This is a genomic window from Alcanivorax sp. 1008 (genome assembly GCF_020667895.1).
Classification (GTDB): Bacteria; Pseudomonadota; Gammaproteobacteria; order Pseudomonadales; family Alcanivoracaceae; genus PGZG01.
The window spans coordinates 88,169-145,535 of the sequence record NZ_JAFMPS010000006.1 but is presented as its reverse complement, the minus strand read 5'-3'; the positions used below and the strand labels follow the sequence as shown (position 1 = coordinate 145,535).

Sequence of the window (57,367 nt, the reverse complement as noted above, 5' to 3'; positions counted from 1 at the left end):
CCGGGGGCATGCGTCAGGAAATCGCCGAAGTGGCCCGACGCAGCCGCCGGAGCATGAACTCCGAGATCGTTGCCCGGCTGGAGCGCAGCCTTGCAGAGAGTGAAGTCATTGAAACTATCAGCGAAAACCCACCGGCAAGCGCTCCTCAACTGCGCGCTGTGGAAGTATCTCGGGTTCAGGCTGGTAACGATGCCGAGCATCGTTTGCTCCAGGCCTTCCGCAAGCTTGAGCAAGGCAAGCGCGACGCTCTTCTGCGTCTGCTGGACTAACCTGCTTAGCCCTCTGGATCCAGCCGCTCGATCGGCTTGCCAGTTTCGCCTCGTGGAAAGCTGATGCAGCGGAGCTTTTCTGGTGGCAGCTTGTTTCTGCAAAGGCTGTCGTATGCGATAAAGGAAAGCGCGCACTATTCACGCTACAACGCGCCAATGGTGGGGTGGCTTGGTGTTATCGGCTTTCCGCTTTACTACTTCATCTGGAACGACCTTTTCCCTCAACCCTACGAAAACCTCTGGCTGCGGCTCGCAGGAACCGTAATCTGCCTGCCATTGGTATTTCATCGCTTCTGGCCCAAAAAGCTTAAAGACCATTTTGCCACCTATTGGCTACTGACCATGGTTTTCACGCTGCCGTTTTTCTTCACCTACATGCTCCTTCGCAATGACATGTCTTTGGTCTGGGCCATGTCGACTATGGCCGCATTATTTTTACTGGTGCTCGCCCTGCATGACTGGCTTCTGGTAATGCTGACCTCGCTAGGGGGCTCCGCCCTCGCCTGGTTGGCATTCTGGCTTACTACTAATAGCCCTCCGGTTCTGGACGCCTACTTTGCCCAGCTGCCCATATATCTGTTTGTTGTCATAGCGGGCAGCATATTCAACTACACGGCACAGATGGTTAAAGACGAGAAACTGGATGCCTACGCTTCCGTGGGAAGAAATATCGCCCATGAGCTACGCACACCGCTACTCGGCATGAAGGGGGCTGCCGGAGCCATCCATCAATATCTACCAGAGCTTATTCATGGCTACCGACTGGCGCAGGAGTCCGGGCTGCTGATGCGCGAAATAAGAGCATCAAGAGTTGACCAGCTCCACTCCGCCGCTATGCGAATAGACGAAGAAATCGACTACTCGAATATTATTATAGACATGCTACTAATAAGTGCCGGCCAGACGTCACTAAAGGCAGACGATAGTGGCCTGCACTCCGCCAGCAAAACCATCGAAGGGGCATTGGCTCGCTACCCGTTCAAGTCTAATCGGGAGCGAGAACTGGTCCATTTCCAGGCTGAAGGGGACTTTGTCTATCTCGGCTCAGCCCTGCTGGTAACACATACGATCTTCAACCTGCTCAAAAACGCATTGCATAGCGTACTAAAGGCCGGCAAAGGTCATATCACCATCAGCATCAGGTCAGAGGGAGAGGAAAATATAATTTCCATACGCGATACCGGTCTTGGCATAGCCAATCATGACTTGCGTCATCTATTTGAGCATTTTTATAGCTCAAAATCAGTCGAAGAGGGCTCGGGTGTTGGCCTTTCATTTTGCAAGCGCGTCATGAAAAGCATGGATGGCTCGATTTCCTGTCAATCCGTCCTCAGCGAATACGCGGATTTCATTCTAACATTTCCGAAGCAGGACCGATGAAGCCAAGACGAATACTCCCCTACTACCACCCATCCACCGTAATATTCGTGGATGACAACGAGCGCTTTCTGGACAGCTTCACCCTATTGCTATCAGAGAGGCTCGCTGTGCGCTGCTTCTCCAGCACGTCCGCTGCATTGTCATTTATCAATGACAATGCAGCGCGACCACCTTTAGACAAACGTTGCGTCTCATTTCTTGGCGCTCAACACCGCCCGGGCGGCACCTTACGCCTTGATCTTGCTCTGGTGGAGCAGGAAATCAGCAACCCGGACAGGTTTAGTGATATATCAGTAGTTGTTGTTGATTACGACATGCCAGAAATGAGTGGCCTGGACTTCTGTCAGGCCATTAATAGCCGGAGAGTCAAAAAAGTTCTGCTCACCGGCGTGGGTGATGAGAAAGTTGCCGTAAGGGCATTCAATGATGGACTGATAGACAGGTTTCTGACCAAAAACGACCCACAGATTCAAGCCAAGATCAACCAGACAATCGATGACCTTCAACGACGCCACTTTGAAGACATCTCATCTTTGATCCAGAGCACTCTGGAAATGAAGTCTCCAGAATTTCTGCTAGAAGATGAGTTCATCTTCCTTTTCCAAAGCCTTATTCAGCAGTACGACATTGTTGAATATTACTATGTTGAAGACCCGAATGGCTTTCTGATGGTATCTCACCAAGGAGAGCTTTATCGCCTGATCGTGGTAACCGAGTCTCAGGCCGACGAGCAGATATTTTCTGTACGAAAATACAACCCTCCACAGGAAGTCATCAACAGCTTGAAAAGCCATCGATCTATTATCTGGCTATGCGAGCAACCTGATGAAAACGACGAGTCCGGTTCTTTCGACTGGAATGAATATGTTCATAAGGCGCACACATTTCAAGGCAGTAAGCCATGGCTCTACACACTTGTCGAAAACCCGCCAGCTGACATTGAATACAGCGAGGGCGAGTCAAGCTATAGCGCACACTTAAAGGCCATCGATCAGCAGGGGTAATCTCGCCAGATATGGAGGCAAGATTACCCTCCCCTGACTAACAAATGGTACGCAACATGGTCGTCTGGCCACTAGCAGATTTGCGTCGGGTTGAACTCCACTCCCACATACCTACCTGGTCACGAACATCCTCGCAAGCCTTTAGCAGTTTGCCGATTTCGTTCATGGACATAGAAGCGTTAATGCTGAGCCTCAGCAAAGATCGCTTCTTTGGTGTCGCGGGAGCACAAAAGACGGAGCCAAATATGTCATTAGCCTCCATAGCCTGACGAAGACACAAGGTGTCGTATTCCAGACCAGACTCCAAAGCAATGATCTGCGACTTGCTGGCATCAACGTTATAGCCAAGATCAGCCAGCCCCCGACGAACAATATCCGCATTTTTGTGCAAGGACTCACGTCGCCATTCATCCCGGATGACAACATCCAGCGTCTTATCAAGCGCCGAAATTTCGTGGGGCAGCAAGCATGAGCTAAAAATTGCAGGCCGCGCAGTAAACCAAAAATAGTCACTAAACCCAACAGGACACATTATAAGCCCTGCCCGACCAGCAAATGCCTTGGCCAAGCTGGCGGTAATAAAGTCCACATCACCAGTCAGGCCTTGACCAGCCACCATCCCTGCCCCGCTGGGGCCATGCGTTCCGAGCGAATGTGATTCATCAACGATCACAAGGCACCCCATCAGCTTGGCCATTCCTACGGTCTCAGCCAGCTTGCATACACTGCCATTGGTGCTGTAAACCGAGTCGACGCATACAACGCCAGGGCCATGAGCAGTAATCTGACGTCTGAGGTGGGAGATATCGTTATGCCGCCAGGGATGAGCTTCTGCGCCAGCACTTTGAATGCCATCCCAAAGCGACGCGTGCGCATGCATATCAATGTAAACCGGCACACCCGGGCCTGAAATTGCTTGAAGCAGGCCAACGTTGGCAGCGTAGCCGGATTGCGAAAGAATCGCTTCCGGCATTCCAGCCCAATCAGCAAACCTGCATTCAAGTTGCTTCTGTGGCGTCTGCCCATGCAAAAATACGCCGGACATCAATACACTTTCGGATGTCGCCTTCAGGGCATCTATCTGAGCGCTTACAATCTCCGGATGACCGGCAATAGAAAGGTAGTCATTGCTGATCAGGCGGACCGAGCTAGCACCCGGAGACCTCCCCCGCATAATATGCTGACCACGCCACTCATTCTGCCAGCGATCAACACGGAACTCATCTATACGCTGATCAAGGTACTGCCTGGCTGTCAGTGCGTTCCGTGAGTCGTCCTCAACCTGCAAAAGGTTATTCATAACAGTCACTCCGCCTCTCGTGTGATTTAACAAAGAACAAGGTTCTTCCCACGGCATAATGTGGCAGCATGTTGAGTGAATTTATTCATACTGAATAAAAGATGCTCGCAATTGGCATTAGATGGATTTCTTATTGGAACTATTTAGATGTCATAAAGAAATCATCTCGCCCTGACCGCCCGCCTGAAGCGCGATGATGATCATGACAAAAGCAGGCTGGCAGTTAATGGCATAGTGATGCTATAAAAAGGGTGCACAGGACTGCCGCCCGGTTTAGAACCGCACAAGGAAAGGCGCAATGAGCATCATCAGACACTCTCCGCCGGATCGACCACTTCCGAATGGCGCTGACATAGGCCTGCCATGGCATCTGGGATTGCCGGCACCCCTTGAGCGCGGCTTTCAGGTTTACCTGCTAGGCCTCACCCGCACACTGATCAGATCTTCATTTGTCATCGTCTTGATACTGCTAGTTAGTGGCAGCATGGTCGAAGTACTCATCGACCCTGCCAGCGCCATGCACAGCTGGAGAGCCCGCCTTATTGCGATTATGGCTTCCACTCTTACCTGGTGGCTCGCCGGGCAAGAGCAGACGGACTGGATAATCCAGCCATCGGTATGTTTAACCGCACTCATCATTTCAATAACCAACAATTACCTAAGCATTACTCTCAGTCATAGCCTCTCCTACACTTACTACCTTTTTAATCTGCTTGCGATATTACTGATGGGCACATTGTTCCGAATTACCTTTCGCTGGAGCCTGATTAATAGCGCCTTGATTCTGTTATTGATGATTTTCTCAATGCTTGTGTATAGCGAGCTCACTCCAGCCGAGACGTTGGTACTGTTTTTCTTCGTTCTTGCCGGTGGCGTACTAAGTCTTTATGGCCAATACAATTTCGAAAAGCTTCAACGTAAACACTTCCTCGCCGAGCGCGTTCTGGCCATGCATCGCAACGAGCTACACTCAGCGAATCTGGTTCTGGAGAATCAAGCCACAGAGGACCCGCTCACTGGCGCCGTCAATCGTCGAGGAATGGAAGAGCGCCTGAATCGACAGATTAATCTCCAGCGGCAACGCAAGACGGAAGACGGCAATCTCTATGTTCTACTTTTCGATATTGATTTTTTCAAGCAGTACAATGACAGCTATGGCCACCTGGCAGGTGATGACTGCCTGCGCACAGTTTCAACCGTCGTTCAGTCAATGATTCAGCGTGAGGCAGACTTTATCGCTCGCTACGGCGGCGAAGAGTTTTTGGTCGCGCTGAACGGCATACGACTGAATGACGCGCTGGTATTTGCGGAACGCGTGAGGGACAGAATTGAAAAGCAAGGTATTGAGCACAAGGCGTCGCGTAATAGCAACGTAATTACCATCAGCGTCGGAGTGGCCGGGTGGAGGCCGGAAATTCACCACACTTCAGAGCTGATAAGGATGGCCGATGAAGCACTATACGAAGCCAAGGGACTGGGCCGAAATCGAGTTGTTCTTCTGGATGAGGGCGGTACAGCACGTCCTCTATGAACCTGATAGTAAAATCAAGGTCTGCCGATCATAGGCGCGCCCGCGCTTACTTCGGTGTCCTGCATCCCGCCCATAAACCACTGTGGATCCAGACGCTCCTGGTACCAGTTCAGACGCCAATCGAGATGCGGGCCGGTCGCCCTGCCGCTAGCACCAATTTCCGCAATCAGATCTCCCTGGCGAACAACCTGACCTTCCTCGACTAAAACCTTGTTCAGGTGAATAAAGGTCGATGACAGCCCCATGCCGTGATCAAGCAAAAGGGTTCCACCGGAATAGAACATTTCCGGATGGACCAGCGTTACCACTCCCCCCGCAGGAGCCACCACTGGACTTCCCGTCGGCGCCGCAATATCGACACCGTAATGGGGATTGCCAGGGTTACCGTTATAGACACGCTGACTACCGTAGACCCCACTAATTCTTCCACTGGCTGGCCAGACAAACTGCCCGGAGAACTCGGCGAGGTCCGAATCCGTTTGCCGAGCTGCCCGAACAAGCGCCGCTTCAGTGCGTATTCGTTCTAACGCTTCGGGTGGCGGGGTAACGGTACGAGCAGGAACTCCCTCCACTCTCTGAATATTCCAGTCTCGCGCCTTCAGTGTAATGAGACTTTCCTGCCTCCCGGCATCACCCTCGATGCGAAGCAATGATTCACCCTCTGCATCACGACCAAAACCAAATAAAAAGTAGCCACTGGCGTTAACGCGCAAAGGGCGCTCATCCAGCCAGACTTTTGAGCCGGGTTCAACCTGGCCAATCATCAAGGCGCCAGGCGCAGGCTCTCCGCGTAAAGACAGCAGTGGCTGCGCCAGCAGTAGAGTGCTACAGGACAGCAAAAAACTAGCAATAAGCAGTCGGGTCATGGACATCAAGCTGCACCGGATCAAGAACTTGCTTCGCATACTGCTCCCAGACCCTACTGTGAACGAAGAGTTCATACAGATCGGGGTCGATATGGTTGCCGTCGCGCATCTTCTGCATTATCGACAGCGCCTGAGAAATCTTCATAGGATCTTTGTAAGGGCGGTCCTTTGCCGTCAATGCCTCAAAAATATCCGCAATAGCCATCATTCGCGCCGGCCACGACATCTGCTCTCGAGTGAGTCCGCGAGGGAAGCCACTACCATCCATTTTTTCATGGTGGCCTCCCGCATATTCAGGCACCCGTCGCAATTTACGCGGAAATGGCAATGATTCCAGCATATCTATGGTGACCTGCATATGGTTATTTATAACCTGACGTTCTTCTTCTGTTAGTGTGCCGCGTTCAATACACAGGTTATAGACCTCATCTTCACTGAGCAAAGACTGCATAACCCCATCCGCATCACGCCACTGACGACCGGCTATCTGGCGAACCCTGTCTTTTCGCTCTTGCGCCATAAACTCACCGCCTTTATTAGCAGCTTCAATAAAGGCAAGGTCATCATCCAGCTCGTTAAGCTGCAGTTGCAAAGCCGCATCCAGCTCTGCATGGCGCGCAGGCTCAGCCAAAGCCGCTCTTAGCATGTCCCTCTCATACTGCGCCTTCAAGGCAGAGAATCTGGCTCGCACAGAGCCAATTCTGTCACACAGAGTGTGTAGCTTCGTGGATTTATCCAGCACAGAGTCTGGTGTAGCCAGCTTGCCACAATCATGCATCCAGGCCGCTACATGAAGTTCGTACCAACCATCTTCATCAAGATCAAAATCAGCAAAGGTTTTATCATCATTACAGGCCGCTCTGGCGATCATCTCTGTCAACAGAGGCACGCGCTGACAGTGGCCGGATGTATGCGGGCTCTTCGCATCAATTGCCTGAGCAATCACCTTAATAAACGCATCAAGCAGATTCTTTAGCTCTTGCACCAGAATCAGGTTATTCAGGGCAATCGCTGCGTAACTGGAAAGGGCCTTGACCAATGGCTCAATATGCTCGGAAAAAGGAATAATTTCCCGAGTCACCGGGTGGCGGGAATTAACCAGCTGCAGCACACCAATCACTTCATTCAGATGATTAAGCAATGGAATTGTCAAAAATGATACGGAGCGATAATCATGGGCCTGATCAAACGCTTTGGTGCCGGAGAAATCGAACTGTTCAGAGCGGTACGCATCTGGAATATTTACCAACCTTCCCGAGATTGCCACGTGCGCAGCAATATGATGATGATTCTCAAGCCCTTCCTGATCACGCAGAGGAATTGACGGCAAGCTGATTTCATTGCCACTGGAGCCGCCCTGATTAATCTTCAGGCTGTCATTGCGCACCAACGCGAACTCTAGTCGGGGTGAGTCATTATCATCACGAAACAGATATAACGAACCTCCGTCAGCACAGGTCATCGCCTGGGCCTCTGTCAGGATGCGCTCCAGCAGGCGACCCGTGTTTGGCTCACCAGACAAGGCCACCAGCAACTCCTTCTGCTCCTGCATGGTTCGCTGCTGCTGTATGGCCATGGCAGCGAAGCCCGCCAGTATCGAGACCACAGGCTCCAGACTATGACTGAACGGGACTACCTGACCTGTGGCTTCGTCAGTGGCGTTAAGCAACTGCAATACGGCCACCAGCTCACCGTACTCTGTCATCAGTGGAACAGTTAGCACCGAGCAGGTGTGGTAGCCGAACTGCTTGTCAAAGGCACGGGTGCCGGAAAAGTCAAACTGATCGATATCGTATACGTCATCGATATTGACTATGTTACCGGTCAGCCCGGTGTGGCTGGCGACATTCTGGTGATTTGCCACCCCCTCCCGATACATGGGAATAGCCGGATAAAGGATGCTGCCTCCGCTGGTACCCCCCAACCGGATATCCAGGCTACGATTACGGACGATGGCAAACTCAAGGCGGGCGCTATCACCGTGGCCCTTTACGATATAGAGCGTGCCACCATCTGCATGGGTCAACTGCCGTGCTTCTTCCAGCACAGTCTCACACAGCCGGGCAATATCGTGCTGTGCCGTGATCCGCTGGGCAACCTTGAGTAGTCGCTGGTAGTGGAATGGAGATATCTCGCTCGACGCATCCATGGCCAATATTTCCGCATAGCGTGGTTATCAGAAAGATAGCACAGCAAAACCCATTGCTGTGTTACAGCAGCCGAACAGATCCCCGCGGGGTGCGCTGCCAGCCATTTCCGGCTAGACTTCCGCCGTTATTCAGCCACCTGTCGCGAAGCATCCTCATGAGCGTTTCTTACCGCCTGCCCGATGGGGCAGAGATGGCATTTGACCAGCCGGCAACCGGACTGGAACTCGCCAACCGTATAAGCAAGAAGCTGGCCAAGCAGGCCCTGGCCGTTAAAGTGGATGGCGCCCTTAAGGACGTCTATCTGACACTGCCCGCCGGCAGCACTGTACAGATCGTCACCCGCGAAGACCTGGATGGCCTTGAGCTGATTCGCCATGACGCGGCTCATATCATGGCCGAGGCGGTGCAGGAGTTATTCCCCGGCACTCAGGTCACCATCGGCCCGACCATCGAGAATGGCTTCTATTACGACTTCCACCGCGAGCAACCCTTCACCCCTGAGGACCTGAAGGCGATTGAGAAGCGCATGCATGAGATCGTCAAGCGCAACGAGGACATCCGCCGCGAGGTGTGGGATCGCGATGAAGCCATCGAGTTTTTTACCAAGCAGGGAGAGACCTTTAAGGCCGAGATCATCCGCGATCTACCCGCCGATCAAGAAGTCAGCCTGTACCGGCAGGGCAACTTTATCGACCTGTGCCGGGGCCCGCACCTGCCCAGCACCAGCAAACTCGGCGACGGCTTCAAACTAACCAAGGTGGCCGGCGCCTACTGGCGTGGCGACAGCAATAACCCACAGTTACAGCGCATATACGGCACCGCCTGGCGCAATAAAGACGAGCTGAACGCCTATCTCAAGCAGATTGAGGAAGCGGAAAAGCGCGACCACCGCAAGCTTGGCCGCGAGATGGGCCTGTTCCATCAGCAAGAAGAAGCGGTTGGCAGCATGTTTTGGCACCCGAAGGGTTGGCGTCTGCGCCGCACTCTGGAGAACTACATCCGCGGCAAGATGGAGCGAAACGGCTATCAGGAGGTGAACACCCCCCAAATGATGGACCGCAAGCTGTGGGAGCAGTCTGGTCATTGGGACAAGTATGGTGACGACATGTTTACCATCTGCACCCATGATCATCGCGATATGGCGATCAAGCCGATGAATTGCCCTGGCCATGTACAGATTTTCAATCAGGGCCTGAAGAGCTACCGCGACCTGCCGATTCGCCTGGGAGAGTTCACCACCCTGTTCCGCAACGAGGCCCACGGCGCCCTGCACGGACTGATGCGCGCGCGCACCTTTGGTCAAGACGATGCACATATCTTCTGCACCGAAGCACAGATCAACGAGGAAACCGCGGCCTTCATCAAAATGCTGCGTGAGGTGTATGCCGATTTCGGCTTCACTGAGATCAAGGTGATGTTCTCGGACCGCCCAGCCAACCGGGCCGGCTCTGATGAAACGTGGGATCGCGCAGAATCAGCATTAAAAGCAGCGGTGGAAAGTGTCGGTCTGGAATACATCCTCAATCCCGGCGAAGGGGCTTTCTATGGGCCCAAGCTCGAATTCCAGCTGCGTGATGCCATTGGTCGAGACTGGCAGTGTGGCACCCTTCAGGTGGATTTCGTTCTGCCGGAGCGGCTTGATGCCGAATATGTTGGTGAAGACTCACAGCGTCATCGCCCGGTGATGTTACATCGTGCGGTGCTCGGCTCTCTGGAGCGCTTCCTCGGCATCGTTATTGAGTCCACTGCCGGCTATCTGCCACTTTGGCTATCGCCACTGCCGGTAGTTGTCGCCACCATTACTAACGCGGTGGATGGTTACGCCGCTGAGGTGTCGGCGGCATTGGCTGAAGCCGGCGTGACCAACGAAACCGACCTTCGCAATGAAAAAATTGGCTATAAGGTTCGCGAGCATTCGAAGTCGAAAGTGCCGGTAATCCTGGTGCTGGGCGAGAAGGAAGCGACGGACCGTCAGGTAGCCATTCGGCGCCTTGGTAGCCAGAACACTGAGGTCATGGCTCTGGATGCCGCGATTGCGCTGCTCAAAGACCAGACACGGATGCCTCACTAACTAGCAGGGCCACGCCATGTTTAAGGACAACGAGCAGCAAGCCCAGGGCTTCCGCGTCGCCTTGGCCACAGCGCTGGACAACCTGCGTTACAACGATGCCGGCCTGGTGCCGGCGATCGCCCGGCAGCACGATAGCGGCGAAGTTCTTATGATGGCCTGGATGAACCGTGCCGCCATTGAGGAAACGCTCGCCACGGGCCGCGTATGCTATTACTCCCGCTCCCGCGGCGGCCTATGGCGCAAGGGAGAGTCTTCCGGGCAGACTCAGACTCTGAAAAGCCTGCGTATTGACTGCGACGGCGACACCCTGCTTCTTGATGTAGATCAGAGTGGTCCAGCCTGCCATACCGGCCGACGCGACTGTTTTTTCTGGCGCGTCGATGGCGACCAGGTGGAGCTCGATAAAACCCCGCTGATCAACCCCGCTCAGCTCTACGGTAAAAAATAATGGCGCTGCAGATTCATAACACCCTTACTGGCAAGAAAGAGCTTTTCACACCGCTCGACCCAAACCGGGTGACCATGTATGTGTGTGGCCCTACCGTGTACAACTATGTGCATATCGGCAATGCCCGCCCGGTAGTGGTGTTTGACCTTTTGTTCCGACTGCTGCGCCGCCTTTATGGCGCCGAACATGTGGTCTATGCCCGCAACATTACCGACATAGACGACAAGATCATCAAAGCCGCTGGCGAGATTGGCGAGCCGATCAAAACCATTACCGATCGCTTCAGCGCCGCCTATGCGGAAGATATGTCGGCGCTCAATGCCCTGCCACCGGATATCATTCCATTCGCCACTGATCATGTGCCCGACATGATCAGCATGATCGAAACTTTGATTGCCAAAGGTCATGCCTACGCAGCTGAAGGCCATGTACTGTTCGCCGTCGAGTCAATGCCAAACTATGGCCGCCTGTCAAAACGTTCACTGGATGACATGATTGCCGGGGCCCGGGTGGAAGTGGCGCCATATAAAAGGTACCCCGGCGATTTCGTTTTGTGGAAACCAAGCAGTGATGACCAGCCTGGCTGGGACTCCCCCTGGGGGCGCGGTCGACCGGGCTGGCATATCGAATGCTCCGCCATGATCAGCCGCCACCTCGGCAAGGTCATTGATATTCATGGCGGCGGTCAGGACCTGATTTTCCCGCACCACGAAAATGAAATTGCGCAAGGCTGCTGCGCCCATGACACCGATTATGTCCGCTACTGGATGCACAACGGCTATATCAATATCGACGGCGAAAAGATGTCCAAGTCATTGGGCAACTTCCGTTTGGTGCGTGAACTGCTCAAGCGGTATCGCGGGGAAGTGCTGCGCTTTGCGCTGCTGTCGTCGCACTATCGCTCCCCGCTGAATTTTAGCGAAGAGGTACTCAAGCAAGCGGAGCAGACACTGGATTCGCTCTACTACGCTCTGCGAGGTCGCGGCGAGCAGGTTATCGCTGCAGCGGACTATCAGCTACCGAGCGACCATCCGGTGCTACTGGCACTACTTGATGACCTGAACAGCGCCGGCGCTATCAGCGCCCTGCATGCCATTGCTGCTCAGTTGAACAAGGCTGATGCTGCCGACAAGCCACAACTGAAAGCCGAGTTACTGGCCGCCGCGGAGCTACTCGGGTTGTTGCAGCAGGAACCGGCCAGCTGGTTCCAAGCCAGGGGCAGCAGCGACAGTATTAGTAGTGAGCAGATCGAAGCCCTGATCGCAGACCGCAATGCCGCGAAAAAGGCCCGCGATTTCGCTCGCTCTGACGCCATCCGCGACGAGCTACTGGCCGCCGGCATCGTATTGGAAGACACCCGTGAAGGCACCCGCTGGTCTCGCAACTGAAGCAGCAAATGCAACAAAGTGGCAAAAGGCCCACAAACCCCCTATCCTTCACACGACATATACCGCCGCCCCGGATGCCATGAAACGCCTGCTGCTGGCCACAATCCGTGCCTACCAGTACCTACTCAGCCCCTGGGTCGGCAATCAGTGTCGTTTTTATCCGACCTGCTCTCACTACGCCGCCGAGGCCATTGAGCGCCATGGCGCCAGCAAAGGCGGCTGGCTGGCCATTAAAAGAATCAGCAAATGCCACCCCTGGCACCCGGGTGGCTTTGATGCTGTTCCTGACAACCCGGCATGCGGCTGTGATACGGCACAGGGTGACAAGTCGTGACGCCCGCAAAGTCCCGTAGATTCTGCTTCGCCCTTACCAGCCTGCTACTGCTGGCTCAGCTACTTTTGGCATGGCATATCCCCAGCCATCTGAATGATCACCAACATAACGCCTTTGCCTCGCTGACAGCGGACCAGTCCGTTAGCGACCAACAACCACAAAACAACGAGCCATGCGCACTCGGCATTAATGGCCATGGCGTCGCATTAACCTGCGCACTGCAAACCTGTTGCTCCGACACTCCGTCACAGCAGCCACCTGTCTACTCGCAGGCAACCTACCGATCTCTCTACGCACACTCCTATCAGGCCCGCGGACCGCCGCTCCACAGCTGAATTCCGGATCCACCCGACAATTCTTTCTGTTTTCAGGAGCGTTTTATGAACAAGTCTCTTTCCCTGCTGGCCATGCTCGCCGGCAGCACCTTTTTTACCCAGCAAGCCCATGCCAACACCAATGATATGCGCAGCTTCAACCCCGCCATCTCTGTCATCATTGACGGGCTTTATTATCACGACAGCGCCGATGGCGAAGGCATGGAGATTCTTGAGGAACATGACAGCGCCTTGCATAGTGGCGGCCATGCAGGCCACGAGCATGGCGCCTTCGGCCAGGGCTTTAACCTGCGTGAACTTGAGCTAACCATGTCAGGCTCGATTGACAGCTACTTCGACGCCTACGTCACATTAGCGGTGTCGGACGGAGAAGCGGAGATTGAGGAAGCATGGTTTCAAACCCGTTCTCTACCAGCGGGACTCACACTGAAGGGCGGAAAATTCCTTAGTGCCATTGGCTATCACAACGAAAAACACCTGCACAGCTGGGACTTCACCGACCAGAATCTGGCCTATATGAGCCTGTTTGGCGATCACGGGCTCAGCGATGCCGGGGTCCAGCTTAGCTGGCTTGCCCCCTCCAGCACTTTCCTGCAAATCGGCGCGGAGCTTCTTCAGGGTAGCGATTTGGAGGTATTTGGTAACTCACTGGATGGCGATGAGATTGTTGAGGAGTGGATCGAAGAAGGCTTTGCCAACCCGCCTGGCGATGCAGACGACCTTGGCCTGCCCGAGCGTAAAGGTCCGCTACTGAGCGTTGCCTATATGCGTATCGCCCCTGACCTTGGCACCCGCCAAGCCCTTCAGCTTGGCGCGTCCATCGCCCGCCATGGCAGCCAGCAGGCCTTCCATGAAGAAGGCGCGGACGCTTTTATCAGCGAAGGCAGCGCCAACCTTTATGGTTTACAGGCAGTCTACAAGCGCTTCTCCACAGGAGCATATGGCAAGGGCAGTTTTGCCATTCAGGCCGAGGCCTTTCAGGTTGAGTCTGACCAGACAGCCACATATCACACCGACCCGCTGGAAATTGGTGCTCCAATAACGCTCAAACAGCAGGCAGCCTATATCCAGACCACCTGGGGCTTTGCTCCGCGCTGGAGTGTGGGGCTGCGCCATGCAGCAGCCGGCATCAACGGTGAGCTTGTCGAGGACGGTAATAAGGAAGAAGTCAGTGGCTCTCGGCAGAACAGTGTCGCACTGACCTGGCAGGCCACCGAGTTTTCCAAGCTGCGCCTGCAGGCCAACCGCAGCAGCGTCGCCACTGACACCGGGCGCGAGGACTTTAACCAGATCATGCTGCAGTACAACATGAGTCTGGGCGCCCATGGCGCGCATACGTTCTGAGAGTGAAGTCGGGCAGATCAAGATATCGGGGCAGCAACTTGTCCCGATATCCGGAGGCACCATGAAAATACTCAAGTTTTTTCTTACAACAATCGTGCTGAGCACTGCATCGCTGGCCAACGCTGCAATTAACGTATTTACCTGCGAGCCGGAATGGGCAGCTCTGGCCCGGGAAATTGGCGCTGATAGAGTGCGCGTCAGCACGGCCATTAGTGCCGACCAGGACCCTCATCAAGTGCAGGCCCGGCCCAGCTTAATAAGCGCCGTACGCCAGGCTGATCTGGTTTTTTGCACCGGCGCAGAGCTGGAAGTTGGCTGGTTACCGGTACTGCTAGCCCGGTCAGCCAATCCTCGAGTGCAAAGCGCTCCGGGGCTGCTATATGCAGCGGATCAGGTCAGCCTGATTGAACAGTCCAGCTCTACTGACCGGGCCCATGGCGATGTCCATGCTGCCGGTAATCCTCATATGCACCTTGATCCCCATCGCATCACCATGGTCGCCAAGGCACTGACAGAACGCCTCGCCACGCTAGACCCGCAAGGCAAGGCGTACTATCACCAACATCTGGTGGATTTCCTGCAGCGCTGGCAGGCCGCCATTGAGAAGTGGGAGTCTCGCGCTTCCCACCTAAAAGATACTGAAGTGGTGGTACATCATCGCTCATTCAGCTACCTGCTCAACTGGCTAGGCATGCGCGCCGTTGCAGAAATGGAACCCAAACCAGGACTACCACCCACACCCAAACATCTGGGAGAAATACTCAGCAAAGTAGAGAAGGAAAATATCGGGCTGATTCTCTTCACCAGCTTCAATGGCAGTCAGGGCGCTAACTGGCTAGCGAAGCGATCAGGCGCCTGTGCAGTTCAGCTCCCATTCAGCAATGAAAAATCATTGTTCTCTCTTTATGACGAGCTGATAGAAATACTGGTCAGCAAACAAGGCGAGTGCCTATGAGTATGACTGACAGCCTGCACATCCTTTGGCCGGCTTTTATTGCAGGAGCACTGGTTCTAGCCACACATGTCGCGCTTGGCAGACAGGTACTCAAGCGTGGCATCATTTTTATTGACCTTGCGGTTGCGCAGGCGGCGGCCACAGGCGCACTGGCCAGCCAGATACTGCTCGGCGACGCCGCCGCTATTTGGCAGCAAACCGGAGCATTATTAGCAGCGTTATTGATGGCAGTCAGTTTGCACGCCCTGTCAAAGCGTCATGCCCATATTCAGGAGGCGCTAATTGGCGGTAGCTACATTCTGCTGGCCTCTTTCGCCGTGCTACTGGTCAGTCACGATCCTCACGCCGGTGAATATCTTCATCAGGCATTATCGGGGCAGATACTGTGGGTAACACCGGAGCAGCTAGTATGGCTCGCAGTAGCCAGCATGGTAGTCGTCGCCATGATGAGATACGGCAAACAGGAGTTGTCCAGATTTTATCTGCCACTAGCCATTGCCGTGACAGGAGCGGTTCAGACGGTTGGCGTCTACCTGGTGTTTGCCAGTTTGATTTTTCCAGCGCTGGCATCCATACGGCTCAGCGATGCAAGTGGTATTGTCCGGGGGCTGCTTGTGGGAACCGCAGGCCTTGTTAGTGGCCTGACAATAAGTCTGCTGGCAGACCTCCCCAGCGGCCCCACCATCGTAATAACACTGGCAATCAGCGCCGCCGTTGCCGCACGCAGCAATCGACAGTGACATGGGCTACAATTCTGCGCATTGACGCTCTGGAGACAGCAATGAAAAGACTTCCTGCCTTGACCTTGGCCCTGCTAGTTCTGGCCCCACTACACGCCAACGCCCAGTCTGGCGGGTTTGCAGCAATAGATGCCGTCTTCTCCCATATTGACCCAAAGAATGTGGCCGGCAGCGCGGATGTTAATGCTGTGCAGTTTCGCTTCGGAGCAGCCCTGAACAATGCCGCAACACTGGCAGGGGAGTTTCGTGCAGGGCTTGGCTTTGGCAGAGATACCAGTGGCGGCGTTCGCTATGAAGTTGACCGTCATTTTGGCGCTTATTTTCGAGGCCAGTTTCCTAACCGTATGCCGCTGCGTCCATACGGCCTGATCGGTGTCACCCGAGTAGAGACGACTCAAGGAGGCCGTGGCGACAACTATAACGACATGTCCCTGGGCCTCGGTGCCGATTACACCATCAACAAGGATGTCTTCGTCAGCGTCGAATACCTTCGCGCGGTCGACCGTAGCGAGGCAGAGGTAAGCAACTTTACCATTGGCGTAGGCGCCCGCTTCTAAGCTCACTAACACAGCAAACATAGAAAGGCCCGGCTTTAATGCCGGGCCTTTCTATTGGCACCCACCAACAATCAAGGTATCGGCAGATAACCGCCGGGTACATTCTTGGTTACGATAGCAACCGCATTATGCGCATGCAGACTCTCAAGATGGTTTACCCGTAACCAGAAATCCTTATACAGGGGCTGCTGATCGACCACCGCTTGCAAACGACGGGCAGCATCCTCACAGAACATGAGGTTCTGCCCGTTCAGGCGAGCAAACTCCTGCTCGTCCTCTCGCTTGACCGCAGTCTGCACCGGGGTCTTTAGCGCACCTTCAATGGCATCAATAAGAGCGGTAATCGGGAAGCCGGACTCTTCCGTATGATCCAACAACACCCGCACCTCAGCGACCGAACGCTGGCTATGCGGCGTTGCCACAATACCCTGCTCCGTACCAAGCCACTGGGCCACTTGCTCCGCCGGAATGGTACCGACATCGCCAAACTGATTGCGGAAGGCATCCTGAATAAGCTGCCGGGCCAGCGCAGCAGAACAGGGGCAAGTGGAAGAGTATGGCACTTCCACTGACAGCTCTATGCGCAACTCACCTTTAGAAAGTGTGCCGCAGATGCTGACCGGGTAGCTCTTCCAGCCAAAATAATTACTCTTCAAGGATTCGCGACGCATGGAATATTCGAAGTCCAGCTGAACGAATGCCTGATCACTCAATCCGTCGTGAGTAGCCAAAAAAGTACCCAGCAGTTTTTCGATCGAGGCGGCACTGACCGAGCAATCCGCAAAGGTCTCTTCGAGGGTCAGATACAGACGCGACATATGAATTCCGCGAGCTGTGGGATCCTGCAGGTTCACATAGGCCTGAATGGAAGTGCTGATCGGCCTCTCTCCCGCCAGAGTATCCCTCAGCTTTGCCGGCAGATGAATCTCGCTCATGCCGACCCAATCAAGCTTGCTGTGAATATGGCGGCTGGCACTGCTGGCCACATCCGGCATGTCTTTGACAGTGGCAGAGCCCTGTTGGCTTTTCATCAATATCTCCGTTGGCCGCTCTAAATTTAGCGCCCGCGAACATTAAACGGCTGCGCGTGCTTTTCGGGGGGTGGCAAGTCTAGCAGATAAGGCTTGCCGAATAGACGGAAGCCGCGTGTGGCTTTGGCTCTGCCAGATATAGCCTGCTGCTATCACTGTCCAGTAACCGTGAATATCCAGCGGCCACAGGAATGCTTAGTACTCATACATTTTGATGTCTAAGTACTTTTCAGGTATAGTTTGCCCTCCCTGAGCAAAGAAAGAGCACGGCGAATAATATATTTTGCCGAAATATCATATAGTTATGATAGCTGCCCAGAAGACAACACAGGGATGCACCAATAATGGACATGACTTTTACTCATATATCAAAGGAGCGGGACGAAACCCGATGGCCCGACACGACGACGTGCTGATTGCCCTGCGCCGGATTATCCGCGCCACAGACCTGTACTCCCGCCGCTTGAGCCGGGAATCCGGGCTGACAGCACCACAACTGCTGATCCTCCAGGCAATCGGCGCCCAAGGCGAGATCACCATGGGCGATATTGCTGCGGAGGTATCCCTCAGCCAGGCCACCGTGACCACGATCCTGGATCGTCTGGAGTCACGCGGGCTGGTAGTCAGACAGCGTGGATCTGCCGACAAACGCAGGGTGTACGCTCACCTGACTGAAGCCGGCCAAGCAGTGATTGCCGACGCTCCGGAACCGCTGCAGGAAACCTTTGTAAAGCGATTTACTGCCTTAAGAGACTGGGAGCAATCCCAGATCATCAGCGCGGTGGAACGTATCGCCAGCATGATGGATGCGGACGATATTGATGCTTCACCGGTGCTGGATGTCGGTGCTATTGACCGCGGTCAAGGCCTGACCGAGGCATCTCCCCTGCTCCCGGAAGGACAGCGCAGTAGCCGCGCCGCCCGCCGCTAACACAACAGCACAAACAGGAGAATCATTACATGTTTGCTGATACAGCCGTGCCCACCGCCGGCACCAACCAGACCCAACCCGACATCGACGTCAGCCTGCGCAAGCCAGACGGCGAAGACGGCGCCAAGCTTCACGCTCTGGTACACCGCTGCAAGCCTCTCGATGAGAATTCGCTGTATTGCAACCTGTTGCAGTGCACGCACTTTGCGGATACCTGCGTAGCTGCCGAGATGGATGGCGAGCTGGTCGGCTTTATCTCTGGCTATATTCCGCCAAAGCAGCAAAACGTTCTGTTTGTCTGGCAGGTCGCAGTGGATGAGAAAGCCCGCGGCCTTGGCCTTGCCTCACGTATGCTGAGCGAACTACTGGATCGTGATGAGTGCGAGAATGTGCAATTCATCGAAACAACGATCACTCCGGACAACGATGCCTCCTGGGCCCTTTTCCGGCGTTTCGCCGACAAACGCAACTACCGCACCGAGACTTTTATCCTTTTTGACAGCCGCGTTCACTTTTCCGGCGCCCATAAGGATGAGCACCTTCTTCGCATTGGCCCGTTTAACCGTACCCAGGTTGACGACACGCTAAGCCACTAAATACATGGAGAATTTCATGAACACCCAAATGAACACCGATGTTTTTGACCGAATTGAATCTGAAGTGCAGAGCTATGCTCGCAGCTTCCCGGTATTGTTTGCCAAAGCGAAAGGCTCCTATCTTTATGATGAGAATGGTGATGCCTATCTGGACTTTCTTGCCGGTGCCGGAACGTTGAACTACGGCCATAACAACCCCGTGCTAAAGGAAAAGCTGATTGCTTATCTAACGGAGGACTACATCGTCCACGGCCTGGATATGCATACCGTTGCCAAACGCAACTTCCTGACCATGTTTGAGGACGTCATTCTTAAGCCTCGGGACATGCAGTACATTATGCAATTCACCGGCCCGACAGGCACCAATGCCGTTGAAGCCGCGCTAAAAATTGCCCGCAACATCAAAGGCCGCAGCAACATTATTACGTTCACTAATGGTTTTCATGGTGTGTCTCTTGGTGCGCTGGCAACCACCGGCAATAGTCACCACCGGGGCGCCGCTGGCGTATCACTGACCAACACCTCGGTAATGCCCTACGACGGCTATCTTGGAACCGGCTTTGATACAACGGAAATGATCGACAAGATGCTGTCCGATAGCTCCAGCGGCATCGATCATCCAGCCGCTGTGATTGTCGAAACCGTGCAAGGCGAGGGCGGTATTAATGCGGCCAGCTTTGAATGGCTGCGCAATCTTGAAAAAGTATGCAACAAGCATGACATGCTGTTGATTGTTGATGACATTCAGGCAGGCTGTGGTCGTACCGGGTCGTTCTTCAGCTTTGATGATATCGGCATCAAGCCAGACATCATTACTCTATCCAAATCGCTCAGTGGCTATGGCCTGCCATTTTCCGTGGTACTAATGAAGCCGGAGCTGGACCAGTGGAAGCCAGGTGAGCACAACGGCACTTTCCGCGGCCATAACCCTGCCTTTGTTACGGCAACGGCTGCTCTTGATCACTACTGGCGTGATAACACCTTCGCCACCGAGATCAAGAAAAAGGCAGATATCATTACTGAGCATTTTCGTGCGATCGCCGATCGCTATGACGATTATTGGTTCCACCTGAGCGGTCGCGGCATGATGCAAGGACTGGTATGTCGTGACGGAACGCTTGCAGGTGAAATCACCTCGGAGGCGTTCAATCACAAGCTGGTGATTGAGACATCCGGTGCGGATGACCAAGTGATCAAGACGCTGTGTCCGCTGACCATCAGCGAAGAGGATCTTATTCGCGGGCTTACCATTGTTTCCGACAGCGTAGATATCGTGATGAAAGACCGGATCAAGCAGCAGCGTCGTGGCAAAGTCAGCGTGGTTGCGTAATGCCGAAAGACCATCTGACTATGCCCCGGGCAATCCTGTGCGTATTAAGCTGTTCCGCTGATCACTTCGGGGTCGGTCAGGAAGACGCACAAGCCATACTGAATCACTGGAAGGAGCAATTCGCAGCATGATCGTTCGCACTCTGGAAGAAGCTCGCAATAGCGAGCGACGTGTAGTCGCGCCAAATGGCAACTGGGAGTCCGTGCGCCTGAGCCTGAAAGACGACGGCATGGGTTTCTCGTTCCATATCACCACCATTCATGCCGGCACCGAAACCCATATCTGGTATCAGAACCATCTGGAAACGGTGTATTGCATCAGCGGCGAAGGCGAGATTCATACCCTCGCCGACGGCAAGACTTACCCAATCCGCCCGGGCACCGTATACATGCTGGATAAGCATGATGAGCATTACCTGCGTGCCAACCGTGGCGTAGACATGGTGATGGCTTGTGCCTTCAACCCGCCGTTAAGCGGCAAAGAAGTACATGACGAAAATGGTGTCTACCCGGTTGATAACAACTAACAGGCGCTGCCGGGAAATACAGCAACAATAAAAAGGGGCGCATGACAATCAGCGCCCCTTTTTATTGGCATGCCAACCACTCTAGATACCCACAACAGCCTACCTTTAAAACTCTTCATGCGGTCAAGGCCGGCACCAGGGGTAGCGACTGAAGATGTGACGTTTACCTGCAGCTTAGAGGCTGCGTATACTGCCAGAATAATAAGTATAAGGGCTTGGCCACCAAATGATGTCCCTGCGCAGGCTGCTAGCAAGCAAAGGCAATCCAATGTTCTGGCCGCCCGCAGAAGGGGCTTTGCTCGCCTGCTTTATGACCATCCTTATGAACCTGCTGTTTCTCGCCACCGGGCTGATTGCCGAGGTGCTGCCGCAGCTTGCCATGCACGTTCAACAACCCGTACTGCGTCAGTTCAACATCTTTTCTCTAGCCATGATTGCTCTCTGGAGCAGCGTTTTTATACTGATCTTGCTGATCCGCCGAAACAACCCGCAGAGTCATATCCCTGGACTAATCGTCACCTACCTGTTTGGCCATCCTATGGTGGTGATGGCCTACTTCAACGGCGTCCACTCTATGGTCACGGGGCTGCTTCTGGCGGTCACCCCGGCATTCGGCTTCGTCATGTTCAGAAACCGCCATGTGATGAATGCCCTGCTACTGATCTGGCTGGAAGTTATTTTGTTGGGACTTGCAGTCAGTCTGGGCTGGCTTACCGATGCGCCCCTGTATGGCGACCAGCCTCCAAACCGTTTTCTGGTACCCATATGGTTTTTCATTCAGGTATTGATCGGCTTCCCGGTGGCGTTAGCGTTGCTCATGATTACCCGCTACATCGTCAGCACACTGCGCACTCGCGAAGCTCAGGTACGTGAACTCTCGCGCCGCGACGCCTTGACCGGGGTTTGGAACCGCGGCTATCTGAATGAGTTAATTGCCCGGGAAGTGGCGCTATCAGAGCGCAGTGGCCAGCCTTTAGCGATGGTGGTGGTGGACCTGGACCTGTTTAAGCGAATAAATGATGAGTACGGCCATGCAGCCGGCGACCAGGCACTGATTCACGCAGCTCGAAGTCTGGGTGCCAGCATTCGTGAAGTTGATCATTTGGGTCGCTACGGCGGTGAAGAGTTTGTCCTGTTACTGCCAAATTGTGATGAGGAAAATGCCCGCATCACGGCTGAGCGCTGCCGCACCGCACTGTCCGCAGAGCCGGTTAAAACTAACCAGACGGAACTGACACTCAATGGCAGCTTTGGTGTTGCCGCAGTCCGTGGCGACAAAATTAACAGCGATGAACTATTCCGCCGAGCAGACCAAGCCCTTTACCAAGCCAAAGAAGCGGGGCGCAATCGGGTGGTGGTCGCCAACTGATTTAAATCGCTGCCAGCATCTCTGCCGGTCGCCGCAACTTAACCAGCTTCTGGTACAGCGCCTCCGCATCAGCACAGTCCCTGCGCAGATAATTAAGCCACTGCTTGATTCGCCCGCTGACCTGACTGTCAGAACCGCTACCGTCCAGCTCGCGAATAAACTTCTGCAGATGACCCAGCACTTCAGGCCAGCCATTATCAAGAAGCTGCCCACGCAAGCGACGAGCCAGAAACGGGTCGCTAACCGCACCACGACCCAGCATTATTGCCTCGCAACCAGACTCTTCCATACAACGCCGCGCATCTTCGACCGTCCAAATCTCCCCATTAGCGATAACCGGCAACTCCAGTGCTTCGCGAATCGAGCCAATACGATCCCAAAAGGCCGGAGGACGGTAGCCCTGACTTTTGGTTCTGCCATGCACCGTCAGCCAGGCGGCACCGGCGGCTTCGATGCCCCGAGCGTTGTCCAACGCAAGCTCGCCATCAAGGTTGCCCAAGCGCATCTTTGCGGAAACAGGAATGGCTGCCGGCACCGCGCGCCGCACTGCGTGCACCACCTGATACACCCTCTCCGGCTCATCCAGCAGCACGGCACCCCCACCATGACGGTTCACCGTCTTCGCCGGGCATCCAAAATTCAGATCAATGGCAGGAGCACCGAGCTCCGCCGCCCGGGCAGCATTATCTGCCATACAGGCCGGGTCGGAGCCGAGCAGCTGGACATGCACCGGGGTGCCACTGCGAGTACGAGCATTGCCTGCCAACTCAGGGCACCAGCGGTAAAACACCTTGGCCGGCAGCAGCGTACCACTGACACGGACAAACTCGGTCACGCACCAGTCGTAACCGCCGATATCCGTCAGAGCTTGGCGAACCCAGAAATCCGCCAGCCCTTCCATTGGCGCAAGGATGACTTTCATGGCGCCCATGATAGCATCGGCTCTTGTTATTCACTGCGACGGATCATTCATGGGCTCTGATTTCCTGCTGGCTACGCTATTTAATCTATCGGTCAACTTGATCTACACCGTTGTCGCCCTGATGGTGGGAGTGCTGGCTCTCAAGTTTGTCGACAAGCGCTTACTGGAGCGCGTAGACATCGAAGAGGAGCTGAAGAACAACAATATTGCAGTAGCGATATTTGCCTCCACCATCCTGCTATTTGCGGCAATGATTGTGTCATTCGGATTGAAAGCCTGATCCGCCATGACGGATAGGAGCATCAGCCTGGCCCTGTTCGCTTTGGTAGTAATCGGCCTGCTGTCTGGCAAACCGGAAACCCGCTCCGACATGCCTCTGGATAACGTTGATTCACCGACACTGCCGGGGCAGCTGCGCGCCCCCTCGGAGGAGGATCTGCTGCTGGAGAATCTGAACCATGAAGTCCATCTGGATAGCCCCGAGCAGCCCCGCCGGGGCGCAGTACGCAGCGTACCGGAGCAATTGCGCCTGAGTGACTATGAAGTTCGTCAGACCGTGCGAAGCATGAGTATGGAAAGGCGCTCCTATACCTACACCTGGAACCTGCCTTCGGGCAGGCCCTTCGCCATTACTGCAGAGGGAACATCCCAGCAACATCATTTTGCCCACGGCTACCTGACTGACTGGCACCCATTCCCTGCAACCCGCTCTTGGGAGCCTTGGTATGCGGTGGCGCAGCGGCTTAGATATCAACGGGATCACCACCGTTATGCCGGGCGTCTGGATGTCTGGCAAACCGGTGCCGAGTCCTGGCGCCTGGGCACTGGAGACTGTGAGGATCATGCCCTGCTACTGGCAGACTGGCTGAGCCAGCAGGGCGAGGATGCCAGAGTAGTACTTGGAAAGTATCAGGGCGAAGGCCATGCCTGGGTGGTAACCATTCGGGACGAGCGCACCTGGCTGCTGGAAGCAACCCGCAAGTTCGGCCGCCGGGCGCTTCGCCAGTACCCCCTGGCCAGCACACTACCGGACTATCAACCCGCTGCCATGTTCAACCGCGACACCCTATGGATTAATGACGGCAGCCACCAAACAACCCGATATGACGGCTCCGCATGGCGAGTGGCCGCTCACTTTCAGCCTTGAGGCAGTTATGTTTAGCAGCTCGATACACCCTCGTTTTTCGGACACCGATGCCCTCGGCCATATCAACAACACGGTGATCCCGGTGTGGTTTCTGGAGGCCCGCGAGCCGGTGCTAAGGCTATTTTCGCCGTCACTGGATGTTGGCAAAGCGGCATTGGCGGTGGTGCGCATTGAGGTGGACTATGTGGCGGAAACCCGTTTCGGCAGCGATGTGGAAGTCATCACCACAGTGGCGAAGTTAGGCCACAGTTCGCTACAGCTGGCGCAGGAGGTTTGGCAGGACGGCACGCTGACAGCTCGCGGGTTGGCCACTCTGGTGAATTTTGACCCCACGGAACGTCGCGCAACAGCCATCCCGGATCACGTGCGGGTGGCACTGGCTGAGCATATGCCAAAGCCCAGCGAAGAATAGGGCCCTGCCGGCCAGGGGTGCATCCAACGCCATAGCTCAGGAGGTCGCAAGAGGGGCGGCGGAGGTTGCGGGCCGGCAAGGAGAGCCAATATAGCGCCGCGCCGGGCAGCTTCGCAGGAGAATTTTTATTCCTTTTTGGAATTAGTTAACTCCGCCATCCTAACCAATCTGCTTTTCCCTTTGTGCCTCAGAGGGTTAGCTTTTTGCCTATTCCAGCATCAGGAGTCTCCCGTCAGGCCAAGCCCGCGCAGGGTGTCAGACAACCGGACCGGTTTTCATCAATAACCAGTCAGTAGCGCTGCATCGGCGCGGCGGTGGCGCTACAATGCCGGCCCATTGACGGATTCACAGCGCCGAGGACTTCATGGCCCGTAAACCACAACCCGCAAATCTGGAACAGTCGCTCGACACCCTCGAAACGCTGGTGGAACGGATGGAGTCGGGCGAGCTGTCCCTCGAGGAGTCCCTAAAAGCCTTTGAAGAAGGGGTCAAGCTGACCCGGGAATGCCAGCAGGCCCTGCGTAGCGCCGAACAAAAGGTGCGCATCCTGCTGGCAGCCGACGGCGAGCCAGAGGCTTTTGGCGACAGCAACGATGAGCAGTAACTTCGAAGACCTGCATGACTTTATGGCGGCCCGCCGCCGCCGAGTCGAAGAAACCATGCTGCGGTTGTTGCCCAATAGCACCAGTGCCGCGCCAAGACTGGCTGACGCAATGACCTATGCCGCCATGGGCGGCGGCAAGCGGATTCGGCCAATTCTGGTCTATGCGGCATGCGAGCTGGCCGGCGGTACGGCGGAAATGGCGGATGTGGCCGCCGCAGCCATTGAGCTGCTGCATACTTACTCACTGGTACACGATGACCTGCCCGCCATGGACGACGACGATTTACGCCGTGGCCGTGCCACCTGTCACCGGGCCTATGACGAAGCCACCGCCATTCTGGCTGGCGACACCCTGCATACCCTTGCCTTCGAAATGCTATCCAGTGCCGGCAACTACTCCGCCAGCCAACGTGTAGACCTGATCCGTACCCTTTGTTACGCGGCGGGCGCAGATGGTATGGCCGCCGGACAGATGCAGGACATGCAGGCCCAGGGGCAGCTGCAGACCCTCGCGGCGCTGGAAGAAATGCACTACCTGAAAACCGGCCGCCTGATTACTGCATCACTGCAACTGGGACTCATTGCCTCAGGCCGTGAAGACGCCTCACTGGCCTCCGCATTGACTGAGTACGGTGATGCGATCGGTCTGGCCTTTCAGGTTCAGGACGACATTCTCGACGTCACCGGATCCGCCGATGTGTTGGGTAAATCCAGTGGTTCCGATGAGAAGCTAGGCAAGAGCACCTTCCCCGGCCTTATTGGCCTGGATCCCAGTCGCCAGCGGGCCAAGCAGCTATGCGATCAAGCCTGTGCGGCCATCGCCGGGCAGGCCCCCGAGCACTCCGTGCTCATCGCGCTGGCCCGTTACATTATTGAGCGCCAACACTGAACTGAATCTTCACTGCCAGACAGCTATACTGCGCAGCTCTGAATCAGCCTCATCCGAACACAGACATACGGACCCCATGGCCAGAACCTTTCACGACATCCCGCTGCAGCGACCGGTAACACCACTGCTTGATCAAATCGGCAGGCCCGCAGACCTGCGGGCGCTCGACCGAGAGGATCTTGAGCAGGTCGTTGATGAGCTGCGCGCCTATCTACTTTGGTGTGTCGGTCGCACCGGCGGCCATTTTGGCGCCAGCCTCGGTGTCATTGAGCTCACGGTCGCACTGCACTACCTGTATCAGACACCAGAGGACCGACTGGTCTGGGATGTTGGTCATCAGACATATCCGCACAAGATTCTCACGGGCCGCAGGGATGCAATGCTGGAAATACGCCAGCAACAGGGTATTTCCGGGTTTCCCAAACGCAGCGAATCGGAATACGACACCTTCGGCGTGGGCCACTCATCCACATCTATTAGCGCCGGTCTGGGCATGGCGCTCGGAGCGCAGATGGCAGGCCGGGACCGCCGTGTGGCGGCAGTGATCGGCGATGGCGCCATGACTGCAGGGCAAGCTTTTGAAGCGTTGAATCATGCTGCCCATACCAAGGCCAATATGCTCGTAGTGCTGAACGATAACAGCATGTCGATCAGTCACAACGTCGGCGGCCTTGCCAATCATTTCGCTCGCATCTGGGCTAGCAAGAGCTATATCGCCCTGCGTGAGGGCGGCAAAAAAGTACTGCAGAAAATGCCCGCCGCCTGGGAGTTTGTGCGCCGCACAGAAGAAAGCATGAAGAACATGGTCAGCCCGGATGCTTTGTTCGAGTCCATCGGCTTCAATTATATTGGCCCGATAGACGGCCATGACTTGCACGAGTTACTGCGGGTTATTGAAAACATGCGCGACCTCAAGGGGCCGCAGTTACTGCATATCTATACCACCAAGGGAAAGGGCTTCGCTCCGGCAGAGCTGGACCCAATCGGCTTTCATGCGATTAACAAAATCGAGCCTAAAACTGAGCAATCAGCGCCAGCTGCATCTGCCAGCGGCATCAAATATCAAGATGTTTTTGGTCAGTGGCTATGTGATACAGCCGCCCGTGATGAAAAGCTTGTCGCCATCACTCCAGCAATGTGTGAAGGCTCAGGCATGGTGCCGTTCAGTAAACGTTTCCCACATCGTTTTCATGATGTGGCAATCTGTGAACAACATGCTCTCACGCTCGCTGCGGGTCTCGCCTGCGAGGGTCAGAAACCAGTGGTGGCGATTTATTCCACGTTCCTGCAACGCGCTTATGATCAGCTTATTCACGATGTCGCCCTGCAAAATCTGGATGTCACCCTGGGTATAGACCGGGCCGGCGTAGTCGGTGAAGACGGTGCCACCCATGGTGGCGTATTTGATATCGGCTTCCTGCGCTGCGTACCTAACATGATTATCGCCGCGCCATCAGACGAGAACCAATGCCGCCAATTGCTCACCAGTTGCTACCGTTATCAGGGTCCGGCCGCAGTCCGCTATCCCCGTGGCACCGGCCCCGGTGTCGTCATGGAGTCAGGACTAAACGCCCTGCCTGTCGGCAAGGCCAATCAAGTTCGCAAAGGGCATGGTGTAGCTATTTTGTCGTTTGGCCCGCTGCTTGGCGAAGCCCTTGCCGCCGGCGAGCAACTTGATGCCAGCGTCATTGATATGCGCTGGATCAAACCATTGGATAGCGAGTTACTGGATAAGCTTTCAGAGTCCCATCAATTGCTTGTCACCGTTGAAGATCATCAGCGCATGACGGGTGCTGGATCAGCAGTGAATGAATACCTGATTGAAAAAGGCCACAGCGTGGCATTGCTTAACCTTGGCCTGCCGGATCAATTTATCCACCACGGCAAGCGCGACTCACTGCTCGCCCAGCATGGTCTGAATACGGCAGGCATGGTCGACTCCATCCGCAACAGACTGGCAACGCTATAAAGATTACTCAGCACCCCGCCGCCAGCAATCACGTCCGTCACGCTTGGCCTGATAAAGCGCCGCATCTGCAGCGGCCACCAGAGACTCCGCATGCATGTAGGGCTGTGGCACGCGAGTCGCGACGCCAGCGCTCACCGTGACATGGTCTGCGCAGGCTGACTTCTCATGAGGTAGATTGCGCTGTCGTACGGCATGCAAGATCTTCTCTACCATCTGCTGGGCAGACTCCTGATCCACAGCAGGCAACAGTACGACAAACTCTTCACCTCCATAGCGCGCCACCATGTCCTGTGGCCGCACCGCCTGTGCGGAAATTGTTTGCGCCAAATCACGTAACACCTGATCACCACGCTGGTGGCCATAAAAATCGTTGTAGGGCTTGAAGAAATCCACATCAAGCATGATTACGGTTAGCGGAGTGTCATCGCGCTGGCAGCTACGCCATGCCTTATCAAGACTGCTATCAAAGTAACGTCTATTTGCGAGGCCGGTCAGACCATCAAGAAACGAGAGGCGCTCCAACTGATTGGCCAACGCCTGAATTCGCTCATTATCCAGCACTAGCAAACGGGCATGCAGATGCTCTCGACGCAACTGACGTTCATCCCGATAGCGCAGCACCATACCCAGCAGCGCACCACCAAGGAAAGTTGACGCAGTCATCGTCCAGTCAACCGAAAGGTCAAATGCCAAAACGGCTGTTGTGGCGATCAGCACTCCTGCCACGGTGGCCATCAACGCCCAAGGTAGAAGCAAGTTCAAACCAAGGAACACGATCACCATGACAAAGATGGTGCCCTCGTGAACCAGATAGTACATCTCACTACCTTGAATAATGGACGGATGAATCAGAGCGAAGCCGACTGCCACTGATACCAATGCGGCCATATACAACTGATAGTTATGGCGCAGCACATCAGCCACAGAAAGAAGCCACGCAGTGACAATCAACACCATGAATACGGCATAACTTGCCGGCCAGAAACCGATATTGGAAATGCCGCTGAACAAGACCAGTGCTGCGCCAAGGCCAAAATAGAGCAAAGCGACCGAGCCAATCATACTGTTGAATCCATCAACCGCTCGATGATCGTGCTCACGACAAAAATCCGCCTCTAAAGGCGCAGGCAGGCGCAACCAAAAGTCCCGCCGGGAGAGATGGGAAAGAATTACCCCGTGCTGATCCGCCGGGTTGTTATTATTCTGCTCTGTCACTCCGACACGCCTTTACCACCACCAGAGTACCGTCTGGATACAGATAGCAGCATAGAGCCCGGCAACCAGATCATCCACCATAATCCCTGTGCCTCCATGAATGTGCCTATCAAGCCAACCAATGGGCCACGGTTTGACGATATCAAACAGGCGAAACAGGGCAAAGCCAAGCAGTGCAGTTGCAATACTCACCGGCACCAACAGCATGGTCAGCAAAAAGCCGGCAAACTCATCCCATACAATACCGCCATGATCATGAACACCCAGATCACGGGAGGTCTTACCACATAGCCATGGGCCAACAGCAATCACCAGCAGCAAAACAACCAGGTAGCCCATCAATGGTAGCTGGGCAGCGACGTACCAAATTGGCAACGCTGCCACAGTACCCATGGTGCCCGGCGCCTTCGGTGACAGCCCACTGCCAAAGCCAAAGGCCAGAAAGTGAACCGGGTTACGCATATCAGGTTTAACGGGCATGTTTACTCCAGAACTCTGAAACGGACCAGCCCGGCGAGGCTGTCCGGATGACGCAACCCGTCGATAGTTGCATCAATACCGCTATCCAGTATTCGCCGCCACAAGCCCCATAGCCGGCGCGTTGTGCGGCGACGGTCAAAGCTGGCCATGCCAGCCTGATACACCGCTTCTTTTAAAACACGCAGCGATGGGCCAGCCAACACCCGATGATCACTGATCAGAAAGGTATCCAGGGCACCAAAGGTGATAATTTGTGGCTTCGGCGATGGGCGGAAATCTGTCAGTGCTTTGCCGGCACGGGCTGCCATGATATTTGTCGCGGCAAGACGCCCCATATCCATGGCGTGATAGGCCTGCTTGGGCAGCAACATACCTGCCACTGAACTAACCGCGTCGCCTATCACATACACCCCTTCTGCATGGTCACTGTGTAGTGCTGCAGACACCGGAGCAAAGCCGGACGGATCATTCAGATGGCTGTCTTGAAGCAGCGCATGGGGGCCAACTCCCCCGGTCCAGATGACCAAATCCGCCGCCAGCATCTCACCACTGGCCAGCGACACTCCCTGCTCGTTAACAGCGGCAACTCGCTCACCAAGCCGAAAATTAACCGGCCAGCTCTGACAATGCTGTCTGATTGCCTCATTCAGGGATTGCGGTAACGCCGGTAGCACCCGCTTGGCGCTGTCGACCACCTCGATGGTCAGCCCTGGCCGAGCTCCGTAGGCACGCAGAATTTCACCAAGCGCTTCCACACCCTCTACACCAGCGCCAACTAATACCAGACGCAACGGCCCTGGCCGGCTACTTAGCCTTTCCAGCCGCTGGGCAATCCTCCGGCAATCGGACACTGACTTGAAGGGCAGAGCATGCTCGTCGGCGCCGGGGATGCCCCAGGTCTGATGACGCCCACCGACAGCAACGATAACCTGAGAAAATGGCTGTACCGAGCCATCATCAAGGAATAACTCATGGCGGTGCGCATCAATTCGCTCGACTCGCTGGCGATACCAGTCATGCCCCGCCTTGGCCAGCAGTGGCCCGCGCTCAACTCGCAGGTTATAGGGACGACGCAGCCCGGAAATCAGCTCATGAATATTGGGCAGCCATTCCAGTGCGCCAGCCGGCTCATACACCCTGGCGGAGACCCGCCCGGCAAGAGCACGGGCTGCCGTCATGCCGCCCAGACTGGCCCCGACTATGACAACTGGGCGAATATCATGCATCGTCGCTGTCTCCCGCGAAGTGATCCCAGCCCCCAGGCAGGCTGGCAAGTGGGTTGCCCGCCGCATCCAGAACACGAATGCCACGGCGCGCCTCTACCCGACCAATTTCACGCCACTGGGCAGGTAAATTGAACACCGGCGGCACAGTGAACAGGAGCAGGTAGTCGTCCCCACCAGCTAGCTGTACCCGCTGGCGCTGGCTGTCATCACCCCATTCATTCAACGCCAGTGAGCGAGGCAACTGGGCCAGACGAATGTCGGCACCAAGCCCGCCGCTGTCCTCCAGAATATGACCGAGATCCGCCAACAAGCCATCAGAAATATCAATACAGGAGCTGGCCAATCCGCGCAGCCGACATCCCAGATCGAGCTGCGGCTGGGGCCGACTGAAGGCTTGCACCAGAGCGCCATCACGCTGGCCGGCCTGCCAGCATTGCAGCCCGGCGGCCGCCTCTCCAGGCACGCCGCCCACACAGATACGATCCCCGGGACGGGCACCGCTCCGCAGCAGCGCCTTACCGGCCGGCACTTCTCCGGAGGCCTGCACCGTAATCGATAATGGCCCGCGGACCATGTCTCCACCAACCAGAGTCATGCCAGCCTGTCGGGCAAGCTCATCAAAGCCGGCGCAGAATGCCTCCAGCCAAGACTCATCAACCGTCGGCAGACTGAGGCTGAGCAGGCACCAGCGCGGCGTGGCTCCCATGGCGGCAAGATCGGAGAGATTAACTGCCAGTGAACGCCAGCCAATATCAGCAGCGGGAAGATCTTCGGGGAAGTGACGCCCGGACAGCAGTGTGTCCATGGTCATCACCAACTGCATGCCGGCGGAGGGCAGCAGCAGGGCCGCGTCATCGCCCGGCCCGAGCAACACCCCGGAGCCGGTACGGCCGCGAAAGAACCGGCGAATCAGATCGAACTCATTCACTCCGGCCCCCATCCATGCAGCAGACCCGCCAGCAGGAGCGGGTCAGGAAAAGATCAGAAACCGCGCACCTCTTCTGTGCGCAGACGGCGTGCCACCTTGTCCAGCACCCCATTGACGTACTTAAAGGAATCGTCCGCACCAAATACCTTGGCAAGCTCAATACCCTCGTTGATGATTACCCGCCAAGGGACATCAGGGCGAGCCAGCAGTTCAAAGGCACTGATCCGCAAGATCGCCTTCTCCACCTGAGAAACTTCGATCAACGGCCGATCAAGGGCTGGCTGCAAGGCCGCATCCAGCTCGGACAGCCGCGCCGGAACACCATGCAGCAACTCATGAAAATAGGTCCGGTCGACCTTCTTCATATCGTTATCCGTAAGAAACTGCACCTCAATGTCGCCCACATCATTCTTCGACAATTGCCATTGATAAACAGCTTGCAGGGCAAAGCGGCGCGCCTTGCGACGCGCCGCCGGGGTAGACGGAACCGGGGTCTGGTCGGTCATCAGAGCTGCTTGAACAGGCTGACCATTTCCAGAGCACAGAGAGCCGCTTCAGCGCCCTTATTGCCAGCCTTGGTGCCAGAGCGTTCGATGGCCTGCTCGATGCTATCCACCGTCAGCACGCCGAAGGCTATGGGCACACCACTGGCATTCTGCACCGCAGCAATACCTTTGGCAGCTTCGCCCGCCACATATTCAAAGTGGGCGGTACCGCCACGAATCACCGCGCCCAGAGTGATGATGGCGTCATAGCCGCCCTTGTCGGTCAGGCGCTTGGCCGCCACCGGCATCTCCCAGGCGCCGGGCACGCGCACCACGGTAATGTCGCCAGCATTAACGCCATGCCGCGCCAGAGTGTCTACTGCTCCGCTAAGAAGAGCCTCGACCACAAAACTGTTGAAGCGGGAAACAACGATCGCGTAGCGACCACCCACATTCTGAAAGTTGCCTTCGATGGTGTTGAATTCGGTCATGTAACCCCCTGACATCGGCCGCAGCCGGAAAAGGCGGACATTGTAACCAGTTCGTCGCCTTTGTTCCTGACTTTTTCGGCGGGGAACTCCCCCTGAGCCACCCGGATTGACTGGATCGGGCAGTTGCAGCGCGGCATGGATTTGCTTGACGACTGACTATAAAGCTCACCGACTGAATTGCTGTCATGGGCGCTGCCATACATATGAGGATAATAGGCAGGAACCTATCAGGTGCCGCCATATGGAATACTTTCACACCAGAGCAGGACACCGCTTGGCCTACTCCAGCTACGGCCCCGAAGATGGCGCGCCGATAATCCTTCTGCATGGCGGCGGACAAACCCGCCATGCATGGCAGGGCAGCGCAAGAGTTCTAGCACAGGCCGGCTGGAGAGCTATTAGTGTCGACTTGAGAGGCCATGGCGACAGCGATTGGCCCGGCAACTACCAGATTCGACAATTTGCTGACGATGTTATTGAGCTAGCTCAGTCACTGCAGCGCGAGCCGGTACTCGTCGGAGCCTCACTGGGTGGACTCGCCTCTCTGATAGCAAATGGTGGCGACAGCGGCGAAATATCCCGAGCCCTGATACTGGTTGATATCGCACCACGACTGCGGGCCGATGGTGTCGATCGGATACTTGGCTTTATGGCAGCGCACCGTGATGGCTTCGCATCATTGGAGGATGCCGCCGCAGCCGTTGCCGCATATCAACCGCAACGCAGCCAACGTAGCAACCCGGATGGCCTCAAGAAAAACCTGCGCCAGCGATCCGACGGTCGCTGGTATTGGCATTGGGACCCAAAGATGCTGGAGGACTTCCAGCGCGGCCGGGAAGAAAGTGATGTACATGATGACGAGCGGTTCTACACGGCAGCAGAAAAACTCAGCCAACCTGTACTACTGGTACGTGGCAGCCACAGTGATGTAATTGATGAATCCATCACTGCGGAGTTCCGCCAGCGTATTCCCGGCTCAAAGGTAGTAGATGTGAGTGGTGCCGGCCACATGGTAGCCGGCGACCAGAACGATCTCTTTGTCGATGCGGTAAAAGATTTTATTGGTCAGCTTTAGCAGGGCACCACCGGAGCGCCCTGCCAACAATTACTGTGCCTCAACGTATTCAACAATTTCCAGATCAAACCCCGATAGAGCATTGAAGCGCATCGGTGATGACAGCAAACGCATACGGCGCACGCCCAGCTCTCGCAGAATTTGCGACCCGGTACCAATATTACGATAGGCCGGACCGCTGCTGTTAATCGGGCGACGCTTGCCGGAGAAATACTCCTCAATCATGCCCTGCATATGGTTGGATGCGTAATCCTGACCCAGAATAATCACCACACCGGCATCACTGGCGGCAACTTCCTCAAGTACTCGATGCATATTCCAACCGGTACGGCCATCCATTTTAGCGCTCATCAGATCGCGCAGCGGATCCACCTGATGCACACGCACCGTGGTAATTTGCTCCGGCTCTGGCTTGCCCTTGACCAACGCCACATGGGTCATGTCGTCCACCGTATCGCGGAACGCCAGCAATCGGAATTCGCCATACCAGGTGGGCAATAAGTTATCGCTAACCAGCTCAACGGTTTTTTCGTTGGTCATGCGATATTCAATCAAGTCCGCGATGGTGCCGATCTTCAAATCATGCTGCTCGGCAAAGACTTCCAGATCAGGACGACGCGCCATGGTGCCATCATCGTTCATAATCTCGACAATCACCGCTGCCGGCTCCTTGCCCGCCATACGAGCCAGATCACAACCAGCTTCGGTATGACCTGCACGATGCAATACACCACCGGGCTGGGCCATTAATGGAAAAATATGTCCGGGCTGAACAATGTCAGCGGGCTTTGCATTTCTGGATACCGCTACCTGAACAGTCTTGGCACGATCAGCAGCAGAAATGCCTGTAGTAACGCCCTCAGCTGCTTCAATAGAAACGGTGAAATTAGTACCCAACTGAGTGCCATTGCGACCAACCATCAGTGGCAAGTCAATCTGCTTGCAACGCTCCTGAGTCAACGTCAGGCAGATCAAGCCACGAGCATGCTTGGCCATAAAATTAATGGCTTCCGGGGTGACATGCTCTGCAGCCATCACCAGATCGCCTTCGTTCTCGCGATCCTCATCATCCATCAGGATCACCATTTTGCCAGCGCGCAAATCGTCAACCAGCTCCGCAATACTGTTCATCTTCATGCTTTTCTCCAGCAAGCCGCTACGGCTTCAGGTAGCCGTTTTCGGCCAAAAATGCCATGGAAATTCCGCCTGACTGGCCGGACTGCGCCGCACGCTCCCCCATCAGCAGGCGTTCGAGATAACGGGCAATCACATCCACTTCCAGATTTACTTTGCTGCCCGGCTGCCACTCGGCAATGGTCGTCATCTTTTGAGTGTGCGGCACAATGTTCAGACTGAACACCGCGCCCTCCACACTATTCACAGTGAGACTGATCCCATCCACCGTGATCGAACCCTTGTGGGCAATGTACTTGGCTAACTCATCCGGCGCGCGAATATCGAAACGAATCGAGCGGGCGTCCGGCTTCATGCTCACCACTTCACCAAGGCCATCAACATGCCCGGACACCAGATGGCCGCCCAAACGAGTGGTTGGGGTCAGCGCTTTCTCAAGATTGACAATGCTGCCGGCACGCAAATTACCAAGTGTGGTCAGACGCAAGGTTTCGCCGGACACATCAGCAGTAAAACCATCTCCCGGCAAGGTCACTGCGGTTAGACATACACCATTCACCGCGATTGAATCACCGAGCTGCACGTCCGACAAATCCAGCACACCGGTACGAATGCGCAGAGTGACATCACCACCCTTTGGCGTCAGGCTGACAATTTCACCTTTCGCTTCAACAATACCGGTAAACATGTCTATCTCCGTTTTAGTTCGCGGCGATCGCTCGGCGATCTCGCGATTATCGAAAAATCAGGCCGGAAAATAAGTCAGGCAAAGATCGTCACCGACCTGCTCAACTCGATCAAGTTGCAGCCGACGCTGCTGCGCCATACTGCCAATTTCCGGCAACGACAGCAGTGGCCGTGCTGACGACCCGAGTAGCGTCGGCGCCATAAATACCACTAGTTCATCAAACAACTGCTCACGAACAAAGGCGCCCGCCAGCATTGGCCCGGCTTCCACCAGCACTTCGTTGCAGCCTCGCTCACCGAGCAGCTTGAGCAGCTCACGTAAATCGGTGCCAGAACCAGAGCCTGGCAAAGTCAGCACCTCTGCGCCGCGCTGCTGCAGTGCGCCAGCCAACACCGCCGATGCCTGACTAATGATCAGGACATCACCATCCTCGCTTAACAATCTGGCATCCAGAGGCAGGCGCAGCTTGCCATCCAGCACCACCCTTAGTGGTTGGCGCACAGCACCGAGATAATTATTTGTCGACCAATCCTCGACACGTACAGTCAGCGCCGGATCATCCGCCAGCACCGTACCGATACCAGTGACGATTGCCGATGAACGGGCCCTTAGTCGCTGCACCTGTTGCCGTGCCACCGGCCCGGTAATCCACTTCGACTCGCCGCTGGCCATGGCGGTGCGGCCATCCAGACTCATGGCCAGCTTGATGCGCACCAGCGGCATGCCGGTTTGCATGCGTTTGATAAAACCGGGGTTAAGCGCCCGCGCCTGCGTTTCCAGCAGACCGCAATCAACGCTGATACCCGCGTCACGCAGCTTCGCCAGACCCTGCCCCGCCACTAGCGGGTTCGGATCCTGCATTGCCACCACCACGCGGTCGATACCAGCGGCAATCAGGGCATCCGCACAGGGGCCGGTGCGTCCGGTATGCGAACAGGGCTCCAGCGTCACGTAGCAGGTCGCGCCACGGGCGGCGTCTGCGGCCATGGCAAGCGCATGACGCTCGGCATGGGGTTCGCCGGCGCGCTGGTGCCAGCCCTCACCAACTACTTCGCCATCTGTGACGATCAGACAGCCTACCCGTGGATTTGGATCAGTGGTGTAAAGGCCTCGCTGCGCGAGTGTTAGCGCGCGCTGCATATAGCCACTATCAAGGTCGGAAACGGTCATGATCTGGCCCGCAGAAAACCGTAACTGGTGCTAAGCATCCTTGGATTGCTCGAGGCGATCAACTTCAGCGCGAAAATCAGAGATATCCTGAAAGCTCCGATACACCGAAGCAAAGCGCACATAAGCCACGGTGTCGAGCTGACGCAGCTCCGTCATCACCAGCTCACCCACTACCCGCGCCGGCACTTCGCGCTCGCCGGTGGCACGTAGCTTGTGAGTAATGCGGGTTACCGCAGCATCCACCGCTTCCAGACTAACCGGACGCTTTTCGAGGGCACGCATCAAGCCAGCACGCAGTTTGACGTCATCGAAGGGCTCACGCTTGCCGTCAGACTTGATCACCCGCGGCATCACCAACTCGGCGGTTTCAAAAGTAGTAAAACGTTCGCCACAGCTGCCGCATTCGCGACGCCGACGCACCTGCCCGCCGTCAGCGACGAGGCGGGAGTCAATTACTTTGGTATCGTCGGCGCCGCAAAACGGACAGTGCATCTCATTTCCCGATAAAGAAAATAATTAGTGCTGATATACCGGCAGACGTGCACAAATGGCGGAAACCTTTTCACGCACACCGTCAATTACTGCCTGATCACCCTTGCTATCCAGAATGTCACACATCCAGCCGGCCAGATCACGACAATCCGCTTCACTAAAGCCACGAGTGGTGACCGCCGGGGTGCCAACACGAAAACCGGAGGTAACAAAGGGGCTGCGCGGATCATTCGGCACCGCATTCTTGTTAACGGTAATGTGGGCATTGCCAAACCACGCATCAGCATCTTTGCCGGTAACGTCCTGCTTGATCAGGCTAACCAGGAACAAATGATTTTCTGTGCCGCCGGAAACCACGTCATAGCCACGCTGAATAAATACCGCCGCCATCGCCTTGGCATTAACCACCACCTCTTTCTGGTAGCCCTTGAAGTCGGCTCCCAGCGCCTCCTTGAAGCACACCGCCTTAGCAGCAATCACGTGCATCAGCGGTCCGCCCTGGCCACCAGGGAATACTGCGCTGTTGAATTTCTTTTCCAGCTCTTCGTTGCGTTTGGCCAGAATCAGACCACCACGGGGACCACGCAAGGTTTTGTGGGTGGTGGTGGTAACCACGTCAGCAAATGGCACAGGATTCGGATAAACACCTGCTGCAACCAGACCCGCAACGTGGGCCATGTCCACCATCAGGTAAGCCCCGACTTTGTCAGCAATGGCGCGGAAACGGGGGAAGTCGAGTACCTGCGAATAAGCCGAGAAGCCGGCAATAATCATCTTCGGTTTGTGCTCAACGGCAAGACGCTCGACTTCGTCGTAATCAATCAGGCCGGTTTCCGGATTCAGACCGTACTGCACGGCGTGATAGGTCTTGCCTGAGAAGTTCGGCGCCGCGCCATGAGTGAGATGACCACCGTGAGCGAGGCTCATGCCCAGCACGGTATCGCCCGGCTTCAGCAGGGCCAGAAACACGGCACCGTTGGCCTGGGAACCGGAGTGAGGCTGCACATTGGCATAATCGGCACCAAACAACTGGCAAGCACGATCAATGGCCAGCTGCTCGACCACATCGACATGCTCACAACCGCCGTAGTAACGCTTACCGGGATAGCCCTCGGCGTATTTGTTGGTCAGCACGGTACCCTGAGCTTCGATCACCGCCGGGGAGGCGTAGTTTTCCGAAGCAATCAGCTCGATATGGGCTTCCTGGCGCTTCTCTTCCGCCGTGATGGCAGCCTGAATTTCCGGGTCAAACGCAGCGATGGTGTGGTCTTTGCCAAACATGAGTGTGCCTTCTCGGTAACCTGGTTTGCGGGGAGGGCGCATTCTAGCCGAATGAGGGGCTTAAATCACTTTGCCTGACGTGAGTGAAGGGGGTTTCACGGCAGCGGCCCCAGTCTGGCAACCTGAAGCCTCGCTCAGCCCGGCCTGACATGCCAAATCGCCCCTGCGCTGACTTTCAACCTGCCCCTATTTCCGTTAGTTTATGCGCACTTTTCCAGACTTTCCCCGCAACGGAATCCCCATGTCTCAGTACATTTTCACCATGAATCGGGTCGGCAAGATCGTCCCGCCGAAAAAGCAGATTCTCAAGGACATCTCTCTGTCCTTCTTCCCCGGCGCCAAGATCGGTGTGCTGGGCCTGAACGGCTCAGGGAAATCCTCCCTGCTGCGCATCATGGCCGGGGTAGACAAGGACTACCTGGGTGAAGCCCGTCCCCAGCCCGGCATCAAAATCGGCTATCTGGCCCAGGAGCCAGAGCTGGATAACAGCAAGACCGTGCGCGAAGTGGTCGAGGAAGCCCTTGGTGAAGTAAAGGCGGCTCAGCAGCGCCTTGAGGAAGTCTACGCCGCCTATGCCGAGGAAGACGCGGACTTCGACAAGCTTGCCGAAGAACAAGCAAGACTGGAGGCCATTCTGGAAACCGCCGGAGGCCATGATCTGGAGCGCAAGCTGGAGATCGCCGCTGACGCCCTGCGCCTGCCCCCCTGGGACGCGGAGGTTAAGCACCTGTCCGGCGGCGAGCGCCGTCGCGTCGCTCTGTGCCGACTGATTCTGTCCGCCCCGGATATGCTGCTGCTGGACGAGCCCACCAACCATCTGGACGCCGAGTCGGTGGCCTGGCTGGAACGCTACCTGCACGAGTTCACCGGAACCGTGGTTGCAGTAACCCATGACCGATACTTCCTCGACAACTCCTGCGAGTGGATTCTGGAACTGGACCGTGGCGAAGGAATCCCCTGGAAGGGCAATTACACATCCTGGCTAGAGCAGAAAGAGAAGCGCCTGGAACAGGAGGCCAAGTCCGAAAGCGCCCACCGCAAGACCGTGGAGCGCGAGCTTGAGTGGGTAAGGCAGAACCCGAAAGGCCGCCGCTCCAAAAACAAGGCACGGGTAGCCGCCTTCGAGGAGCTGGCAAGTGTTGATTTTCAGGAGCGCAACGCCACTCAGGAACTGTATATCCCGCCCGGCCCACGCCTTGGCGAGCTGGTATTCGAGCTTAATGGCGTATCCAAGCACTTTGACGACAAAGTGCTTTACGAAGACCTTAGCTTCAAGGTACCGCGCGGCGCCATCGTTGGCATTATCGGCCCGAACGGTGCCGGTAAAACCACTCTGTTCCGCCTGATGACCGATCAGGAAACACCGGACAAGGGCGAGATCGTCCGCGGTGACACCGTGCAGCTGGCCTATGTGGACCAGTCCCGTGAAGACCTTGCTGGAGAGAAGACCGTCTGGGAAGAAATTTCCGATGGCCTCGACATCCTCAAGGTAGGCAACTTCGAAATGCCGTCACGGGCCTATATCGGCCGCTTCAATTTCAAGGGCGCCGACCAGCAAAAGCGGGTCAAGGACCTGTCCGGCGGTGAGCGCAACCGACTACATCTGGCCAAGCTACTGAAGCAAGGCGCCAACGTGCTACTGCTTGATGAGCCAACCAACGACCTTGATGTCGAGACACTGCGCGCCCTCGAAGAAGCCTTGCTTGCCTTCCCCGGTTGCGCCATTGTTATCTCTCACGACCGCTGGTTTCTTGACCGGGTCGCCACCCACATTCTTGCCTTTGAAGGCGACTCAAAAGTGGAGTGGTTTGAAGGCAGTTATACAGAGTTTGAAGAGTACCGGCGCCGCACCCTGGGCGAGGAAGCCCTGCAACCAAAGCGGGTGCGTTACAAGCGGATTGAAGTATGAGCAACCCCGAAGACAAACGCCGTTTCTCCCGGGTGCCCTTTGAGGGCACCGCGCGGCTGCATATCGGCGAACGGCTATTGCCAGTTGAGCTGCTGGATATCTCGGTGCGCGGCGCACAGATTCGTCTGCCCCAAAGCGAGTCCGTACACGCTGATGACGAGTGCCGTCTGACACTGACCCTGGATGACAGCCCGATCCACCTGACCCTGGAAAGCCAGGTACGTCACATCAGCGATGATCAAGCCGGGCTGATTTTCGTGCTGATTGATGTTAGCGACATGCAGCACCTGCGCCGCATTGTCGAACTCAACCTTGGTGACGAAGACGCTGTGAAGAATCTGGTCGGCAAATAAGCTAACCATTTTCCATTCAGTCAATTAAAGCCAACGCCTCGGACAATGTCGCCACCGGCAGCACTTCCATACCAGCTATGGGCGCCCGCGGGGCATTACCCTTGCCGATAATGGCGCGGCGAAAACCATGCTTGGCGGCTTCCTGCAAACGATCCTGACCCTGCTGTACCGGGCGAATTTCGCCACTCAGGCCCACCTCGCCAACCACCACCAGATCTTTTGCCAACGGCCGATTACGGAAGCTGGAAACCATGGCGAGCAACAGCGCCAGATCGGCACCTGTTTCTACCACCTTTACGCCACCCACCACATTGGCAAAAACATCCTGATCGCCAAGCTGGATGCCACCATGCCGGTGCAGCACCGCCAGCAGCATGGCCATACGATTCTGCTCAAGGCCAACCGCAACACGGCGCGGGTTGCCCAAGTGACTCTGGTCCACCAGCGCCTGCAGCTCCACCAGCAGCGGACGGGTGCCCTCCCAAACCACTGTCACCAAAGAGCCGGAAGCAACTTCATCTGAGCGATTGAGAAAAATCGCCGAGGGGTTTTTTACCTCGCGCAAACCTTCTCCCGTCATGCCGAAGACACCCAGCTCATTGACTGCCCCGAAACGGTTTTTCAATCCCCGTAGGGTCCGAAACCGGGCATCCGACGAACCTTCCAGCATTAATGAACAATCGATCATGTGCTCAAGCACTTTCGGTCCAGCCAGCGAGCCATCCTTGGTAACATGGCCCACCAACAGCAATACGGTGCCAGTTTGCTTGGCAAAGCGTGTCAGTACCGCAGCGCCCTCGCGCACCTGAGCAACACTGCCAGGCGAAGACTGCAGGCCCGCCAGATACATCACCTGAATAGAGTCTATGACCAGTAGCCGGGGCTTCTCCTTGCGCGCCAACTCCAGAATACGTTCGATATCCGTTTCCGCCGCGAGCCTGAGGCCGTCCCGTGGCAACTTGAGCCGATCGGCGCGCATCGCAACCTGAGCCGGTGACTCCTCGCCGGTCACATATAAGCAAGGCAGCCCCTTGGCTAGCTGGCACATCACCTGCAATAGCAAAGTCGACTTGCCAGCGCCCGGGTGACCCCCAATCAAAATTGCCGAGCCCGGCACCAAACCGCCGCCCAGAACTCGGTCCAGTTCACCAATCCCGGTGATAATTCTAGGCGTATCAGTGAGCTCAATTTCATCCAGGCGGCGCACTTCCGACAACTCACCGGCGTAGCCACTGCGCTCAACGCTGCGCGAAACCGGCATGGCCGGCTCCGTCACGAATTCACTCAAGGTATTCCACGCACCACAGGCCGGACACTGGCCCTGCCATTTGGGGAAGTCCGCACCGCAGTCAGTGCATACGTAAGCAATCTTGCGCTTTGCCATCAAAGAAATTCCCGTTCAGGTCGACCGGTCAGACGACAAAACAACTCATAGCTAATCGTGCCGCAGCTTTGCGCCACATCATCCACACTAACCTGATCACCCCACAACTCCACTTCATCGCCAACTTGAGTCAGCGGCAGGTCTGTCACATCAATGGTAATCATATCCATGGAGACACGCCCCGCCAGAGTTGCCGAGCGCCAAGCGCCATCAACATTCTTCACTGCCAGCGCCGTGCCCGATGGAGCGTGACGCGGATAACCATCACCATAACCGATGGCCACCACCGCAATACGGCTATCACGTTGCGCACGCCAGTCACCGCCATAACCCACCGCATCGCCTGACGGCACCTGATTGATGGCAATAATTTTTGCACTTAATCGTTGGGTAACCTGTAGACCAAGAGATGCTGCGGAACGGTCTGCAAATGGCGAGGAGCCGTACAGCATAATACCGGGGCGAACACGTCGACCGACACTATGCGGGTAGCGGAATATGGCGGCAGAATTCGCCGCACTATAGGGCACTTCATAGCGCGCTGCAGCATAGCGAACTTTCTGCAACTGCGCTTCGCTCATCGAGTCACCGAGCATATCGGCACAGGCGAAATGACTGGCCATACCAACAAGAGACACTGCGGGGCAGCATTGTAAACGTGACACCACAGCATCCAGCTCCGCCAAAGGCAAACCAAGCCGATGCATACCCGTATCAAGTTTCAGCCAGACAGACACCCGCTCAGCAAGTGGCGTGGACTCAAGAAGCTCAAGCTGCCACTCGCTATGCACAATTAACTCACAGCCAAGCGCCGCAGCAGTGATCAACTCATCGGCGTCGAATACACCTTCAAGCAGCATGATCGGCGCGCCAATGCCTGCGGCGCGCAATGCTTTCGCCTCTTCAAGCACAGCGACACCGAAACCATCCACATCTTCTATCAAAGATTGGGCGACAAACACCAAGCCATGGCCATAACCGTTTGCCTTGACCATAGCAAATACGGAAGCGCCCCCACTCAACTGGCGGGCACGACGGGCATTGTGACGAAGGGAATCGGAACGCAGCTCCAGCCGGGTACCGCGCATGATTATTCGCTCGACTGATACTGCTGATAATACTCGGGAGCAAGATCATCAAAGCGTGTGAACTCGCCGCGAAACGCCAGCCGCACGGTGCCAATCGGACCGTTACGCTGCTTGCCGATAATAACTTCGGCCATACCCTTTTCCTCGGACTTTTCCTTGTTATATACCTCATCACGGTACAGGAACATGATGACGTCGGCGTCCTGCTCGATGGCGCCGGATTCGCGCAGATCCGACATGACCGGACGCTTGTTGGGGCGCTGCTCCAGTGAGCGGTTAAGCTGGGACAAAGCAACCACGGGAACATTCAGCTCTTTGGCCAGGCCTTTCAATGACCGGGAAATCTCAGAGATTTCATTAACCCGGTTTTCCACGCCGGGCACCTGCATCAACTGCAGGTAGTCGACCATGATCATGCCAAGCTCACCGCCGCACTCACGGGCAACGCGACGAGCACGAGCACGAATATCCATCGGGCTAAGCGCCGGAGTATCGTCGATAAAGAATTTCTGCGGGGTGAGCAACTGCATTGCGGAAGCAATTCGGGTCCAGTCGTCCTGGGTCAAACGACCGGAAAGAATATTACGCAGGTTGATGCGGCCCAGCGAGGCCAGCATACGCATAACAATGCTTTCTGCCGGCATTTCCATGGAGAACACCAGCACCGGCTTACCGCTTTTGATAGCAACGCTTTCGCACAGGTTCATGGCGAATGTGGTCTTACCCATGGAAGGGCGAGCAGCCACCACCACCATATCCGAAGGCTGCAAGCCCGCGGTCATTTTATCCAGCTCATCAAACCCGGTGGACACCCCGGTAACCAGTGCCTTGTTACGGAACAGCTCCTCAATACGACCAACCGCATTGGTCAACACATCCTTGATAGCGCGCGGGCCGGTTCCCTTTTGCTGCTGTTCGGCAATGGCAAAAATACCCGACTCGGCCTCATCAAGAATCTCTGCGCTAGCCGCCCCTTTGGGGTTGTACGCTCGATCGGAAACCTTGTTCGAGATACTGATAAGCTGGCGTAGTACCGAACGCTCACGGACGATATCCGCGTAAGCAGAGATATTAGCCGCACTCGGGGTATTGCGGGCGAGATCACTCAGATAAGCCACACCACCGGCGCTTTCCAATTGCCCCAGTTGCTGCAGCGCCTGAGACACGGTAATCATGTCCCGAGGCTGGTTCTGCTCAGCCAGCCCGAGCATGACCCGAAAAATCTGCTTGTGTTCCTTGCGGTAAAAGTCGTGCTCGCCGACCCGTTCCGCAACCTGATCCCACGCATCCTCGCTGAGCATCAACCCCCCCAGCACAGCCTGTTCCGCCTCCACAGACTGGGGCGGCAGACGCAAACTTTCGGGCAGATGCTGGTCGATATTCAGTGGTTCACTCATAGCTTGGCAAAACCGCAGGGCAATAAAAAGAAAACGGGCACTGTCATCGCTGACAGTGCCCGCATTGTGTCACCAGAGCCCGGCAAGGGGCAAAGGCTTATTCCTCCGGAACAATCGCCAGCTTGATAGCGACAGTTACGTCGCTGTGCAGCTGTACGTCGATCTCGAACTCACCAGTGTTGCGCAATGCACCATTCGGCAGCTTCACTTCAGCTTTCTCCAGCTCCACGCCTGTCTGGGCAGTGATCGCCTCAGCAATATCACGGGTGCCGACGGAGCCAAACAGCTTACCTTCATCGCCAGACTTGGCAGCCAGACTAATAGAGGCACCATTCAGCTTCTCGCCGCGGGCCTGTGCAGCAGCCAGCTGCTCAGCAGCCTGTGCCTGCAGCTCGGCACGACGAGCCTCAACCGTGGCCAGATTGTCCTTGGTCGCCGGCAGCGCTTTACCCTGCGGGATCAGGAAGTTACGGCCATAGCCTGCGCGCACATCAACAACAGCGCCCAGATCGCCCAGGTTTTTAACTCTCTCGAGCAGAATAATTTGCATGATCTGTCTCCCCGGGCTTAGTTGTCGTGGCTGTCTGAGAACGGCAGCAGAGCCAGATAACGGGCTTGCTTGATCGCCTGAGCCAGCTGACGCTGATAGCGTGCGCTGGTGCCGGTAATACGGCTCGGCACGATCTTGCCGGTTTCGGTGATGTAACCCTTCAGGGTTTCCAGATCTTTGTAATCAATCCGATCAACGCCTTCAGCGCTGAAACGGCAAAACTTGCGACGACGAAAAAAACGAGCCATGAATATTCTCCAGAAATTCTCTCAATCGAGGTGCACCAGTGCCTGTACGTGCAACTCCAGTCTGTCCTGCGCCTCCCCCCGGTGGCCTGATCGGGCGATAAACCCGCTGACCTGAATCTGGCTGCCCTCGCGAACTTGCGCGGCGCTGCCGATTGCTACCTCACCTGCCAGTATTAGCGCAATGCGCGCTTCAACGGCCCGGGCAACCCCGGCCTCTTCCTGCCGGGAACGATGTTCAAGCCAAAGCCTCTGCCTTGCTACACCGCCTGGGGTTTGACGAACCGGCTCAATGGCAACCACCTGACCGGTCAATACACACTGGTTTTGCACTGACGGCGTCAGGCGGACACCTCCTCCTTCTCGTTCGACTTCGCCAGCGGCGAGGCCTCGGTCAATGCTTTATCCTGACGCATCACCAGATGACGGATTACCGCATCGTTGAAACGGAAGGTGTTCTCGAGCTCTTTGAGTGTCTCGCCGTCACATTCGATGTTCATCAGAACGTAATGAGCCTTGTGGATTTTGTTGATCGGGTAAGCCAGCTGGCGGCGACCCCAATCTTCAAGGCGGTGAATGGTACCGTTGCCATCCTTGATCAGCGTGGTGTAGCGCTCGATCATGGCAGGCACCTGCTCGCTCTGGTCCGGGTGAACCAGAAACACAACTTCGTAATGGCGCATTATCTGCTCCCTGTGGTTTTGGCAGCCTCCCGCAGCATGCGGTGAGGCAAGGAGCCGAGGCCACCTGACCAGAAACTATAGAATCTGGCCGGATAGCGCTTCGGGGGCGCGGATTCTAGCCCATCACAGCCCCCGAACTCAAGTTTCCGGACATTGCCTTCCCGAGGGCGAAGCCGTATCCTTGTACCAGCGTCTGAGAATTACTCTAACAACATAAAACAATAACGGTGACGCCCGATGGATCTGTCACGTCATTTCAGGCTTTGTGCTGTCGCTGCTCTGTCGGCGGTGCTTGCTGTTTCTGCCCAAGCGAACGACTGTGTATCGCCGGTCGTGCTGGGCGATAAGCCAGTAATGGGCGCATTTGGCGACTATACCGACTTCCTCGTTGCGGCCATGGAACACAAGGCCAAAGAGGAAGAGAAGCGCAAACACCAGAAGCTGTGCCCGGAACTGTACCGCCAAGCCCCTCTAATGGACTCTCAGGCCGAGAATCTGGATAGCGCCGTGCAGCGCTCCGCCAGCCAGCCACCATTTGATTACAGCAGCAACCAGAGCTGGTACAACCGCAGCACATCGCAGAGCTTCGGCCTTCCGGGTCTGCCCAACGCTTCCATGGCCAGCGAAGCTATCAATACCTCCCTGATCAGCCTGGAAGACGGACCAATAGCAGACAGCCTGCGCAATATACTGCTGGCCCTGCAAGGCCCGCTAAATGGCGTCGAGGACGGCGGTAACGCTGCCGGCCTGAGCGGCCAACAACTCTCTGACGTGCTGCTGCTACGGGAGCGGGACGTACTCACCGCCTTTCTATACGACAACTTTGGCGGCCGCCTGCAAGGCATTTCCTACTCTGACGACGGCAGCCTGACTCTTTATCTGGGCGAGGAGGATATTCTTTACGGCACCAGCGATATCTATGTTCAAAACTGCCTGAGCAGCTGCGGCGAGTTCGGCATAACCATCAATTTCCGGTGACCCCATGGGACGCTCGACTTTACTGATAGCGCTGTTGTGGACCTTTACCGGTCAGGCACAGGCATCTGAAAGCGGGTACCTTACCGGCTGGCTTTCGCCCAGACCCAAAATTGAAAACTATCAGGACCGCGAGGCATTCGTTGCCGATATTCTGCTTTGGCAACGGGAAAGGGATCAGCTGGCCGCCAGGGCCGCTCGCGGTGAACTGCCCCCACTGCCAGCAGAATCTGCTGCGGAGCACGATCCCGACGACTGGCACACCATTACTGGTCCAGAAGATCTGGAGACAGCGGTACGCAATGCCAGCGGCTACCAGCAACCAAATTACTCTGAACCGCTACGCTTCAACCGTACCACGCACATCAGCTTTCCATTGGAAAGCCTTGCCTCTGAGGACATGTCTGACAAGGCCATAGACGGAGCGCTGGGAGCAGAACACGAACAACCAGAGAAGCCCGCCAGCGCCATGACTGAGCTGTTGCTTGAGGACTTGGAGGAGGTCACTCGTCTACCGCCCAATCTTGAGCCACCACTACCGGCCCTGTCGCAAACAGATCAGGCACACGCTAGCCAGCCTCACTCAGCCCACCGCTAGCCGCTAGCCGCGGCCTCGCACCAACTGATACAGCACAACGGCAGTGGCCACTGACACATTCAGGCTTTCCACCTCCCCGCGCATGGGAATCTCCAGCAGATAGTCACACTTCTCCATGGTGCTGCGACGCATGCCATCACCCTCGGCACCCATCACCAGAGCCAGCGGACCCTGCGACTGGAATTCAAACAGAGACTGGCTATCCTGCTCCAGCGCTGTACCAACCACCCAGACACCCCGCTCACGAAGCAGCTCAAGCACCCGGGAGAGATTGCCGATCTCGAAATAGGGCACAGACTCAGCCGCGCCAACTGCACTGCGGCAGGCCGTCGGAGTCAAACCACAGGCGTGTCTTCTCGGCACAATCACCGCATCCACGCCGGTGGCATCAGCACTGCGCAGGCAAGCACCTAGATTGTGAGGGTCGGTGACGCCGTCGAGAACCAGCAATAGAGGGTCATGATCAAGCCGATCAAGGTGTGCCAACAGCGCACCCTCATCGCCTGGCGCGCGCGGCCTGGCTCTGGCCACCACCCCCTGATGCTGTGGTCCGGCGTGCTTTTCCAGCACATCACGACGAGCCCGCTGGGGTCGAACACCGAGCCGCTCGGCCTCACTACATAACGCATCAAGACGCTCTTCGCCCCGCTCTGCGCGGGTATCCTGAACAAACAACTCCAGCACTGCCTCGGGGCGATGGCGCAGGATGGCTGCCACCGCGTGGTAGCCAGAGTACATTTGCGGCTTGCTCATGACTTGCTACGGCCCCCGCGGCGGCGGCGTGAGCGGCCACTGCCTGACTTCTCAGCGCTATCACTGGCGCCGTCAGTCTTGCTAGCCGGTGCAGCTGTCTTGCCAGTGGCTGGGCGAGGCGCCTTTGCTGGCTTGCGCGCAGCGCCGGAAGACTTACCCTTTGGCGCTGTTTTACCCTTGCCTGATGGCTTGTCCTTGCTTCCACGCTTGCCGGGAAACTCCCCGGCAGCAACCTGATCACGAACGCTCTTCTTACGTGACTGAGGCTTACCCGCCATCAGCAGATCAATTTTGCGATCCTCAATATTCACTGCGGCAATGCGAATGCGCACACTGTCGCCCAAGGCGTAACTCTGGCCCGACGACTCTCCCACCAGAGCATGACGAACCTCATCGTGGTGGTAGTAGTCGCTATCCAAGTTGGCAACATGGACCATGCCCTCGATAAACAGGTCGCCGATCTGTACAAACAGGCCAAAGGAAGCGACACCGCTGACCACACCATCAAATTCTTCGCCGAGATGCTGCTGCATATACTGGCACTTGAGCCACTGCACCACATCACGGGTAGCCTCATCAGCGCGACGCTCGGTGAGGGAACAGTGCTCACCCAAGGCAATCATCTTTTCCGGGGTGTAGGGCAAGGAGTGCTTTTTCGCCTCGCCACGCATGCGCGCCACCAGACCAGGCCCACCGACCACTTGATTGCCACCTTCACCGCTGCGAATCAAATAGCGGATAGCGCGGTGAACCAGCAGGTCAGGGTAGCGACGAATCGGCGAGGTAAAGTGGGTATAGGCTTTGTAAGCCAAACCGAAGTGTCCCTTGTTCTCAGCTTGATACTTGGCCTGAGTCAAAGAGCGCAGCATGACTGTCTGGATTACTTCGCGGTCCGGCCGATTAGCAATAGCCTGAGTCAGGCTACGAAATGCAGCAGGCGTTGGCGGGCCCATCTTTTCTGTCCAGTCGAGCTTCAGCCCCAAAGGACTGATGAACTTCTGCAACGATTTGAGCTTCTCCGCTTTGGGCGCCTCATGATTACGGAACAGGGCCGGCAAACCGGACTTCTCCAACAGCCGGGCGGCGCAGATATTGGCCGCCAACATCGCTTCCTCAATCATCTTATGGGCGACATTGCGAACCACTGGCTCGATGGCACTAATCTTGCGACTGTCATCGTAAATAATTCTGGTTTCTGTGGTTTCGAAGTCAATCGCACCACGCACTTCCCGCTGACTGCGCAGAGCACCATACAAATCATGGTACTGCCACAGCATGGTCTGCGTGCGCTTATCAAGACGCTTGGCCAAGTCCCTGGCCAGCGGCGACTCCGGCTGCTCAATCAGCGCGCCAACCTGGTTATAGGTCAGCCGATGATGGGAACGCATCACGCCCTCCCCGAACTGGAATTTGGTGATCTTGCCGCTGGCCGCTATCTGTATTTCACAGAACTGGCACAGGCGATCCACATCCGGGTTAAGTGAGCACAGGCCATTAGATAGCTTCTCTGGCAGCATCGGGATAACCCGTTGCGGGAAATACACTGACGTGCCACGGGTCTCCGCCTCCTGATCCAGCGGTGTGCCGGGCATGACGTAGTGGGAAACATCAGCGATAGCAACGATCAAGCGCCAACCACCGCGCTTGCGCGCTTCGATATAAACCGCGTCATCAAAATCGCGAGCATCCTCGCCATCGATGGTAACCAGAGTTAAGTCACGCAGGTCAATGCGACCTTCCTTGTCCTTCTCCTGCACCTCAGCCGGGATTGCATCGGCCTGCTCTTCAACGTCCTTGGGCCACATAAAGGGAATATCGAAATTGCGTACTGCCACATCGACTTCCATGCCTGGCTCGTCCGGCGCGGCAATAATTTCTTCCAACTCGACCAACAGATGTTTGTTCTGGGTCGGATACTGAACAATGCTGGTGCGAATATGATCGCCGGGATCCGGCTTCAAGCCATTGAGCTGGGTAATCAACACTTCACGGGACAGACGGCGATTCTGGGGAGTAAGAAAGTGGGCGCCGCCTTCGGACTGATAAACACCAACCAGATCCGTGGTGCCGCGCTCGACAATCTCGACGATGCGGGCTTCTTTCTTACCAAACCGGTTACGCCCTTCGACACTGACCAGAACCCGGTCGCCATCCAGCACCTGTTGCATCTGCCGTGGTGACAGAAACAGATCCTCGGCCCCTTTTTCGTCGGTGACCAAAAAGCCAAACCCATCTCGGTGGCCTTGCACGCGACCAGCGATCAGATCCATCCGTCGGACAGGGCCAAACAGACCCGAGCGATTGCGCACCAATTGGCCGTCTCGGATCATGGCCCGCAGGCGCCGCTCAAAGGCTATTTCCGCCTCTTCACCGCTGACCGCGAGGTGGCTTAGCAGCTCTTCCATGGCCAGAGGGCGGGACTGTTCGTCGAGAACCTGAAGAATCAGTTCCCGACTGGGGATGGGGTTGTCATAACGCTCCGCCTCTCGGGCGGCGTGGGGGTCCTGATATCGTTTTTTCTTTGCCATATGGCGGAAAATACTTCCTTGCGTAGGGGGAGACGGGACCAGAGATGGCCTCGCACCGGGATAATCTATGCGCCCAGCTTACTCCATAGCTGCAGAATCCGACAGCAACAGCAGGTTTTGCCATGCCAGGTTAAATTCCATCGTTGACAAGCAGTGTCCATCCTCTAGAATACGCGCGCTCTGGTAACAGAGTTTCAACGCCTGCCGAGGTGGTGAAATTGGTAGACACGCTAGCTTCAGGTGCTAGTGCTCGAAAGGGCGTGGAGGTTCAAGTCCTCTCCTCGGCACCAATTTAGAAAGGCTCCCTGACGGGGGCCTTTTTTGTTTCTCGGTCGGACTCCTGGTCGGCGTCGCCCTGACTAACCCCCCTGCATAAAAAAACGGGCCCCGAAGGGCCCGTCGTTGTGGTGCAGAAGCACTCGCTGATCAGGGATTGGCCTCAGCCTCTTCCTCTTCCCGGATCTGCTCCAGCCGCTCTATCTGCTCACGTCCCAGAATAACTTCCTGACCAGGCTCGATCAGATCCGGGTTGTCGATATGCGGCGTGGTCAGCCACCAGATCTCTTCCCAGCGCTGTGCATCACCGAGGAACTCCTCAGCCAGATCCCAGAGGGTGTCACCGCGACGAACCACAAAGCCGCGGACTGGCTCCTCTTCAGGCTTATCCAGCACTACGTTGCCGAACGGAGAGTCATCCACCACCCACAGGGCGGTCAGTGGCTCCGGCTGACCCGGTACAAAGGAGATCAGCTGCAGCGCATTGTCAGTGCCATGGGACAGTGCCACACCAGCCTGCGCAGGACGACGCTCCAGCTCACCGTAACCCGCCATCACATAGGCCGATGCATCTGGCCCAGTGCCGGAGACAAACTTCGGCTCCAGGTTGCCACCGATCTGCCAGCTGTTGAAGGTGATCAGTCCTGGGGTCAGGCGGATCTCTTCAAAGCGCTCAGCGGTGCCCACCAGATTTACCGAGGTGGCGTAGCGGTCGTAATCACCCGCGCCAAGGCGCATCAGATCACCAACCACAACACGCAGCGGCTGCTCTGCCGGGGTGAGACCTTCGACGCCCTGCGGCGCGACAGTGCCACCAACGGTGCCGTTGATTGCGCGCAGCTCCATGGTCTCAGTAGCGACCACATGAACCAGCTCCTGCTCCGGCAGCAATCCAGCGTCGTAGTCCACCGCCCAGCCCGACTCGATAGAGTCAGCAGCAATCAGGCGCACATTGACCGCCTGCACTGCCGGCGCTGGAATATTCGCCGGGTTGTCGAGGAACAACGGATCGTTGGTCAGCTCAGTGATCAGGTTGTCAAAGACGTCCTGACGACCCAGCACAATGCGACCGCTGATTTCGTAGGTCTGCGCACCATTACCGAAGTCGAACGAGTAGGTATCACCCGCCGCCTCGCCAGTGGTGTACACCACCACATCACCGATACCGTTGCCGTTGGCATTGCCGGTTACGTTGTACAGGATCACGTCACCCTGCACTGCGGTGCCGCCTTCAGCCAGCACCACATCACCAGTAATGTTGTCTGCACCAATCAGCACACTGCCATCAGCGATGATCGCGGTATCCGGATCCATTACCACGTTACGGGCGGACAGGATCACCAGATCACCTTCGGCGCCAAGGCCCTGGGTCACAGTGAAGGTCGCCGCATTGGTAAAGATCACATCAAAGCCGAGGCCCGGGCTTAGCAGCACACGACCTGCCGCACTTTCATCCGAGTCGATAATGATGTCGCCACCACGGCCCTGCAGTTCAACAGAGCGGTCTTCCTGTACCACCAAACTACCGTCAATCAGCACGTTGCCGAAGATCGACGCCGTACCGGTCACCGGGGTGCCAACGTTCTGGGCCACGAAGGTGACGCCGGAGTCGACATAAATGGTACCGGCGTAGTCGGTGCCGAATTCACCAGCACGTACTTCGATGGTCAGATCGGCAGGCAGCGACAGCTGACCGGCTTCAACATCATCAACGAAGCGGATGCTGCCATCGTGAGTCGTGTTGACGCCGTCATCCTGACGCAGGCTGATGACCCGCGCGGTGCCGGTGGTGAACAGGCCGAACACGTTTTCCTGCCAGCCCGCGGCACCCAGACCCTGGAAGAAGGTATCCAGATCCGCAATCCAGCTCGGTGCCGGATCACCCTGACGATCGATAATGATGGTCTCGAAGCGAATCGCCTCGTCCACCAGCGCGATGTCACGGCGGCTCAGCTGCAGATCAAGATCGGCATTCTCGCCACCGGTGCCCGGTGTACCGCCAACCGCCACCTGATACAGACCGGTGCCGATGACGTTCAGGCTATCAACCGTTGCACTGACTCCCAGATCACCACCAGTGATGAGCACCAGCTCATCTGCGGTCAGGCCAAGGCCATCACCCACCTGCTGGAAGCGATTGGTATCGCCATTGCGGAAGGCACCACGGGCCGCCTCAAGACGCATCCACTGGGCAACCAGATTGACGTCATTCGCATCGCCCACCTGCGCTTCGTTCAGAGTCAGGTCACCATTCACTGCCAGCAGCTGCAGGTTACCGTCGAACTCAACACCACCGCTTTCGGTAGCGAACTCCAGACCCAGGGCACGCAGGGCTTCAGTGCTACGCACCCAGACCGAGGAGCCATTGCTGGCGTCAGCCAGTGGCAGGTTAAAGACCACATCCACTGAACCATCCGTGGAGGTGTTGTCGATAGCCACAGTTCCGGCTTGCGCCAGGAACACCTGAATATCGTTCTCAACCTCAGTGATCAGACGCTGCTCATTGGTCGGATCAGTGAACTGACCTGCTGCGGTCACACCAATGGCGTCATTGGCGCTGGCAATCAGCGTGTCGGCAATCACGTTCACTTGGCCTGCCAGGTCAGGGCCCAGATTGTCATTCAAAATCTGGCCGCTGGCGGTCAGCGTCACGGTGTTGCCGTCCGCAGAGACACGCTGCAGCAGGATGTCGCCGTTGTCAGCAATCATCTCGATGTCGCCGGCCATGGCGATGATCTGGTTCAGGTCAGGAGCGATCAACGTCGCTCCGGTCTGATCGATACCACCATCACGGGCGCGCAGCAGGATGTTGCCTGTGAATGAGCGCACTTCGTTAACAACCAGAATATCGTCCGCTTCCACATCAATCTCAGCGCTCGCCTGTATGCCAGTCAGCTGACTTGCCGGCATGAAGGCGGCACTGCTGTCGATGCCTACACGATTGACATCAATGGGTGCGACGAAGCCGATCTCCAGATCATCGGTTTCCGACAAGTAGACGTTGCCCTGAAGCGCTTGCGCAGCAATCACTTCAACAGTGATCTCAAGCGGCCCGTTATTGGTACCGCTCACTTCGCCGATGCTGTTATCAAGGCCACTGCCCGCCACTAGCTGAGCGTTGGTAGCAATCACATCGACGTCCATTTCACCGTTGTCGATGATGCTGGCACCCGCAGTGATCTCCACATCCGCGCCGCTCACGCTGGCGAGCAGAATGTCAGCACTGGCCTCGTAGCGAATATTGCCTACCGCGCTGCTGATAGCGCCGTCAGTCATGTCGATATCGCCGCCCCGAGCCTCAACATCCAGGGTGCCGCCAACCGTTACATCACCGTCCGCAGACTGGGTGACATTGGCGCTGGCCAGCAGGCTGGCGTTGCCGCCCGCATCCACAGTGGCGTTGATGGCCAGATCACCACCCTGAGCATCCAGCAGCAGATCGGCATTGGTAGCATCCACCGCGTTGCTCACGGTAATACCGCCGGCAACCGCCTCCACCTTCAGGTTCTGGGCAGCAAGCGCACCTTCCAGCAGCGCACCCGGGTTAAGGGTAACGCCCGCATTCAGGCCGACGCTGTTCACATCGATAGCCGCCACAGAGCCGATTTCCAGAGCATCGGTCTCGCTGATGTAGATATTCCCGGTGCCAGCAGTTGCCGCCAGCGTGGTCACTGTGGTTTCCAGCGGGCCGTTGTTGGTACCAGCGGCCTCACCGATGCTGGCGCCTGCGCGCAGCTGGGTAGTGGTCGCAACCACATCCACATGGGCATCACCGTTGTCGATGATGCTGCCGGTGACATCTACCAGCACGTCGCTGGCTGCCAGGCCGCCAATCAACAGATCCGCGCCGGAACCGTAGAACAGGTTGCCGGTGGCGTTGCTCAGCGCGCCATCGTCCATGGTGATGGTGCCACTGGCATCGACATAAATGTCGCTACCTGCGGTGATATCGCCATCCGCGGACTGACCCAGAGTGCCGTTGACCACATCAATGGTGGCATTGCCCGCACTCGCGGTGACACCAGCATTCAACTGGACGTTACCCGCCTGAGAGCGCAGCAGCAGATCACCAGCGATGGCGAACACGCCGTTGTCTACCGTCAGGTCGTTGTTGGCACGAATGATCACATCAGTACCAGCGAATACTCCCGCCAACACACCGCCCGGCTGATTAGTGGACGAGCTGTCGATGCCGATACGGAATACGTCAATGGCAGGCACCGAGCCAATCACCAGCGCATCAGTCTCATCGATGTAGATGCCGCCGGTGGTAGCCAATGCGCCAAGAGTGCCCACAGTGGTTTCCAGCAGACCATTGTTGCTGGCATTGGGCTCACCAATGCTATTGGCCGCCTGAAGCTGAGCGGTGAGCGCGATGATATCCACATCGGCGTCGCCGTTGTCGATAATGCTGCCGCCGGTGCTTTCCACCCGCACATTAGCGCCATTCAGGCTCGCCAGACGGATGTCGCCGGTGGCCAGGTAACGGATGTTGCCGGTGGCTGCGCTGATCGCTCCGTTGGTCATGGTGATGTCACCACCCTGAGCATTCACATCCAGCGTACCGCCAACTGTTACATCACCGTCTGCTGCCTGGGTGATCGCGCCACCCGCAATCAGACTGGCGTTGCCCGCCGTCGCTGCCACCGCGTTATCAATCGCCAGATCACCCGCCGCATCCAGCAGCAGATCGCCGCCCGTTGCCGTCACGGTGTCCGTCACGGTCAGACCATTGGTCACCGCCTCGATCTTCACATTGTTAGCTGCCAGAACATTCGACAGCGCACCTACCGCAGTCGGCGTCGCGCTGCTGTCCAGACCAATGCGCGTGACATTGAAGTCCGCCACCGTGGTCAGGTTCAGGCCATCCGCTTCGCTGATATAGATGTTGCCCGTGGTGGCTACTGCCGCCAGCGTGTCCACATCCACATCCAGTGCATCCGCACCGGCCGCGCCAACATTCGCGCTCGCCAACAGCTGCAGGTTCACCGCACTCACGTTGGTCAGCGCAGTACGGCCATCCACAATGCTGCCGCTCAGTGCCTGAACGCGAACGTTACCGGTGCCCGTATTCAGCACACCCAGGGTGATATCGCCCACCGTCGACAGGTAACGCATATTGCCGCCACCGGTAGAGGTGCTGGACGCATCAGCGTTCATGGTGATCGCACCACCCGCTTCCACATCCAGGTTGCCAGCCACGCTCACATCACCATCTGCTGCCTGGGTAATCGCGCCACCCGCAATCAGGCTGGCGTTGCCTGCCGTCGCTGCCACCGCGTTATCAATCGCCAGATCACCGGCCGCATCCAGCAGCAGATCGCCGCCCGTTGCAGTCACGGTGTCAGTCACGGTCAGACCATTGGCCACCGTCTCGATCTTCACGTGGTTACCTGCCAGAACATTCGACAGCGCACCTACCGCCGTCGGCGTCGCGCTGCTGTCCAGACCAATGCGCGTGACATCGAAGTCCGCCACCGTGGTCAGGTTCAGGCCATCCGCTTCGCTGATATAGATGTTGCCCGTGGTGGCTACTGCCGCCAGCGTGTCCACATCCACATCCAG

At 56.4% G+C, this 57,367-nt stretch carries 54 protein-coding genes and 1 tRNA gene (1 of these 55 only partly in view); 29 read left to right on the top strand and 26 right to left on the bottom strand.

Annotated features, from left to right (window positions below; all coding sequences use genetic code 11):
- The 3 genes from J1C54_RS09400 to J1C54_RS09390 form a co-directional block, all read left to right on the top strand.
- On the top strand, window positions 1-269 hold the 3' portion of the coding sequence (locus J1C54_RS09400) for an Arc family DNA-binding protein (RefSeq protein ID WP_229146771.1). 67 nt of this gene lie to the left of the window's left edge; 269 of the gene's 336 nt are visible here — the last part of the coding sequence; its start codon lies beyond the left edge, outside the window; the stop codon is at window positions 267-269.
- Window positions 270-332: 63 nt separating this feature from the next.
- Window positions 333-1,649: a sensor histidine kinase gene (locus J1C54_RS09395; protein WP_229146770.1), complete on the top strand. Its 1,317-nt coding sequence runs from the start codon at window positions 333-335 to the stop codon at window positions 1,647-1,649.
- Entirely contained in the window at window positions 1,646-2,653 is a 1,008-nt protein-coding gene (locus tag J1C54_RS09390) for a response regulator (RefSeq protein WP_229146769.1), read from the top strand. Before J1C54_RS09395 ends, J1C54_RS09390 begins: the two co-directional genes overlap by 4 nt.
- 37 nt (window positions 2,654-2,690) lie before the next feature.
- Here J1C54_RS09390 and cqsA read toward each other — a convergent pair whose 3' ends face one another.
- Window positions 2,691-3,953 carry an alpha-hydroxyketone-type quorum-sensing autoinducer synthase gene (gene cqsA / locus J1C54_RS09385; protein WP_229146768.1) on the bottom strand — a complete coding sequence of 421 codons (1,263 nt, stop codon included), beginning with the start codon at window positions 3,951-3,953 and terminating at the stop codon, window positions 2,691-2,693.
- A 298-nt stretch (window positions 3,954-4,251) separates the two neighbouring features.
- Here cqsA and J1C54_RS09380 point away from each other — a divergent pair, with 298 nt between their 5' ends.
- Complete coding sequence (locus J1C54_RS09380; protein WP_229146764.1) at window positions 4,252-5,484, top strand: GGDEF domain-containing protein; 1,233 nt, start codon at window positions 4,252-4,254, stop codon at window positions 5,482-5,484.
- 14 nt (window positions 5,485-5,498) lie between these two features.
- Here the strand turns inward: J1C54_RS09380 and J1C54_RS09375 are convergent, their stop codons facing one another.
- Both J1C54_RS09375 and J1C54_RS09370 read right to left on the bottom strand, forming a co-directional pair.
- Window positions 5,499-6,356 (bottom strand): M23 family metallopeptidase, encoded by an 858-nt coding sequence (locus J1C54_RS09375; protein ID WP_229146761.1) that lies wholly within the window; start codon window positions 6,354-6,356, stop codon window positions 5,499-5,501.
- Window positions 6,328-8,499 (bottom strand): HD family phosphohydrolase, encoded by a 2,172-nt coding sequence (locus J1C54_RS09370; protein ID WP_229146760.1) that lies wholly within the window; start codon window positions 8,497-8,499, stop codon window positions 6,328-6,330. Before J1C54_RS09370 ends, J1C54_RS09375 begins: the two co-directional genes overlap by 29 nt.
- Before the next feature lie 155 nt (window positions 8,500-8,654).
- On the opposite strand from J1C54_RS09370, the gene thrS reads away from it, so the two are divergent.
- The 8 genes from thrS to J1C54_RS09330 all read left to right on the top strand — a co-directional run bounded on the left by thrS (window position 8,655) and on the right by J1C54_RS09330 (window position 16,672).
- Window positions 8,655-10,571, top strand: coding sequence for a threonine--tRNA ligase (gene thrS / locus J1C54_RS09365; RefSeq protein ID WP_229146759.1), 1,917 nt, complete (start codon window positions 8,655-8,657; stop codon window positions 10,569-10,571).
- Window positions 10,572-10,587: 16 nt separating this feature from the next.
- A complete protein-coding gene (gene hisI / locus J1C54_RS09360) occupies window positions 10,588-11,019 on the top strand; it encodes a phosphoribosyl-AMP cyclohydrolase (RefSeq protein ID WP_229146757.1) in 432 nt (143 codons plus the stop codon).
- Window positions 11,019-12,407 (top strand): cysteine--tRNA ligase, encoded by a 1,389-nt coding sequence (gene cysS / locus J1C54_RS09355; RefSeq protein ID WP_229146753.1) that lies wholly within the window; start codon window positions 11,019-11,021, stop codon window positions 12,405-12,407. The genes hisI and cysS overlap by 1 nt, the downstream gene beginning before the upstream one ends.
- 79 nt (window positions 12,408-12,486) lie before the next feature.
- Window positions 12,487-12,741, top strand: a complete 255-nt coding sequence (yidD, locus tag J1C54_RS09350; RefSeq protein WP_229146750.1) for a membrane protein insertion efficiency factor YidD — start codon at window positions 12,487-12,489, stop codon at window positions 12,739-12,741.
- Between the two features lie 380 nt (window positions 12,742-13,121).
- Window positions 13,122-14,420 carry a hypothetical protein gene (locus J1C54_RS09345; protein WP_229146749.1) on the top strand — a complete coding sequence of 433 codons (1,299 nt, stop codon included), beginning with the start codon at window positions 13,122-13,124 and terminating at the stop codon, window positions 14,418-14,420.
- A gap of 61 nt (window positions 14,421-14,481) precedes the next feature.
- Window positions 14,482-15,375, top strand: coding sequence for a metal ABC transporter solute-binding protein, Zn/Mn family (locus tag J1C54_RS09340; RefSeq protein WP_229146748.1), 894 nt, complete (start codon window positions 14,482-14,484; stop codon window positions 15,373-15,375).
- Window positions 15,372-16,115 (top strand): metal ABC transporter permease, encoded by a 744-nt coding sequence (locus tag J1C54_RS09335; RefSeq protein WP_229146745.1) that lies wholly within the window; start codon window positions 15,372-15,374, stop codon window positions 16,113-16,115. Before J1C54_RS09340 ends, J1C54_RS09335 begins: the two co-directional genes overlap by 4 nt.
- Before the next feature lie 41 nt (window positions 16,116-16,156).
- The gene (locus J1C54_RS09330; protein ID WP_229146742.1) at window positions 16,157-16,672 is read left to right on the top strand and encodes an outer membrane beta-barrel protein; all 516 of its coding nucleotides are present in this window, start codon (window positions 16,157-16,159) and stop codon (window positions 16,670-16,672) included.
- 71 nt (window positions 16,673-16,743) lie between these two features.
- Here the strand turns inward: J1C54_RS09330 and folE2 are convergent, their stop codons facing one another.
- The gene (gene folE2 / locus J1C54_RS09325; RefSeq protein ID WP_229146741.1) at window positions 16,744-17,703 is read right to left on the bottom strand and encodes a GTP cyclohydrolase FolE2; all 960 of its coding nucleotides are present in this window, start codon (window positions 17,701-17,703) and stop codon (window positions 16,744-16,746) included.
- A 391-nt stretch (window positions 17,704-18,094) separates the two neighbouring features.
- On the opposite strand from folE2, the gene J1C54_RS09320 reads away from it, so the two are divergent.
- From J1C54_RS09320 to J1C54_RS09300, 5 genes are all read left to right on the top strand, one after another.
- Window positions 18,095-18,634 carry a MarR family winged helix-turn-helix transcriptional regulator gene (locus J1C54_RS09320; RefSeq protein ID WP_229146740.1) on the top strand — a complete coding sequence of 180 codons (540 nt, stop codon included), beginning with the start codon at window positions 18,095-18,097 and terminating at the stop codon, window positions 18,632-18,634.
- 29 nt (window positions 18,635-18,663) lie between these two features.
- Window positions 18,664-19,230 (top strand): diaminobutyrate acetyltransferase, encoded by a 567-nt coding sequence (gene ectA / locus J1C54_RS09315; protein ID WP_229146739.1) that lies wholly within the window; start codon window positions 18,664-18,666, stop codon window positions 19,228-19,230.
- Between the two features lie 16 nt (window positions 19,231-19,246).
- Window positions 19,247-20,560 (top strand): diaminobutyrate--2-oxoglutarate transaminase, encoded by a 1,314-nt coding sequence (gene ectB / locus J1C54_RS09310; protein WP_370635636.1) that lies wholly within the window; start codon window positions 19,247-19,249, stop codon window positions 20,558-20,560.
- Between the two features lie 127 nt (window positions 20,561-20,687).
- Entirely contained in the window at window positions 20,688-21,086 is a 399-nt protein-coding gene (locus J1C54_RS09305) for an ectoine synthase (protein WP_229146738.1), read from the top strand.
- A 268-nt stretch (window positions 21,087-21,354) separates the two neighbouring features.
- Complete coding sequence (locus tag J1C54_RS09300) at window positions 21,355-22,455, top strand: GGDEF domain-containing protein (RefSeq protein WP_229146736.1); 1,101 nt, start codon at window positions 21,355-21,357, stop codon at window positions 22,453-22,455.
- Window position 22,456: 1 nt separating this feature from the next.
- Here J1C54_RS09300 and J1C54_RS09295 read toward each other — a convergent pair whose 3' ends face one another.
- Complete coding sequence (locus J1C54_RS09295) at window positions 22,457-23,377, bottom strand: tRNA-dihydrouridine synthase (protein ID WP_255612593.1); 921 nt, start codon at window positions 23,375-23,377, stop codon at window positions 22,457-22,459.
- 49 nt (window positions 23,378-23,426) lie between these two features.
- Between J1C54_RS09295 and J1C54_RS09290 the strand changes: the two genes are divergently transcribed.
- From J1C54_RS09290 to dxs, 6 genes are all read left to right on the top strand, one after another.
- Entirely contained in the window at window positions 23,427-23,657 is a 231-nt protein-coding gene (locus J1C54_RS09290; protein ID WP_229146727.1) for a DUF350 domain-containing protein, read from the top strand.
- A gap of 6 nt (window positions 23,658-23,663) precedes the next feature.
- Window positions 23,664-24,524, top strand: a complete 861-nt coding sequence (locus tag J1C54_RS09285; RefSeq protein WP_229146725.1) for a hypothetical protein — start codon at window positions 23,664-23,666, stop codon at window positions 24,522-24,524.
- Between the two features lie 7 nt (window positions 24,525-24,531).
- Entirely contained in the window at window positions 24,532-24,936 is a 405-nt protein-coding gene (locus tag J1C54_RS09280; RefSeq protein ID WP_229146724.1) for a thioesterase family protein, read from the top strand.
- A 364-nt stretch (window positions 24,937-25,300) separates the two neighbouring features.
- On the top strand, window positions 25,301-25,540 hold the full coding sequence (locus J1C54_RS09275; RefSeq protein WP_229146723.1) for an exodeoxyribonuclease VII small subunit: 240 nt from the start codon (window positions 25,301-25,303) through the stop codon (window positions 25,538-25,540).
- Window positions 25,530-26,429 (top strand): polyprenyl synthetase family protein, encoded by a 900-nt coding sequence (locus J1C54_RS09270; RefSeq protein ID WP_229146722.1) that lies wholly within the window; start codon window positions 25,530-25,532, stop codon window positions 26,427-26,429. Before J1C54_RS09275 ends, J1C54_RS09270 begins: the two co-directional genes overlap by 11 nt.
- 76 nt (window positions 26,430-26,505) lie before the next feature.
- Window positions 26,506-28,398 carry a 1-deoxy-D-xylulose-5-phosphate synthase gene (gene dxs / locus J1C54_RS09265; protein WP_229146721.1) on the top strand — a complete coding sequence of 631 codons (1,893 nt, stop codon included), beginning with the start codon at window positions 26,506-26,508 and terminating at the stop codon, window positions 28,396-28,398.
- A gap of 3 nt (window positions 28,399-28,401) precedes the next feature.
- On the opposite strand, the gene J1C54_RS16745 is transcribed toward dxs, so the two are convergent.
- From J1C54_RS16745 to ribE, 6 genes are read right to left on the bottom strand one after another with little or no spacing between them, the layout of a single operon-like run.
- Complete coding sequence (locus tag J1C54_RS16745) at window positions 28,402-29,613, bottom strand: GGDEF domain-containing protein (RefSeq protein WP_229146720.1); 1,212 nt, start codon at window positions 29,611-29,613, stop codon at window positions 28,402-28,404.
- A gap of 12 nt (window positions 29,614-29,625) precedes the next feature.
- Window positions 29,626-30,093, bottom strand: coding sequence for a phosphatidylglycerophosphatase A (locus J1C54_RS09255; protein ID WP_229146719.1), 468 nt, complete (start codon window positions 30,091-30,093; stop codon window positions 29,626-29,628).
- Window positions 30,094-30,095: 2 nt separating this feature from the next.
- Entirely contained in the window at window positions 30,096-31,319 is a 1,224-nt protein-coding gene (locus J1C54_RS09250; RefSeq protein WP_229146718.1) for an NAD(P)/FAD-dependent oxidoreductase, read from the bottom strand.
- Window positions 31,312-32,247, bottom strand: a complete 936-nt coding sequence (gene thiL / locus J1C54_RS09245) for a thiamine-phosphate kinase (RefSeq protein WP_229146717.1) — start codon at window positions 32,245-32,247, stop codon at window positions 31,312-31,314. Before thiL ends, J1C54_RS09250 begins: the two co-directional genes overlap by 8 nt.
- A gap of 53 nt (window positions 32,248-32,300) precedes the next feature.
- On the bottom strand, window positions 32,301-32,753 hold the full coding sequence (gene nusB / locus J1C54_RS09240; RefSeq protein WP_229146716.1) for a transcription antitermination factor NusB: 453 nt from the start codon (window positions 32,751-32,753) through the stop codon (window positions 32,301-32,303).
- The gene (ribE, locus tag J1C54_RS09235) at window positions 32,753-33,223 is read right to left on the bottom strand and encodes a 6,7-dimethyl-8-ribityllumazine synthase (RefSeq protein WP_229146715.1); all 471 of its coding nucleotides are present in this window, start codon (window positions 33,221-33,223) and stop codon (window positions 32,753-32,755) included. Before ribE ends, nusB begins: the two co-directional genes overlap by 1 nt.
- 241 nt (window positions 33,224-33,464) lie before the next feature.
- Between ribE and J1C54_RS09230 the strand changes: the two genes are divergently transcribed.
- Entirely contained in the window at window positions 33,465-34,298 is an 834-nt protein-coding gene (locus J1C54_RS09230) for an alpha/beta fold hydrolase (RefSeq protein WP_229146714.1), read from the top strand.
- A 30-nt stretch (window positions 34,299-34,328) separates the two neighbouring features.
- Here the strand turns inward: J1C54_RS09230 and ribBA are convergent, their stop codons facing one another.
- Genes ribBA through glyA form a run of 5 tightly spaced genes read right to left on the bottom strand, consistent with a single transcriptional unit; the run spans window position 34,329 to window position 39,063 of the window.
- The gene (gene ribBA, locus J1C54_RS09225; RefSeq protein WP_229146710.1) at window positions 34,329-35,435 is read right to left on the bottom strand and encodes a bifunctional 3,4-dihydroxy-2-butanone-4-phosphate synthase/GTP cyclohydrolase II; all 1,107 of its coding nucleotides are present in this window, start codon (window positions 35,433-35,435) and stop codon (window positions 34,329-34,331) included.
- Window positions 35,436-35,454: 19 nt separating this feature from the next.
- The gene (locus J1C54_RS09220; RefSeq protein WP_229146708.1) at window positions 35,455-36,120 is read right to left on the bottom strand and encodes a riboflavin synthase; all 666 of its coding nucleotides are present in this window, start codon (window positions 36,118-36,120) and stop codon (window positions 35,455-35,457) included.
- A 57-nt stretch (window positions 36,121-36,177) separates the two neighbouring features.
- A complete protein-coding gene (gene ribD / locus J1C54_RS09215; protein ID WP_229146707.1) occupies window positions 36,178-37,290 on the bottom strand; it encodes a bifunctional diaminohydroxyphosphoribosylaminopyrimidine deaminase/5-amino-6-(5-phosphoribosylamino)uracil reductase RibD in 1,113 nt (370 codons plus the stop codon).
- A gap of 30 nt (window positions 37,291-37,320) precedes the next feature.
- Complete coding sequence (nrdR, locus tag J1C54_RS09210; protein WP_229146706.1) at window positions 37,321-37,782, bottom strand: transcriptional regulator NrdR; 462 nt, start codon at window positions 37,780-37,782, stop codon at window positions 37,321-37,323.
- A 24-nt stretch (window positions 37,783-37,806) separates the two neighbouring features.
- A complete protein-coding gene (gene glyA / locus J1C54_RS09205; protein ID WP_229146704.1) occupies window positions 37,807-39,063 on the bottom strand; it encodes a serine hydroxymethyltransferase in 1,257 nt (418 codons plus the stop codon).
- A gap of 241 nt (window positions 39,064-39,304) precedes the next feature.
- On the opposite strand from glyA, the gene ettA reads away from it, so the two are divergent.
- Both ettA and J1C54_RS09195 read left to right on the top strand, forming a co-directional pair.
- Window positions 39,305-40,972, top strand: a complete 1,668-nt coding sequence (ettA, locus tag J1C54_RS09200; RefSeq protein WP_229146700.1) for an energy-dependent translational throttle protein EttA — start codon at window positions 39,305-39,307, stop codon at window positions 40,970-40,972.
- Window positions 40,969-41,325, top strand: a complete 357-nt coding sequence (locus J1C54_RS09195) for a PilZ domain-containing protein (protein ID WP_229146696.1) — start codon at window positions 40,969-40,971, stop codon at window positions 41,323-41,325. Before ettA ends, J1C54_RS09195 begins: the two co-directional genes overlap by 4 nt.
- A gap of 16 nt (window positions 41,326-41,341) precedes the next feature.
- Here J1C54_RS09195 and radA read toward each other — a convergent pair whose 3' ends face one another.
- From radA to rpsF, 7 genes are all read right to left on the bottom strand, one after another.
- Complete coding sequence (gene radA, locus J1C54_RS09190) at window positions 41,342-42,709, bottom strand: DNA repair protein RadA (protein ID WP_229146693.1); 1,368 nt, start codon at window positions 42,707-42,709, stop codon at window positions 41,342-41,344.
- Complete coding sequence (alr, locus tag J1C54_RS09185; RefSeq protein ID WP_229146691.1) at window positions 42,709-43,797, bottom strand: alanine racemase; 1,089 nt, start codon at window positions 43,795-43,797, stop codon at window positions 42,709-42,711. Before alr ends, radA begins: the two co-directional genes overlap by 1 nt.
- Window positions 43,798-43,799: 2 nt before the next feature.
- Entirely contained in the window at window positions 43,800-45,194 is a 1,395-nt protein-coding gene (dnaB, locus tag J1C54_RS09180) for a replicative DNA helicase (protein ID WP_229146689.1), read from the bottom strand.
- A gap of 97 nt (window positions 45,195-45,291) precedes the next feature.
- Window positions 45,292-45,744, bottom strand: coding sequence for a 50S ribosomal protein L9 (gene rplI / locus J1C54_RS09175; protein ID WP_229146687.1), 453 nt, complete (start codon window positions 45,742-45,744; stop codon window positions 45,292-45,294).
- A gap of 17 nt (window positions 45,745-45,761) precedes the next feature.
- A complete protein-coding gene (gene rpsR / locus J1C54_RS09170; RefSeq protein ID WP_229146685.1) occupies window positions 45,762-45,992 on the bottom strand; it encodes a 30S ribosomal protein S18 in 231 nt (76 codons plus the stop codon).
- A 21-nt stretch (window positions 45,993-46,013) separates the two neighbouring features.
- A complete protein-coding gene (gene priB, locus J1C54_RS09165; protein WP_229146682.1) occupies window positions 46,014-46,322 on the bottom strand; it encodes a primosomal replication protein N in 309 nt (102 codons plus the stop codon).
- An 8-nt stretch (window positions 46,323-46,330) separates the two neighbouring features.
- Window positions 46,331-46,672, bottom strand: coding sequence for a 30S ribosomal protein S6 (gene rpsF, locus J1C54_RS09160; protein WP_229146678.1), 342 nt, complete (start codon window positions 46,670-46,672; stop codon window positions 46,331-46,333).
- A 237-nt stretch (window positions 46,673-46,909) separates the two neighbouring features.
- Between rpsF and J1C54_RS09155 the strand changes: the two genes are divergently transcribed.
- Both J1C54_RS09155 and J1C54_RS09150 read left to right on the top strand, forming a co-directional pair.
- Window positions 46,910-47,650 carry a hypothetical protein gene (locus J1C54_RS09155; RefSeq protein WP_229146676.1) on the top strand — a complete coding sequence of 247 codons (741 nt, stop codon included), beginning with the start codon at window positions 46,910-46,912 and terminating at the stop codon, window positions 47,648-47,650.
- Window positions 47,651-47,654: 4 nt separating this feature from the next.
- The gene (locus J1C54_RS09150; protein ID WP_229146675.1) at window positions 47,655-48,245 is read left to right on the top strand and encodes a hypothetical protein; all 591 of its coding nucleotides are present in this window, start codon (window positions 47,655-47,657) and stop codon (window positions 48,243-48,245) included.
- 3 nt (window positions 48,246-48,248) lie between these two features.
- Here the strand turns inward: J1C54_RS09150 and rlmB are convergent, their stop codons facing one another.
- Window positions 48,249-48,998: a 23S rRNA (guanosine(2251)-2'-O)-methyltransferase RlmB gene (gene rlmB / locus J1C54_RS09145; RefSeq protein WP_229146674.1), complete on the bottom strand. Its 750-nt coding sequence runs from the start codon at window positions 48,996-48,998 to the stop codon at window positions 48,249-48,251.
- The gene (gene rnr / locus J1C54_RS09140) at window positions 48,995-51,526 is read right to left on the bottom strand and encodes a ribonuclease R (protein ID WP_229146673.1); all 2,532 of its coding nucleotides are present in this window, start codon (window positions 51,524-51,526) and stop codon (window positions 48,995-48,997) included. Before rnr ends, rlmB begins: the two co-directional genes overlap by 4 nt.
- Window positions 51,527-51,729: 203 nt before the next feature.
- Here rnr and J1C54_RS09135 point away from each other — a divergent pair.
- Window positions 51,730-51,816 (top strand) — tRNA-Leu (locus J1C54_RS09135).
- Between the two features lie 136 nt (window positions 51,817-51,952).
- On the opposite strand, the gene J1C54_RS09130 is transcribed toward J1C54_RS09135, so the two are convergent.
- Window positions 51,953-57,355, bottom strand: coding sequence for a LysM peptidoglycan-binding domain-containing protein (locus J1C54_RS09130; RefSeq protein ID WP_229146672.1), 5,403 nt, complete (start codon window positions 57,353-57,355; stop codon window positions 51,953-51,955).
- Window positions 57,356-57,367: the final 12 nt, after the last annotated feature.

Bases quoted from the DNA above. Each gene is read 5' to 3' on its own strand.
- J1C54_RS09195 (WP_229146696.1), top strand. From the start codon at position 40,969: ATGAGCAACCCCGAAGACAAACGCCGTTTCTCCCGGGTGCCCTTTGAG.
- J1C54_RS09370 (WP_229146760.1), bottom strand. From the start codon at position 8,499: ATGGATGCGTCGAGCGAGATATCTCCATTCCACTACCAGCGACTACTC.
- J1C54_RS09220 (WP_229146708.1), bottom strand. From the start codon at position 36,120: ATGTTTACCGGTATTGTTGAAGCGAAAGGTGAAATTGTCAGCCTGACG.
- rpsR (WP_229146685.1), bottom strand. From the start codon at position 45,992: ATGGCTCGTTTTTTTCGTCGTCGCAAGTTTTGCCGTTTCAGCGCTGAA.
- J1C54_RS09380 (WP_229146764.1), top strand. From the start codon at position 4,252: ATGAGCATCATCAGACACTCTCCGCCGGATCGACCACTTCCGAATGGC.
- J1C54_RS09300 (WP_229146736.1), top strand. From the start codon at position 21,355: ATGTTCTGGCCGCCCGCAGAAGGGGCTTTGCTCGCCTGCTTTATGACC.
- rplI (WP_229146687.1), bottom strand. From the start codon at position 45,744: ATGCAAATTATTCTGCTCGAGAGAGTTAAAAACCTGGGCGATCTGGGC.
- J1C54_RS09250 (WP_229146718.1), bottom strand. From the start codon at position 31,319: ATGCATGATATTCGCCCAGTTGTCATAGTCGGGGCCAGTCTGGGCGGC.
- rlmB (WP_229146674.1), bottom strand. From the start codon at position 48,998: ATGAGCAAGCCGCAAATGTACTCTGGCTACCACGCGGTGGCAGCCATC.
- nrdR (WP_229146706.1), bottom strand. From the start codon at position 37,782: ATGCACTGTCCGTTTTGCGGCGCCGACGATACCAAAGTAATTGACTCC.
- J1C54_RS09330 (WP_229146742.1), top strand. From the start codon at position 16,157: ATGAAAAGACTTCCTGCCTTGACCTTGGCCCTGCTAGTTCTGGCCCCA.
- radA (WP_229146693.1), bottom strand. From the start codon at position 42,709: ATGGCAAAGCGCAAGATTGCTTACGTATGCACTGACTGCGGTGCGGAC.
- folE2 (WP_229146741.1), bottom strand. From the start codon at position 17,703: ATGAAAAGCCAACAGGGCTCTGCCACTGTCAAAGACATGCCGGATGTG.
- cqsA (WP_229146768.1), bottom strand. From the start codon at position 3,953: ATGAATAACCTTTTGCAGGTTGAGGACGACTCACGGAACGCACTGACA.
- J1C54_RS09390 (WP_229146769.1), top strand. From the start codon at position 1,646: ATGAAGCCAAGACGAATACTCCCCTACTACCACCCATCCACCGTAATA.
- J1C54_RS09375 (WP_229146761.1), bottom strand. From the start codon at position 6,356: ATGTCCATGACCCGACTGCTTATTGCTAGTTTTTTGCTGTCCTGTAGC.
- J1C54_RS09335 (WP_229146745.1), top strand. From the start codon at position 15,372: ATGAGTATGACTGACAGCCTGCACATCCTTTGGCCGGCTTTTATTGCA.
- ribBA (WP_229146710.1), bottom strand. From the start codon at position 35,435: ATGAAGATGAACAGTATTGCGGAGCTGGTTGACGATTTGCGCGCTGGC.
- hisI (WP_229146757.1), top strand. From the start codon at position 10,588: ATGTTTAAGGACAACGAGCAGCAAGCCCAGGGCTTCCGCGTCGCCTTG.
- alr (WP_229146691.1), bottom strand. From the start codon at position 43,797: ATGCGCGGTACCCGGCTGGAGCTGCGTTCCGATTCCCTTCGTCACAAT.
- cysS (WP_229146753.1), top strand. From the start codon at position 11,019: ATGGCGCTGCAGATTCATAACACCCTTACTGGCAAGAAAGAGCTTTTC.
- J1C54_RS09345 (WP_229146749.1), top strand. From the start codon at position 13,122: ATGAACAAGTCTCTTTCCCTGCTGGCCATGCTCGCCGGCAGCACCTTT.
- J1C54_RS09275 (WP_229146723.1), top strand. From the start codon at position 25,301: ATGGCCCGTAAACCACAACCCGCAAATCTGGAACAGTCGCTCGACACC.
- J1C54_RS09255 (WP_229146719.1), bottom strand. From the start codon at position 30,093: ATGCCCGTTAAACCTGATATGCGTAACCCGGTTCACTTTCTGGCCTTT.
- ectA (WP_229146739.1), top strand. From the start codon at position 18,664: ATGTTTGCTGATACAGCCGTGCCCACCGCCGGCACCAACCAGACCCAA.
- glyA (WP_229146704.1), bottom strand. From the start codon at position 39,063: ATGTTTGGCAAAGACCACACCATCGCTGCGTTTGACCCGGAAATTCAG.
- J1C54_RS09150 (WP_229146675.1), top strand. From the start codon at position 47,655: ATGGGACGCTCGACTTTACTGATAGCGCTGTTGTGGACCTTTACCGGT.
- ribE (WP_229146715.1), bottom strand. From the start codon at position 33,223: ATGACCGAATTCAACACCATCGAAGGCAACTTTCAGAATGTGGGTGGT.
- J1C54_RS09305 (WP_229146738.1), top strand. From the start codon at position 20,688: ATGATCGTTCGCACTCTGGAAGAAGCTCGCAATAGCGAGCGACGTGTA.
- J1C54_RS09280 (WP_229146724.1), top strand. From the start codon at position 24,532: ATGTTTAGCAGCTCGATACACCCTCGTTTTTCGGACACCGATGCCCTC.
- J1C54_RS09230 (WP_229146714.1), top strand. From the start codon at position 33,465: ATGGAATACTTTCACACCAGAGCAGGACACCGCTTGGCCTACTCCAGC.
- J1C54_RS09155 (WP_229146676.1), top strand. From the start codon at position 46,910: ATGGATCTGTCACGTCATTTCAGGCTTTGTGCTGTCGCTGCTCTGTCG.
- J1C54_RS09340 (WP_229146748.1), top strand. From the start codon at position 14,482: ATGAAAATACTCAAGTTTTTTCTTACAACAATCGTGCTGAGCACTGCA.
- thrS (WP_229146759.1), top strand. From the start codon at position 8,655: ATGAGCGTTTCTTACCGCCTGCCCGATGGGGCAGAGATGGCATTTGAC.
- J1C54_RS09320 (WP_229146740.1), top strand. From the start codon at position 18,095: ATGGCCCGACACGACGACGTGCTGATTGCCCTGCGCCGGATTATCCGC.
- J1C54_RS09285 (WP_229146725.1), top strand. From the start codon at position 23,664: ATGACGGATAGGAGCATCAGCCTGGCCCTGTTCGCTTTGGTAGTAATC.
- rpsF (WP_229146678.1), bottom strand. From the start codon at position 46,672: ATGCGCCATTACGAAGTTGTGTTTCTGGTTCACCCGGACCAGAGCGAG.
- yidD (WP_229146750.1), top strand. From the start codon at position 12,487: ATGAAACGCCTGCTGCTGGCCACAATCCGTGCCTACCAGTACCTACTC.
- J1C54_RS09290 (WP_229146727.1), top strand. From the start codon at position 23,427: ATGGGCTCTGATTTCCTGCTGGCTACGCTATTTAATCTATCGGTCAAC.
- ectB (WP_370635636.1), top strand. From the start codon at position 19,247: ATGAACACCCAAATGAACACCGATGTTTTTGACCGAATTGAATCTGAA.
- dnaB (WP_229146689.1), bottom strand. From the start codon at position 45,194: ATGAGTGAACCACTGAATATCGACCAGCATCTGCCCGAAAGTTTGCGT.
- ettA (WP_229146700.1), top strand. From the start codon at position 39,305: ATGTCTCAGTACATTTTCACCATGAATCGGGTCGGCAAGATCGTCCCG.
- ribD (WP_229146707.1), bottom strand. From the start codon at position 37,290: ATGACCGTTTCCGACCTTGATAGTGGCTATATGCAGCGCGCGCTAACA.
- dxs (WP_229146721.1), top strand. From the start codon at position 26,506: ATGGCCAGAACCTTTCACGACATCCCGCTGCAGCGACCGGTAACACCA.
- J1C54_RS09395 (WP_229146770.1), top strand. From the start codon at position 333: ATGCAGCGGAGCTTTTCTGGTGGCAGCTTGTTTCTGCAAAGGCTGTCG.
- rnr (WP_229146673.1), bottom strand. From the start codon at position 51,526: ATGGCAAAGAAAAAACGATATCAGGACCCCCACGCCGCCCGAGAGGCG.
- J1C54_RS09295 (WP_255612593.1), bottom strand. From the start codon at position 23,377: ATGAAAGTCATCCTTGCGCCAATGGAAGGGCTGGCGGATTTCTGGGTT.
- nusB (WP_229146716.1), bottom strand. From the start codon at position 32,753: ATGACCGACCAGACCCCGGTTCCGTCTACCCCGGCGGCGCGTCGCAAG.
- J1C54_RS09270 (WP_229146722.1), top strand. From the start codon at position 25,530: ATGAGCAGTAACTTCGAAGACCTGCATGACTTTATGGCGGCCCGCCGC.